Below are 57,671 nucleotides of genomic sequence, written 5' to 3'. Positions count from 1 at the left end.
TCCGACTGGAAGTATCTGTCCTTGCTTCCGTTTTCCATGGCTGCGATGGAACCCATGCCGCGGTAAACTTTATATTTTCTTCCCTGATATAATTCAAATGTTCCCGGGCTCTCGTCACAGCCTGCAAACAGGCTTCCCATCATACAAACGCTACCGCCGGCTGCAATCGCCTTTGTCAGGTCTCCAGAATACTTAATTCCGCCGTCTGCAATAATCGGAATACCATACTCTTTCGCCACCGCATAGCAGTCCATGATCGCGCTGATCTGTGGAACTCCGATACCGGCAACCACACGGGTGGTACAAATGGAACCAGGGCCAATACCGACCTTAACCGCATCCACACCAGCTTCAATCAGGGCTTTCGCCGCCTCTCCGGTTGCCACATTGCCTGCGATAACCTGAAGATCCGGATAGTTTTCCTTAATCATCTTCACACAGCGGATTACATTGGCCGAATGTCCATGAGCGGAATCCAGCACAACCACATCAACCTTAGCATCTACAAGAGCCGATACCCGGTCCAGCACATTGGCTGTAATGCCTACCGCAGCGCCGCAGAGAAGTCTTCCCTGTCCGTCTTTGGCTGAAAATGGATACTTAATCTGTTTTTCAATATCCTTGATTGTAATCAGGCCCTTTAAGTTAAAGTCATCATCCACGATCGGGAGTTTTTCCACTCTGGCTTTCGCAAGAATCTTCTTAGCCTCCATCAGCGTGATCCCTTCCTTAGCGGTAACCAAGTGCTCGGAAGTCATACATTCCTTAATCTTTCTGGAAAAGTCCTCTTCAAATTTGAGGTCGCGGTTGGTGATAATTCCCACCAGCTTTTTACCTTCCGTAATCGGAACGCCGGAAATTCTGAATTTTCCCATCAGTTCATCTGCATCTTTCAATGTATGTTCCGGGGATAAATAAAATGGGTCTGTGATAACGCCGTTTTCCGAACGCTTTACCTTATCTACCTCTTCCGCCTGTGCTTCGATGGACATATTCTTATGAATAATTCCAATACCGCCCTGTCTCGCCATAGCAATGGCCATTCTATGCTCGGTAACCGTATCCATACCGGCACTCATCAGCGGAATGTTCAATTTAATTTTTTTAGTCAGGTATGTGGTCAGATCAACTTGATTGGGAATTACCTCTGAATACGCCGGAACCAAGAGGACATCATCAAAAGTAATGCCTTCACCAATAATTGTACCCATTAATTTTTCCTCTCTTTCTTGTAGTGTTTATTAATTTTATTAATAACTGTGTTGCTGTTAGTTATTAAGTCTAGCAAATTTTAGATTGCTTGTCAAACACATTTTTACACTTTTTGTCCGCGGGACAGATAACATAGAAGAGAGAATCTTTATTTAGGGTTATTGGCAATAGTGACGCCGTGAATCGTGGGAACGGGGGCGGACAGGGCCTGCGGGGCAGGGAACCGGCTTCCAACCGTAAGTGGTTCTAGGACTGCAAGGGCGGACAGAGGCGGTGCGGCGCCCATTCGAGGTGAACTCTGTGTGGACTTCACCTCTCAGTGGGCGCCTCAGAAACTGATTCGGTTTTCAGTTTCTGCCCGCCTCTGTCCGCCCTTGCAGACCAAGAACCACTAAACGGTTTCCAGACGGCCCCCTGCCCCGCAGGCCCTGTCCGCCCCCGTTCCCACGATTCACGGCTGGGTACTGGCGGAATAAGGAGGAAATAAAGATTGGTGGAGAGGGAATATAAAAGACGAGAGCTTACTTGATTGAATGGGGGGATTGGGAATTTGTGGAGAATGTGACATGAGGATTTGATGTGAATGACGTGGGGATTTACATTAAAACGTTAAGGCATTTTCGAAAATGCCTTGAGGGTTGATGTAAAAAAATGGACACCGTATAAAATCCCCCCTTCTGATAAATCCTCACCTGCACCTAAATTACGTTTCATAAACTTGGCCTGAGAAAACCAGCAGGGAAGCGGTGCGAGGCGGCGGCCGGAGGGCCGGACGTTGGGAACCGGACGGGCGGAGTGGAATCCGGCGGGGATGAAAGCCGTCTGGAAACCGTTAGGGAAACTTAGGCTGCAGGGCTGGAAAAAGACGGGCAGAAACTGAAGACCAAATCAGTTTCTGAGATGCCCACTGAACGGTAAACTCCCATAAAGAGTTTACCGTGAATGGGCATCGGACCGTCTTTTTCCAGCCCTGTGGCCTTAGTTTCCCTTACGGTTGGAAGCCGGTTTTCATCCCCGCCGGATTCCACTCCGCCGTCCGGTTCCCAACGTCCGGCCCTCCGGCCGCCGCCTCGCACCGCTTCCCTGCGTAACTTTCGCCTCCAAAGTAGCCTTTGCTAATTAATCCCCAATTCCTCTTTCATCAACTGCCCCAGAATCTTGATTCCCTCCACAATCTCCAGCTCTTCCGGCGTGGAGAAATTCATGCGGAACGAGTGGCAGGGCGCTTCTGCATCGGGGAAAAATACATCGCCGGGCACCAATGCAACGGTTCTGTCCAACGCCTTTTTCACAAATTCCGTCATATCAATGGAATCCGGAAGCGTGACCCATAAAAACATTCCTCCCTCAGGAGTGATATAAGAGACTTCCCGGGGAAAATAAGATTTGATGGCGTCCAGCATGATTTCGGATTTTTTTCCATAGATGGAACGCAGTTTTCCGATGTAAAAATCCATATTGCAGTTTTTTAGGATCTCCGCGCAGATTTTCTGGCTCCATACCGTGCTGTGTACATCGTTAAGCATCTTGGCCTTTATCACCTTCTGGGCCACGGGCGCGGGGGCGGACATGGCTGCTACGCGGATGCCGGGCGCAATGATCTTGGAAAAGCTGCCTGCATACACCACGATTCCCTCTTGATCCAGGCTCTTAATGGACGGAACTTCCTCTCCGGCAAATCTCAGTTCTCCATAAGGGTTGTCCTCCAGAATTATGGTCCCGTATTTTGCACATAATTCATAAATCCCTTTTCTCTTTTCAAAAGAAGTGGTCACCCCTGTGGGGTTTTGGAAATCGGGAATTACATAGAATAATTTGGGCGTCGGCTTAGCCGCCAGTTTCTGTTCCAGCTCATTTAGATTCACACCGTCTTCTTCCAGCGTTACCCCTTCTACAACGGCACCATTGCTGCGAAATGCGCTCATTGCCACCATAAATGTGGGCGCTTCCACCAAAACCCGGTCCCCGTCATTACACAGCACTTTTGACAGCAGATCCATGATCTGGGCGCTTCCGCTGGTGATCACAAGCTGGTCCCTGGCGCTGACTTTGATCTCTTTCCGGTTCAAAAACTCCCTGGCTGCCTGTAAAAGTTCAGGACATCCCTCCGTCACAGAATACTGCAGGATTCCAATGGGATCATGTTCCAGCATTCTTCTGGATATTCCTTTTATTGTCTCCACCTGAAACGCTTCTGCGGCCGGATTCCCGCCGGAAAATTTTTTAAGTCCCGGTGTTCCCATCAATTTTAATATATTATCAGCCGACGACGGCTTGACTGCATTGATTCTGTCTGAAAATTGATACTCCATCTGATCCCATTCTCCCTTTAACATTTAAAATTTATAGGAAAATCCATACAGGCGTCTCCAAACATTTTGATATGTTTCAAATTGCTTGACGTTATTCAGATTGGGGGAAGCCTGATCAACACAGGTTCTGTTAAAAAACTGTCAAAAAAGCAAAAAACGAAAAGGAAAAAACCCTTTCGTTTTTATGGATGCCTGTATGAAATTTTCTCACGTGGTAAATTATAGTATAGAATTTTGGCAATTGCAACCATTAATTTAAGTATTCTGACGAAACAAGTCCGGATGTCCATCCGATGCTTGTTAACCGGCTTTTTCGGGCAAGAAGATCAGCCGTCTGAGCGGCTGCATTCCTCTCAGCTCTTATCATCAAAAATCGATTGCGCAGGATTATCCCTGATAAAAGTTACTGTACAATCTTTCTGGGGCTCACCTGCTTCATGCAATGAAGCATCCTGTCATTCGGTTCAAATATAACTTTTGTGGTATTGCCGCCTGACTTGTTAATTAAAGCATATGTTTTAGCGCCGGCCTGTCCTGAAGAATAATCCACAACCTTCATATCTGATGTCTCATAATCTTTCAGCACATAGGAATCAGAAGGCGCTACGATCTGGATTGTTTCCATCGTTCCTTCCCACGCCTGTTTTCTTCTTGCGCGTCCCATAATCTTATCAATGGACAACTGCCCGTTCACAAAGAGATATTCAAATTCCAAATTCAGATTCTGGAATACAAAATAAGAGATACCTCCAACCACTAATAACGCGATCACGCCTAAAACAGTTGTTAAAGCCAGAAATACAGAAAAAATACATAATACGATCATAACTGCCTTTACGGCAATTGCGTACACCGGCGGTTTTCTCTTAACCAGCCACTCTGAGTATGCTTCATTCATAGGTAAATTCCCTTTCTCCATATAAAACAGAAATAAAGTAGGAAAAGGGATCTGCACATGCAGGACATGGCAGATCCCTTTTCTTACATGCTACTCTGCTTTACGTTATTACATCATTCCCATTCCGCCGCCAGCCGGCATCGCAGGAGTTTCCTCTTTTATATTAGCAACAACGGATTCAGTTGTCAACAGAGTTGATGCAACACTTGTCGCATTTTGAAGTGCGCTTCTTGTAACCTTGGCAGGATCAAGAATACCGGCACTGATCATATCTACATATTCTTCTTTGTACGCATCGAAACCTACGCCTACTTCAGCTTCTGCTACCTTATTGATGATAACAGAACCTTCCAGGCCTGCATTGGCAACAATGTGATATAATGGGGATTCCAGAGCTTTCAGGATGATCTTACCGCCTGTCTTCTCATCGCCTTCCAGAGTATCAACCACCTTAGCAACATCCTTAGCCGCATGAACATAAGCAGAACCGCCGCCAGCGATGATTCCTTCTTCCACTGCCGCTCTTGTAGCTGCCAGAGCGTCTTCCATTCGCAGCTTCGCTTCCTTCATCTCTGTTTCAGTAGCCGCTCCAACACGGATAACAGCTACGCCGCCAGCCAGTTTCGCAAGTCTTTCCTGTAATTTCTCTTTATCAAATTCAGAGGTTGTTTCCTCGATCTGAGCTCTGATCTGTGCAACTCTTGAAGAGATATCAGCTTTATCGCCGCAGCCGTCTACGATGATTGTATTCTCTTTCTGAACTTTTACAGATTTTGCACGGCCTAACTGATCCATGGTTGTCTCTTTTAAGTCTAATCCCAGTTCTTCAGAAATAACAGTACCGCCTGTTAAGATAGCGATATCTTTTAACATCTCTTTTCTTCTGTCGCCGTAGCCTGGAGCCTTAACTCCTACTACAGTGAAGGTTCCTCTTAATTTGTTAACGATCAGAGTGGTAAGAGCTTCGCCTTCGATATCTTCAGCAATGATTAAAAGCTTGGAACCGGACTGCACGATCTGTTCCAGAACAGGAAGGATTTCCTGGATGTTGGAGATCTTCTTATCTGTGATCAGGATATACGGATCATCCAGGTTGGCTTCCATCTTATCCATATCGGTGCACATATAAGCGGAAACATAACCGCGGTCAAACTGCATACCTTCAACTAAGTCAAGCTCAGTCTTCATGGTCTTGGACTCTTCAATTGTGATAACGCCGTCATTGGAAACTTTCTCCATAGCGTCCGCAACTAATTCACCAACTTCATCATCCGATGCGGAAATTGCCGCTACTCTGGCGATCTGGGTTTTTCCGCTGATCGGCTGGCTCATTCTGGCAATCGCTTCAACTGCTGCTTCCGTCGCTTTTTTCATACCTTTTCTCAATACGATCGGATTAGCTCCTGCTGCCAGGTTCTTCATACCTTCATTAATCATAGCCTGAGCTAAAACAGTTGCTGTTGTCGTACCGTCACCGGCAACATCGTTGGTCTTGGTAGCCACTTCTTTAACAAGCTGAGCGCCCATGTTCTCAAATGCATCTTCCAGTTCGATCTCTTTTGCGATTGTTACACCATCATTGGTAATAAGGGGTGCGCCAAAAGATTTATCCAGAACTACGTTTCTTCCTTTCGGTCCCAATGTCACGCGGACAGTATCTGCCAGCTGGTTAACACCGCTTTCAAGAGCTTTTCTTGCTTCTACACCATATTTGATCTGTTTTGCCATGATTTCATTCCTCCAATATCTATATTTTCAGGTCTGCCTCTGCAAATCCTGCTGCAAGCATTCATCTGTCTTGCTGTTATATACTCAGTTAAAATCCAACAATTACTCGATAACAGCTAAAATATCGTTCTGTTTTACAACTACGTATTTTTCTTCTTCCACTTCCACTTCTGTTCCTGAGTACTTGGAGAAGATAACTTTATCGCCAACCTTAACCTGCATGGTAATTTCTTTTCCATCCACAACTCCGCCTGGTCCAACTGCAATTACTTCAGCCTGCTGTGGTTTTTCTTTTGCCTGGCCCGGAAGCACAATACCTGATTTGGTTGTTTCTTCCGCCACTAACTGTTTTAATACAACTCTGTCAAATAATGGTACTAACTTCATGTTGAATTCCTCCTCAATCTATTCATTATTTTTCCTTCCTTTTCAGGAAGATTTTATATCTTTTTCACATAATAATGTTATAGCACGTGTTGTTAGCACTGTCAATAGTTGAGTGCTAATTTTTTTGAAATTTTACATTTGCTCCTCCATGCCAGAACGTTTGAATGCACAAATTTTACAATGTGCAGGCACGTGCTGAAAATTCCAGATTCTCTGCTGTAATTCAATTTTGTGGTTCCGATGCAAATTTTGATGTAAAAATAAGCCATCACCATTATTTTTCCCATCAAATGGACATCCGATGCTTCCTGGCCTGCTTTTTCCTTCAAGAAGATCAGCCATCCAGCCTGTCATAACCTCCAAATACAGCGGCCGGTATATGAGAATTTACCAGGGAAAACCTATCACAGCCGGGAGCGTACAGACGGCAGGAATGCATTTTCTGACACACTATGAAATATTTTATAGAAATTTTCTTATTATATACCTTTATTTTTTCTTTTATTGGTATTACAATATAGATTAATACAGTGATCTATGTCAGGAAGGAGTATTGATATGGCAAAAAAAGGATTAGGTAAATTTGTGGCTTTTGCCGCGATTGCCGGAGTTGTTGCGGCTGGTATCTCATATTTTACAAAATATAAATCTTTTCACGATGAACTGGAGGAGGACTTCCACGATTTTGAAGGAGAAGAGGATAAGGATTCCGAAGAACCTGCAGACAGCACCATGTCCCGCAATTATGTGTCACTGAATCCGGAAAAAGGGTCTGCGCCGCAGGCTCCAAAGGAAGAACCGGAAATTACAGAAGAGATTTCAGAAAAACCGGCTGCAGAAGTTACGTCCATACCGGAAGAACCGGTTTCCGTTCCGGAAAGCGAAACTGTAAAACAGCCTGAAAACGAAACTACAATTGAAGATGATATTACAGAATAACGAGGCGGGGAGATCACTCTCCCGCCTCGTTATTATTTCCAGGGTATCATATTTTTCCAGCGCACTTCCTGTAAACTGGATTCCTCCTGCATGTAAATCCTGCTGCCATCCAGTTCCGACGGCAGATGGTATTCTTTCTTATCAGGATCGTACTGCCATTTATCATCCATTACCGTAACTCCGTTTTCTGCTGTAAATTTCCAGACCGTCTCCACGCCTTTAGCATTGACGCTGGTGTATGTGACCGGGCCGTCCATCAGATCACGGACAAATGTCCCTTCTTTTTTAATCTCCCGGGCCTCTTCTTCATTGATTCCTTCGTAATAGCTGTACCCTATAATCCCTTTGCCGTTCAGCAGGCCATGTTCCCAGTTTCCGGCCGAATAGTCATATCTGGGGTGGTCCAGCCGGATCGCCTGAAGGGCCAGGCCGGGACCGTCCAAGCCCTCTTCACCGAAATTGCCGAAAAAGACCGTGGAGTAGGACTGAAAACAAATCCCCTCCCCTTTGGCCTCAAATCCAGTCTCCTGTCCGTCAAAGAAATAAGGTTTTCCACCCATAGCTGTATAGTAAAGATCCCGGAACGCCTGCTCATTATCATTGAGAAGAGCCGCGGCTGCCGGAAGATCCGTATTCTTTAGATGTTCTTCCAGAAGAATCAGCAGTGAACGCTCTTCATCAGAAATCATGCTCACCGGCTGTGTCTCTGGCGGCGCGGCCGTCCGGGGTTCTGTCTCCGCCTCCGTAACGGGTTCAACGTGTTTTTCCTGACCGGAATAGATCAGCGTCAGCAACACAACTCCAAGGATACCGACCAATAAAACCGCATACCTTTTTATTCTCACCTGCCTCCTCCTCTCCTGTTATTCTGCCGCCCAGGCTTTTTTGAGCAGCCCGATTCCATCACAAATCTGTTCCTCCGTCAAATTTGCGTAACCTAAAATGACGGTAGACCGGGTATGGTTATGAAATGGATGGATAAAATAGCCCGACAGCCCGTAAACACGGACTCCGGCCTCACCAGCCTTCCTCACCAGCTCCTCTTCTTCCGCCCCCGCCCTGCTTGTGAGCAGAACATGAAGGCCCGCATTTTCCCCTTTCACGATAAAGTCTTTCTCAAGCCCTTTTAATGCATTCATAAGGGCATCATGCTTATTCTTGTAGACCGCCCTCATCCTGTTCAAATGGCGCTCATAATATCCTCCCACAATAAACTGGTATAAGATATTCTGGTCGATCCTGGATACAGTGGAGGCATAAAATCCGGCCTTTTTCTTGTATTTTTTTAACAGGGTCCCAGGAAGCACCATATAGCTGACACGGATTGCCGGAGCAATTGACTTGGAAAATGTGCCGATATAGATCACCTTTTCCCTCGTATCCATACCCTGAAGGGCCGGTATGGGCTTTCCCTTATACCGGAACTCACTGTCATAGTCGTCTTCTATCAGATACCGGTCCTCTCTCTGGCCTGCCCACAGAAGCAGTTCCTGCCGTCTCTTCACAGGCATGACAATTCCGGTGGGATATTGATGGGAGGGCATGATATACGCAAGCTGGGCGCCGCTTTCCCTCAGCAGTTCCGGGCTCATGCCGTATTTGTCCATATTGACCGGGCGCACCCGGTATCCCAGGCTGTTAAACACCCGGTAGGCCTGTTTATAGGTGGGATTTTCCATGGCGATCACCCGGTCCGGCCCCAGAACCTGGGCAAGAAGCATCAGCAGATACTCGCTTCCCGCACCCACAATGATCTGCTCCGGCCTGCAGTTCACCCCCCGGGCCGTATGCAGATACTCCCGCACCGCTTCCCGGAGGGACAATTCCCCCTGGGGATCGCCTGCAATGAACATGGCCTTATTGTCATCCACAAGAGTATTCTTAGTGATTTTTCTCCATGCATTAAACGGAAAGCTGTCCAGGTCAATGCCTCTCGGCGAAAAATCCACCTGATACTCCGCTTCCGCCGGTTCCTCCTGCAAAACAAATCCCTCGTCCCGGCTTTTTCCCACCTCCACCAATTCCTCTATCTTAGCCACATAATATCCCTTGCATGGAACCGCCTCTATATAACCTTCGGAAAGGAGCTGTTCATAGGCCATCTGGGATGTGCTCCGGCTCACCTTCAGGTTTTCAGCCAGCACCCGGGTAGACGGAAGGCGGGTCATCGCTTTTAAATTCCCATTTTTAATCTCTTCTTTAATATATTCATAAATCTGCTCATACAAGGGGATATCCGTATGAGATTTTAAAGGCACCATCAATTCCATCTCAGACTCCAAAAAGGCGGAAGACCACACTTCTCATCCTCCGCCTTAGTAACTAAGTTTATTTTGCTATCTTAAATGAACTCTTTAACGATACGATACGGTTGAATACCAGATGACCCGGAGCGCTGTCTTTGCAGTCCACGCAGAAATATCCGTTGCGCACAAACTGGAAACTGTCATATGCCTTCACGTCCGCCAAATTCGGCTCCACATAGCACTCTTTCAAAATGGTCAGGGAATTGGGATTCAAATTCAGGCTGCCGTCCTCGTTCAGTTTTCCCTTCTCCTCATCCACAATGTTCTCATACAGCCTGCATTCGGCTGTCAGCGCCGTATCCGCGGCCACCCAGTGGATGGTTCCCTTCACCTTGCGTCCCTCAAATCCGGAACCGCTCTTGGTAGCAGGATCATAGGTGCAGTGCACCACGGTCACATTGCCGTCTTCATCCTTTTCACATCCTGTGCAGGTCACAAAATACGCGCTCATCAAGCGGACTTCATTGCCCGGGAACAGGCGGAAATACTTCTTAACCGGCTCTTCCATAAAATCATCCCGCTCAATATACAGTTCTCTGCCAAAGGGAACGGTTCTGCTGCCCAGTTCCGGATTTTCCAGGTTGTTTGGAACCTCCAGTTCCTCTGTCTGCCCTTCCGGATAGTTGTCAATCACCAGCTTTACAGGATTTAAAATAGCCATCATTCTGGGCTTCTTTAACTTTAAGTCTTCCCGGATGCAGTACTCAAGCATTGCGTAGTCCACAGAACTGTTGGCCTTGGAAACGCCCACCAGGTCTACGAACATGCGGATCGCTTCCGGTGTATATCCTCTTCTTCTGAGAGCGGCAATGGATACAAGGCGTGGATCGTCCCAGCCGTCCACGATCTTATCTTCCACCAGTTTTTTAATATAGCGTTTTCCCGTCACCACATTGGTCAGGTATAATTTAGCAAATTCGATCTGGCGGGGAGGATTTTCAAACTCACACTCCTTCACCACCCAGTCATAAAGCGGCCTGTGGTCTTCAAACTCCAACGTACAGATGGAATGTGTGATGTTCTCAATGGCGTCCTCAATGGGATGCGCGAAATCGTACATCGGATAAATGCACCAGGCGTCCCCCGTATTGTGATGGCTCATATGCGCCACACGGTAAATGACCGGATCACGCATATTGATGTTTGGAGAAGCCATATCGATCTTGGCCCGGAGAACCTTCTCGCCGTCCTTATATCTGCCTTCCTTCATCTCTTCAAACAGTTTTAAATTCTCTTCCACGCTCCGTCCGCGGTATGGGCTTTCCTTGCCGGGAGTTTTAAAATCTCCCCGGTATTCACGGATCTCTTCTGCTGTCAGATCGCAGACAAATGCTTTTCCCTTCTTGATCAGAAAAACTGCGCAGTCATACATCTGCTGGAAATAATTGGAAGCAAAGAACAGACGGTCTTCATAGTCCGCGCCCAGCCACTTCACATCTTCTTTGATGGATTCTACAAATTCCACCTTTTCTTTGGTCGGATTGGTGTCGTCAAACCTCAAATTGAATTTGCCGCCGTACTTCTGGGCGAGGCCATAGTTTAAAAGGATGGATTTCGCATGTCCAATATGCAGATATCCATTGGGTTCCGGCGGGAAACGGGTCTGCACATGGTTATAAACGCCCTCGGCCAGATCCTTATCTATCTCCTGTTCAATAAAGTTTTTAGAAACATTTTCTAACGCTTTATTCTCTTCCATAATTTTCCTCCATTGCTGCTGCCCGCTTTGGGACATCATTAATAATAGCTAATCATATCATATTTCCTTTATTTAGAAAAGGGTTTTATGCGAATGTTCTCATCTAAAAGATGATACACTAATAAAAAGACCGGAAAGGAGTTCTAAATATGAAAATAGATAAACGAAAAGTAGTTTTAGTGGGAACCGGAATGGTGGGAATGAGTTATGCCTATTCCCTTCTGAACCAAAATGTATGCGACGAACTGGTGCTGATCGACATCGACAAAAAGAGGGCGGAAGGAGAGGCCATGGATTTAAACCACGGACTGGCATTTTCCGGTTCCAATATGAGAATCTATGCCGGAGATTACAGCGACTGCCGGGACGGCGATATCGTAGTGATCAGCGCCGGCGTGGCTCAAAAACCGGGTGAAACCAGGCTGGATCTTTTAAAACGCAACGCGGTGGTATTCCGTTCTATCGTGGAGCCTGTGGTGTCCTCCGGTTTTAACGGCATCTTTCTGGTAGCTACTAATCCGGTAGATATTATGACCCGGATGGTATATACTTTATCCGGATTTAATCCCAGAAGGGTTTTAGGAAGCGGAACCGCCCTCGACACGGCCAGACTGCGCTATCTGCTGGGGGATTACCTGAAAGTCGATCCGAGAAATGTCCATGCTTATGTGATGGGTGAACACGGGGACAGCGAATTTGTGCCCTGGAGCCAGGCCATGCTGGCCACCAAGCCCATTTTGGAGCTGTGCAGAGATGAGCAGAATAACTGTAAGACCGAAGACCTGGAAACAATTTCCGATGAGGTACGAGGGGCTGCCTATAAAATTATTGAGGCCAAAAAAGCTACCTATTACGGCATCGGCATGGCTTTAACCAGAATCACAAAGGCGATCCTGGGCGATGAAAACAGCGTTTTGACCGTATCCGCCCTGCTCTGCGGGGAATACGGACAGACCGATGTATTTACCGGAGTTCCCTGTATCATCAATCAAAATGGGATTCAGAGAATTTTAAAGCTTTCGCTGTCAGACGAGGAGCTCAAAAAACTGGATCAGTCCTGCTGCACTCTGAGGGACAGTTTCAGCCAGATTTTTTAGGAAGCTAAGAAAAGACAAAGCCGGCAGATGGGCATAACTTAGGAAAAGGCGGCCCCATCCGGCCTCATAGCCGTCTTTCCCAATCCGCGCATCAAATCGGCTTTGTTCTTAAATAATACTGATTTTCATTTACATGAAACAGAAATGGTAAGGCCCACCCCGGCCTTTTCCCTCCCGGCTTACAATGCAATCCAATATATATTAACCGGCCTGCCATCCGGATATGGTTTTGTCTCCGCCAGCCGGCCCCCGCTATGTTCAATGGTTCTTTTGGATGCCTCATTATCCTGGTAGCAGCCCAGCATGACCTTGGAAAGCCCGATACCCTTTGCATACTCCAGCGCCAGCCTGAGCATCTCTGATGCATACCCTTTCCGGCGCTCCCGGGGTCTCACCGCATAGCCGATATGGCCCCCATACCGGGTTAGAAATTCATGTTCGATAGTATGGCGGATATCGATCATTCCAACAATCCTGCCGTCACCTTTCCTCACCGCAAAAAAGGTGGAAGCCGGAACCCAGCTTTCACTGACCGTCTGCGGATCACTGTTCAGCCTGATCTGCTCCAGCCATTTTGAATACTCCATCTGGTCAAACAGGGCGCTTCCGTTTATCACAGGTTCACCGTTGTCAAAAAACTCCTGTTTCATCTCCTCTGCCGCCTGCTTATGTGCCTCCAAAGGCTTGACAAGCTCTAATTCGTCCATAAAACCGCTCTCCTTCCCGGCTGTGTTTTCAGCCATATCATGATATTAATTTGTAAATTATAACATATTTAATTTTATAAATATATATTATTATGCTATAATTAGGTGAGGTGATTTTATGGCTGATTTTTTAGATTTTTTATTGAGTCTCGGAGAAGTCTGTGTCAATCTCTGGAATGCATTTACGGAAAAAGGGCGGAAAAAGAAATAGCCGCCCTTTTATCCTGACTTCTAAAGCTAATCTACCCCGATTTCATCAAGGGCCTGTTTTAAATACTGTAATTTTACATACTCCTCCGGCGCGATATCATACTGTTGGTCCAAAAGCCCTGCATCCAGAAACATATCGTTCATGGTTTGATACCAGGAAAGCATGGTTCCATCCTCTTCCAGTTTTTTCATATCTTCAATACTAATCCAATTTGTTTTTTCCGTTACCATAAATGCTACATCATAGTCCGTATTTATGTAATCAGCTACTTTTTGAACGGTTTTTTCCATATTATTATTGCGCTCATCTGTGCCCCGCAGCCATGCTTTAAGGAAACGGACTACCACATCCTCATTTTTTTCCAAAAATTTATTAGTAGTCACCCAGCTGTTCGTAAAAACTGCCTCCGGCAGAAAATCTTTTGAACCGCTTATGGTTATCACATTTTCATTCCCCATATCCTTTCGGATTTGATCCGTATATGGCACTTCAATTGAAATCGCGTCAATCTGCCCTGTCATAAATGCCGTAACCTTGCCGGAGGCATCCATATTGATCATATTAACGTCGGTTTTCTTCATATTATTTAGTTTCAGCGCCATGGATAAAACTAATTCCGATGTGGTTCCGGCGGATATCCCCACATTTTTCCCCATGAGGTCTGTCATATTCTGATATCCGCTGTCTGCTCTCACAAGTATTTCTCCGCTCAGATCCGTGCTGTCCAGGGCAATGATGGAGCATTGTCCCTGAGGAGCGAATACATGCGCGCCAACTCCAAGATAACCGATATCTATGTCTCCTGACGCCATAGCCGCCAGTTCTGTGGCTCCTGAAGTAAACTGAACCAGTTCAACTTCCAAATTCTCTTCTTCAAAATACCCATTATCGATTGCGTTCAAAAGCCCGCCCACTCCTACTACATGCGGATGATAGGCAATCTTAATTTTTTTTGCTCCTTTATTCCCACCGGGATTCCCGCTGTTTTCTTCTTTCGTGTCCTTTGAAGCATCCTGACTTGTCGGTGAGATATTTTTATCTTTTTCGCTTTCCTTCGGGACGGAAGAACTGCATCCTGCCGTCACAATTAAAGCCATGCTCATCATAAACGATAACATCATTTGTTTTTTCATGTAAAATCCCTCCATACCGGAGCATTTTTTCACAGATAACCGCTGCGAACTTCAGCTTCTGAGCTGCGATTCAAATTTGCGGCCCCGGCTTACATTGGGGTGTAAAAAATAAGCCATCAAGATTATTTTTCACACAAACTTCTTGTTTTCAAAGGCAGATCATTCCCGCATCAGTAAATCCCCTCTTCTCTCCAAATGCGGTTCATCAATTCATAACGTTTTAAATCAAGACCGGCATAAATGCTGTTGGAGGTGGAGAATATATAACCATAATCCGGCATCCCCTCTTTTAAACAGCGGCGAACCTCTTCCGTAACCTCTTGTTCGCTCCCTGTCTGGAGAAGGCCGCAGTTCACATTGCCGATCAGGCAGATTTTTCCCTTACACACCTCCTTTACCGCTTTCAGACTGACGCCTCCCTGGGGATCAATGGAGTGCAATGCGTCCGGTCCGCAGTCTGTCAGACGTTTTAAAATGGGCATGATATTGCCATCCGTGTGTTTAATCGCATAAAAGCCCAGCTCATGATAAAATTCGATTATTTCTTTCAGATAGGGGCCTATGAATTCATCAAACTGATCTGTGGTAAAAAATGGATTTTGGTTAAAGCAGTAATCAGAGCATAGGATGAATCCATCCAGCAATCCTTTATGTTGTGATAGTTTTTCCGCAAATGTTTTATAGTGTTCCATCATTTGATGGGTTTTTGAATGGATTGCTTCCGGTTCTTCATACATCTGTACAGAAAAATCCATCATGGAATCACCATCCGGGATTCCAGGCGTAGGGTCGCCATGTACCATTAAAAAGTACCGGTCACCCGAAAGTTCCCGGATTGTTTCCAATAATTCCACAGCAGCTTCAGCGCCCGCATTTCTCGGATGGACATGAATTGCGCTGTGGTTATACTTTTCAGCAATTTTAATGTAGGTATCAGCCATGTCGGTTAAATGCATCCTGCGCTCGTTTTTAGACATTTGATCCCATTGATAATAATTCCGGTATTTTGGGTGCACTTTTCCTATGGATTCCATAACAGGAAAAAATACAAGTTCAAAATGAGGTACATGCCCCTCAATTGGCTGACAACGTAAAGCTTTAATAAACTTTTCCCTCGGCGTTACTGTCATTTGGTCCTCCCCCCTCTTTCAGTAATTATAAAACAGCCAGATTCCACCGCTCACTCCCTCCTCCGCAAAGCATCCGTCAGTAAGAATTTGCAGTATAGAAAACGTTTTCTATATCTGTACGCCTGGTTTTAAGATTCATTTCATTCTCCGCATATAGCAAACGTTTTCTATTATTTATATATAAAGATTAAATCATCCAATCATATTTGTCAAGTTTTTTAGTATATTATTCTATATTTTCTTTATATTTTTAATATTTTTTATGCATTTAGATATGTATTTTATAGTTATCGTTTTCCATAAATGTAAAATTAATCCAAAAAACCGCCTCATGTTTCTGTACAAAAAAGAGAAGCCTTTAGGACTCCTCTTCTCCATATACATTTGTATGCTTTTCCTGTCTGAATGTATTCGGCCCTAAAAATTCGCCGTTATGCCAATATGGGTTAAATGTCTCCACCTTCTTGGCTTGTTCTTCCAGTTCCTTTGTGGATTCCTGTTTTCCCTGCTTTTCTTGTTTCATCGTTATCACCTCAATGGTAGTATCCGCAATTTTAGAAATTTTATAACGTCCCATCTTACAGTTTTGTTTATATGTATAATAAAAATAAAACGGGTCCGCGTTACTCACGGTCTTCTTCCAGTATAACCGATGTGCCGCTGGCAACTGCTGCAAATATACTGGGAGTAAAAGGCGTATATTTAAGGTCAACTCCTATTATAGCGTTTCCCCCCAAACGTACCGATTCCTGAATCATTTTGTTGAACGCGGATACTCTCGCCGCTTTTAACCTTTTCGGATAATCATTTATCACATCCGGGTATAGAACTTCTTCTCCGATCACAATTCCATTATACTTGACGATTTTATAATTCTTTACATCAGCCGTTGTTATTAAAAGATGGTTCCTGATCCGGTCGTCTAAATCAGCCAGCAGCCTCCACTGATAGTCCGCTTTAATCAATAGCTTATTACAAAATTCGCCTACACTGTAATCGGTTACTCTGTCAAGATACTTCTGAAGCCGCTCCTTATATATGGGAAAGTTCTCCTTATCGTCCATCTTTGCAGGAATTTTCAGGTTATTTAACAGTCTGTTACAGTCATCGCATATTTTTTTACCAGGCAGTTCACTTTCGGAAATCGGAAATTCAGCAGAGATAAAATTAAATTCTCTTCCACACAGACAACATTTACCAGCCATAACATCCCCTTCTACATATAATTCCCACGGCATTTCTGCCAAACAACAGATACATCGTAACATATAACACAAAAAAACCCCTAGAATTTACTAGGGGTATCAGCTGCTGACGGGAATCGGACCCGTGACCTCCGCACTACCAATGCGACGCTCTACCGACTGAGCCACAGCAGCGTTTCACGGCTTGGTTAAGCCTTAGATATATTATCATGAGAATCTGCATTTGTCAACAGATAAAATATATTTTATATTATTTTTTCCCATCTTTCGCTCACAGATTATTTTCTGCGCTCATAAGTTAAAGTAAAAAAGATAAAGAGGCAATTATGGCTGAAAATGATATGACTGCAAATAACGGCGGCAGCAACGGAACTGCCCCCGCTGCTAACAATGACTACGGGCTTACCACTCCGGTAGCGCCGGAAGGAGGCGCTCCGGTTTGGCCCGGCAATACAAACGAAAATACCCCTGTGGCTCCACTCCCTAATCCAGGCGAAGGAGGCCCCGTGGATTCCGGCGATGGCAGCAACATACCGGTTGTTCCGCTCCCTAACCCCGGTGAAGGCGGCCCCGTGGCCCCCGGCGACGGAAGCAACATACCGGTGGCGCCGCTTCCTAACCCAGGCGAAGGAGGCCCTGTATCTCCGGGAAGACCGCAGCCTTCCTGGCCCGACTTTCCTATTAACCCGCCTGCGCAGTACTATGCCCAGGTCCGCTTCCTGAACGCGTCCACCAATTCATTCCCGGTGAATATTTCTATTGATAATGAACCTTACGCTGTCAACTCCCGGTTTGCCACCGTCAGCAATTATGACTGGGTCAGCGATGGTTTCCATACGGTTACGGTGCGCCGCGCAACCGGAATGCGCTCCATTCTTCTGCAGCAGACATTCCCGTTCGTTTCCGGTGAAAAGGTGACCATGGTACTGGTGGATTCCGGTTCCGGCGGCCTCAACATGATCCGGGTTCCCAGCGCCGGATGCAGAAATGTCCCTTATAATTCAGGGTGCTACCGGATCGCCAATATGTCCTACGCCGGTTCCAATTATGACCTCAAATTATACGGGGGAGAAACCGTCTTCCGAAACATCGGTTTCCAGGAAGTTACCTCTTATAAACAGGCTGTGGCCGGTTCCTATCAGTTCTACCTGACAAGGGCCAACAGCTTCTCCGTTATCCGGGAGCTTCCGATCATCGTGATAGGCGCAATCGCAGGTTCCAATATGACCAGCCAGCCGTTGGTGTCCTTCTATGTGGACATTCAGGCAGGCAGGAATTATACCTCTTACATTATTGGCAATACCTGGTCTGATAACTCGTTCCGCGTTATGACTGTTGAAGATTAGATAATAGCTGATTAAAAGAAATGTAACCGGGGTGCGGCTTTTTCTCCGCACCCCGGTTACATGAATTCTGTTGTCATAAATCTGTTGTCATTTATCCTGGTAAGTCACAGACCAGTACTGCTTTTTGGCAAGTCTGACCGCCTCGTCTGCGGCCAGTCCGGCAGAAACGGCCCTGTCTTCCTCAACTGTCCGCGTTTCTTCAAAGTTCTTTTCAGCGCTGTCCTCACCCTCTCCGGCTTTTACCTCCAAATCAGATTCCGCCGGCTCTTCTGTTTCCTCAGGCGTATTGAGAAGCAGAGCAGATAATCCCGCCTCTCTGCACTTTTTTTCCACTTTTTTCGAATCTGTAACTTCAGACATGTCGATGATCAGGGCATTCACCTTCAGATCGGAAAAGGTGTTGATCTCTTTTACCATGCTGTCCCAGTCGCCTTCTACCTCTGCCATCAACACTTTTGCGTTATAGTCCTGTTCCAGCCGTTCCTTTATCTCTTCCCTGTACTTCAGTTCTTCATCCTCTTTTGTTTTGGGGACGCAGAAACCGATGATTTTATTGGTCAGGTCACCCACTACCTTTATATAATCTACCGTATACTCTTTATCAGTCTTTTCGCCCCGGATCATCTTAACCACCGCATCCGCTGCCGTGTGGGCCTGGGTGGCATAGTCATTGAAGACGGTTCCGGTAACGGTCCCCTCTTCAACATATCCCACCGTATCCCGCAGCGCATCCACACCTACCAGGCAGATATCGTCTCCAACGGTTCTCCCTGCTTCCAAAATTGCGCTTCTGGCGCCGTTAGCCATGGCATCGTTGTTGCAAAAAACAACTTCAATTTCTCTTCCATATTGGAAAAGAGCGTTGGATACAAGCTGGTATCCTTCCTTCTGGTTCCAGCTGCCGCTGCGTTTGGTCAGGCATTTGGTCTTAATCCCGGCGTCTTCCAGCGCCTTTATGGAATATTCCGTTCTGTATTCAGCGTCCAAATTGTCATCTGCGCCGGTTATCATCACATAGCTGATCTTACCATCCCCGTTAAAGTCCCCTTTATTCGGAGTTTCCAGTATGATCTCCCCCTGATAAGTCCCGGACTGTCTGGCGTCCGTTCCCACATAGGACGCTGCTATATTTTCATCTTTCCAGCGCCTGATTTCTTCCTCCTTGGGCGCCCGGTTGATGAACACAACCGGAACCTGGGCGCCGCTGCATTTATTCACCAGCTCTTCCGCCTGATCCGCCTGAATCACATTCACAATCAGTCCGTCATATCCCTGCTCTAAAAATTGATCGATCTGCCGGTTCTGCTCTTCCTGGCTCCCTCTTCCGTTTACGGTCAAAACTTCCGCATTATAAACTTCTGAAAGGTATTTTTCTATCTCATCCCTGTACTGGGACATGAATTTATCATCAAAATTATAAATACAGACGCCTATCTTCAATTGAGGCCCCGGCGCTTCCTTAGTGGAACCTTCCTCCTGGCTAATGTCCTGCACCTTCTTCTCCCCGCCGCATGCCGATGCTGAGAGGAGCGCCAGAATCATTCCCAGGGCCGCCAGCCACTTTCTGCATTTTTTCATCCCGACCTCACACCTTCTGCTTCTACTGACGGTTCAGCTTCTTTTCCATTAACTCACTGTTATTGCTGTAGATCACCGCGTTTTCCTTGGATATGATCCCCTGCCTGTACAGGTTCATGAGACTGGTATCCATGGAGATCATGCCCTCAGCCTGGGAAGTGGAAATCACGCTGTCAATCTGATGGATTTTGGATTCCCGGACCATGTTGCGGATGGCATTGTTGAAAAACATGATTTCAAATGCCGGATAAACGCCTCCGTCAACAGTAGGAATCAGCTGCTGGGATATGACCGCCTGCATGACCATGGATATCTGAATTCTGATCTGCTGCTGCTGGTTGGGCGGGAAATTATCGATGATACGGTCAATGGTATTGGCAGCTCCCACCGTATGAAGGGTTGAGATCACCAAATGGCCCGTTTCCGCCGCTGTCATAGCTGTCTTTATGGTTTCATAATCACGCATTTCTCCCACCAGAATTACATCAGGGGCCTGCCTTAAAGCCGCCCGCAGTCCGGAAACATAGCTGTCCGTGTCCGTGGCAATTTCCCTCTGGGTTACAACACTCTTATTATGGCGGTGAAGATACTCGATGGGGTCTTCCAGAGTGATTACATGGGCATTTCTGGTGCGGTTGATTTCATCTATTATACAGGCCAGAGTAGTGCTTTTTCCGCTTCCGGCCGGTCCGGTCACCAGCACAAAGCCTTTGGTCAGCCTGGCGATATCCACAATGTTTTTGGGCAGGTGCAGTTCCTCAAAATTAGGCAGGTCAAATGTCACCACCCTGATTACGGCAGCCAGGGACCCCCTCTGACGGAACACATTGGCGCGGAACCTGGAAACCTTGGGAATGGCAAAGGAAAAATCATCATCCCCATGGGTTCTCACCTTCTCCATATTCCTGTCTCCCGCAATATGGTAAAGCTCAGTTATCATCTTTTCCATCTGGTCCGGATAGAGCTTTTCATCCCCCTGATAAATAATCCGCCCGCCGATCTTATAAGAAAACGGCATACCTGGGATTAAAAAGATATCTCCGGCTTTCTTTTGAACCGCAAGGCTCAGTAATTCTTCAACATTCATATACTGTCTTTCCTCTCAACTGTTTCATTCATACTCCGGTCCAAACCGGCATGGAATCGTCGATTTCGTACTCATCCTGATTAAATACTTTCCATTCCGAAATCTCAAACAGGGTGCTTCCCCCTTCATTGATCCTGAGTTCAATGTGTAAAACCTGGCCGTATTCCATGGGGATATCCGTTTCAACCGTGCCGGTTTCTTTTCTGTAATAATCCCCAAGAGCGACTTCTAAAGCGGTTTCAACATCTCCGCTTCCGGCAGATAAAAATGCTTCCTGAAGCTTTTTATCTGCCATTTCCAAAAAGTTTTCACCTTCCCTGTCCGCCTGGTAATAAATCAGGGCCGATGCCGCCCCTTTCTGGGCCAGATTCCAGTCCCCTTTTGCACTGCTCAAAGACAGCAGCCCGAAAGTTGCCAGACAGAGCACAATAAAAATCAGGATCAGAGAGGTGCTTCCGATATTCATTCTTCCTTTCATCTGTCTCCCCTCACCGTCTGACTGTATTTCTGCGTCTCTAAACTGAATACCACACGGTTGTCCTCAGTTCTTGAAATCACCACTTCAGCATAGGACATCCTGTCCCGATCCGATACCGTAATATCCGCCAGATAGGCAGCGCCTGCTTTTTCAGAAAGCGGATTCCAATCACGGTCCCAAAACATGCCGTACTGCCTTTCTCCGGCGCCGGTATGGGCCTGGGCGCCCAGCGTTTCAGTCAGGCCCTCTTCCCCTTCCGCTTTCCATACCTCGGCAATGCTTTCCGCCGCCAGCACGCTTTGATTTAAATCCTTGGCCTGACGGCTCATGTTATTGGCCTTCACAAATACCAGAATACAGGTGCTGGCACACAAAATAAAGAAAAATACTACCATAATCATCTCCATCATAAACATTCCCGATGGAGTTTCTCTTTTTTTACTCATTTCTGCCGCCTCCGCTTCTAAGGGATAATATCAGGCGGCTGCCGCCTTCACCTGTTGTTTCAACCGTTATCAGGCGCCCTTCCTGTTTCAGCTCCAGTCCGTCACAGTCTATGATCTCCAGGCCGTCCGACAACCCCAGCCCGCTCTGGGTATCCGTAAACAATTCACGGATGCTTCCATCCATATAATAGATCATGGTTACATAGGTCTCGCCGTTAATCTCCTGTGAAAGTTCCAGCACCGATGTCCCGTCCACCTCTTTTACCCGGACTCCGCCATAGGTATCCCCCTGGCGCACCTTATTGGCAACATAATTAAGGGCCGTACTTCCGGTATAATTCTCCTCCATACGGGCCGTAATATTCTCATACACCTTGCCGCCGATCAATACGGTAAACAGGGCGCATAACACAAAAACCAGAAAAAGGAGCATGGTAAAAAGCGTATTCATGGTCTGGCCTTTTTGTACGGATTTATTTCCCATTCCAGCCGCCTCCTGATTCTTTTTTTACCGGAACTACGGTTATTTCCGGCATAATATTGGACGCAAAACCGCTGTAAAATACATTGTAGCGGCTCTCGTCAATCTGAATCCCATAATTGTCTTCCAGATAGGCCACGCTGGGCGGGTACCGCCCTTCAATGGCATAACACTGCACCGAAGCCCTGCTGATTCCCCGTCTCAGGGTTTCCGCCCCTTCTACATCCGCCTTCGCGGAAAAGAACGAAACGCCCATCCAGAAAATCCACAGCACGGCGGCAAACATCAATATGGAAAACAGGACACCCGCAATTGATCTCTTTCCTTTTTTCTTATCTGCCATATAAGTACCTCACATCAGCCGATTGCCGAAAGCACGCCCACTAAAGGCAGCATTACGGACAAGAGAATAAGCCCCACCGAAACAGCCAGCACCGCCACCACCGTAGGCTCAAATCTGGCAATCATATTGTCAATGGCCGTGTCCGCCTGCTGCTCATAGTCCTTTGAAATTTCCTCCATGACCGTATCCAGACGTCCGCTCCGGCTGCCGACCTTTATCATCTGAATATGGAAACCGCTGAACAATCCCGTCTTTTTCATGGCGTCATAATAGCTGACGCCGTCTTCCAGGTCTTCCCCGCATTTGCGGATCTGTTCCTCAACCCTGCCGTTTTCCACCAGGGACTGGGCGAGCCCCATGCCCTTTTCCAGCTCCATCCCGCTCTTTAAGGTCAGCGCCAGGACAGAGGTAAACCTCCGGTTTGCCACCGCAAGGGCGATTTTGCTCCTTCGCTTCATATTGTCCATAAATGATTCAACCACATGGAACTTCTTCCCGAATTTCGAAGCAGTCCAGATTACCGCCACGACCACGGCCAGCACACAGGAAACTGCCAGAGCCGCGCCGCTGAACACGCCTCCCAGCCGGATCGCCGACTTAGACACCGGTGAAATCTGCGCTCCAAGCTGCGCATACACATCTTCAAAAATGGGCATGACCTTTATGAACAGCACAAACAGCACTACCAAAAGCATGAATACCATGATCACAGGATAGGTCACCGCATTGCGGATGCTTCTGAGCAGCGCATTTTCCTTCTCATAATAAATTGACAAGGATTCCATGATCTGATCCAGCGTTCCCGTCTGCTGTCCCAGCCTGGCCATTCTGACCACATACGGCGGAAATGCCTCCGTTTTTTCCAATGCCTCTGCAAAAGGTTCTCCCAGTTCCACTTCTTCTGATATATAAAGCAGCATATCCTTTTCAGCCTGTGTCGCCGCATCCTCCGCCATAATAGAAAGCCCTTCGTCTAAAGGGATCGCGGAACTGAGCAGCAATGATATCTGAAGGCAGAATGCCGATAATTCTTCATATGAGTATTTGCGCCCTATTTTATTCGCCATCGCTAAAATCTCCTTCCTGTCAACTGTTACTAAGTATACTATTTCTGCTGTTGGAAGTAAATACGCCAATGAAACGAAATTATCCCATAACATAAAAAATGGCGCGCGCCGGTGTTCTCCGGCCATGGGAGAACTAAAAACAGGACCGCCCCGTTTCCGAAGCAGTCCTGCCTGTTTTGGTTTAATATAAGAATTTAGCCTGGTAGTTCGACGCATTGCCAATATATTCCATGATCTCCTTGCTCTGTTTTGCAGAGGAGGCGAAGGTGGGATCCATAAGCTGCCAGTCATGTCCGTCAAAAAAGATCATGCCGTCAACCCAGCCCACATTGTCAATATAAACGTTGACCCATGCGTGATATACGCTTCCCGTATATCCCACCACCAGTTTTGTCGGTATGTTCTGGGAACGCAGCATCGCGGTCATGACCGCCGCGTAATCAAAGCAGATTCCCGTCTTCTGGGCCAGCACCGTATCCACATTGGGCAGATAGCCGGATTTCACGCTGGAGGCCTTTGCCGTGTCATAGGTCAGATTCGTAATCACATAATTATAAATCGCCGTAACCACTTCTATGGGATCGCTGATCCCCGCCGCAATCTGGGAACCGGTCTGTACCACCGTACTGCCGCTGTTGAAATTCACATATTGGTTGGGATACAAAAATGGAGCGAACTCATCCGTTATTGTGACTGATATATCCTGGCTGAACGCTTGTGAATACTGGTTTCCCGTAAGGTTCTCAAATACCTTTACGGAATAGGAACCGTTTCCCTCCGATAGCGGGAACACCTCATAATCATTCCTGGCATTCAGGTCATAGGTATAGGTTTCTTTGCCGCTTTTTGTGATCTGCACTTTGATCTTGCTGTTGCTTCCGCTGTACTTCACCATCACGTAGCCCTGGCTGGAATTGGACGCATCCAGGAGAACTTTGCCGTTATCATAGACGACCGTTCCCGAAGCCTGAGGCTGGCGCACATTGCTGCTTTCCGGCTTCTCATATAAAGGAATCTGGTTATCTTCTATGATGGCTAAAACAGCGGTTGTTTCCGCCGCGCTGCTCTGTCCTGATCCATCCCGGGCAGAAGAACATGCAGTTAATCCTGCTGCAAGCGCCACGGCCAGAATTCCGGCGGCTATATTTCTTCTCTTCATAATATCTGAACCTCCGTATCTTTTTCCAGTTACAGTTACATTATAGCCTTTTTACGCTATAAAGTAAACAGCTTTGTCACCTCAAAGGTTTACAGATTTCTTTCATTCTTACTGGAGACGCTGTCTCACGATTTCATAGGCTAAAACACCTGCTGCCACGGAGGCGTTCAGGGAATCGATCTCACCTTTCATAGGTATGGAAGCGGTCATATCGCATTTTTCCCGGATCAGTTTGCCCACTCCGTCCCCCTCATTGCCGATCACAAGGCCGATGGGGCCTTTTAAATTCAGACGGTACATCAGTTCGCCGCCCATATCTGCGCAGACAAACCAGAGGCCCTTCTTCTTCAGGTCTTCAATCGTGGCCGCCAAGTTGGTCACCTTTGCCACCGGAGTATAATTTAAGGCCCCTGCGGAAGTTTTGGCAACCGTTGCAGTCAATCCTGCCGCCCTTCTCTTTGGTATGATCACGCCATGGGCGCCGGCTAAGTTGGCGGTACGGATGATCGCGCCCAGGTTATGGGGATCTTCAATTCCGTCCAGCAGAAAGATAAAAGGAGGTTCCCCCTTCTCTTCAGCTGCCTTTAAAATGTCCTCAACCTCAGCATACTCATAGGCTGCCGCATAAGCGATTACGCCCTGGTGTTTGCCGGTCTCCGACATCTGGTCCAGACGCTCTTTCGCCACATAGTTAATAATGGTATCCTGCTTTCTGGCCTCCCTCGTTATGGACTGGACAGGGCCGTCTTTACATCCATCCAGCACAAAAAGCTTATCGATGGTCTTACCGGAGCGAAATGCCTCCAGAACCGCATTTCTTCCTTCTATGGTAAACTCTTCGTATCTCATTCCAATTCTCCAATCTTTAAAAGCCCATGGCTGATCAATGTTATCATTCGTTCATACTGTTCCGTCAGATACAGATAACCGATTAAAGCTTCAAATCCGGTCGCCATCCGGTAATCGATCACGGTCGCATGTTTGGCGGTGGACACTGATTTGGCATTGCGCCCGCGTTTAAAAGCCGCTGTTTCCTCTTCCGTCAGTTCTTCTTCCAACGCCTTAATCAGCCTGGCCTGGGTTTCGGCTTTCACCAGCCCCGAACTCTTTTTATGCATTTTATTCACCTGCATGCTCCCGTGATTGATCACTTTCGTGCGGATGACCAACTCATAAACGGCGTCGCCAATGTAGGCAAGAACCAGGGGAGAATAGGTGCGGACATCTATCTCCCCCAGCTTCAGGCTGTCTTTGCAGAAACGGATAAACGAATCCTCTGCCTTTATGCTTTCTTCCATTTCACACCTTCTCTGGTATCTTCCAAAACAATACCCATATCCAGAAGTTTTCCGCGGATTTCATCTGCCAGGGCGAAATTCTTAGCTTTTCTGGCCTGCTGTCTGGCTTCGATCATGGCTTCAATCTCGCTGTCCAGAATCTCCGCCTTTTTCTCCGTAATGATACCCAGCACGTCGCAGAGTTTTTCAATTGTGGCCTTCATGGCGTGTGCATACGCTTTGGAGCTGGATTCACCGGCTGTGGAATTGCTCAGTTTTACCAGTTCAAATACAGCCGCAATTGCGTCTGCCGTATTGAAATCATCATCCATGGCAGCCTCATACTTTTCAACCAGTTTATCCGCGTCCGCCATCCACGCCTTCTCTTCTTCATTCAGCACATCGCCCTGGGCCTTTTCTTCCAGATCTTTTAAACGTTCAACTGATGTCAGAATTCTCTCCAGGCCGTTCTTGGACGCTTCCATAAGTTCCGCGCTGAAGTTCAGCGGGCTTCTGTAGTGGGCGCTTAACATGAAGAAACGCAGCACCTGCAGATCGTATTTTTCACTGATCTCCCTTACGGTGAAGAAGTTTCCTAAAGACTTAGACATCTTTCTGTTATCAATATTTAAAAATGCATTGTGCATCCAGTAACGGGCGAACTCTTTTCCATTGGCCGCCTCGCTCTGGGCGATTTCATTCTCATGATGGGGGAAGATCAGATCCTCTCCGCCCGCATGGATATCGATCTGGTCGCCTAAGTATTTCTTCGACATGACGGAACACTCGATATGCCAGCCTGGACGGCCGTCGCACCACGGGGACTCCCAGTAAGGTTCCCCTTCTTTTTTAGGCTTCCAGAGAACGAAATCCGCAGGGTCTTCTTTCCCTTCCTCGCCGGTGACTTTGATCTCACGGAAACCGGACTGCAGATCTTCCAGGTTCTTATGGGACAGCTTTCCATACTCTTTAAATGATTTTGTACGGAAATAGACGGTTCCGTCTGCGGCCGCATAAGCGTGTCCTGCCTCAATCAGGGTCTGTATCATCTCCAGCATCCCGCAGATTTCCTGGGTTGCCAGCGGATGGGTGGTGGCCGGTTTAACATTCATGGCCTCCATGTCTTTCTTGCATTCTTCAATATAACGTTTGGAAATCGTGTCTGCGTCCACGCCTTCTTCAATGGCCTTTTTTATGATCTTATCATCCACATCGGTGAAATTGGATACATAGTTGACATCATATCCTTTATACTCAAAATAGCGTCTGACCGTATCGAAAATGATCATGGGACGGGCATTGCCGATATGAATGAAATTATACACGGTAGGCCCGCACACATACATCTTTACCTTACCTTCTTCCAAAGGCACAAATTCATCTTTTCTCTTCGTTAAGGTGTTATAGATCTTCATAATTTCCTCTGTCCTCTCACTTCTTCTATCTAAGCTTTTTTACAGCATCCGCCGCAGGAACCGCAGTCTTTTGCCAATATTTTATCATCATAACAGTAATCGGCGGTTTCCGTCAACAGGGTTATGGCCTGAGATGAAATTCCTTCGCCATTTCCCGTAAAGCCCAGCCCCTCTTCCGTGGTGGCTTTGATGCTGACCCGGCCCGGTTCCAGCTTCAGGGCTTCTTCAATATTAGCCGCCATCTGAGGGCGGTACGGCGCCAGTTTGGGCCTCTGGGCAATGATGGTGGCGTCGATATTCTCAATCACATATCCCTTATCTTCCAACAGCCCTCTCACATGCCGGAGCAGCTCTATGCTGGATATTCCCTGATACTGCGGATCCGTATCGGGAAAATGCTGCCCGATATCGCCAAGGGCCGCAGCCCCTAAAAGAGCGTCCATCACTGCATGAACCAGCACATCCGCATCAGAATGTCCCAACAGCCCCTTTTCGTATGGGATTTCCACACCTCCCAAAATCAGTTTACGTCCTTCTGTCAAACGGTGTACATCATATCCCTGTCCAATTCTCATATTATTCCTCCATGCCGAAGCATTTTTTGCTGTTCTGCTTTAAGTCTAAACTATGATACGTATCTTCTTTTCAATACATCGAATCTGAAGGTCCTGCTGGCACAAACAGCTTTCGCCGTCCACATGGACGGCCAGGGGTTTGTCCGTATGAATCACAAGTTCCCGGCATTCGAAATTCCGGATTCCAGGATGCCTGCCGTATTTCTTCAAACGCGCGCCGGCCAGCACGGGAATCAGCTTCCGACGGGAGGAACCGTTGACCACACAAACGGCCAGCTTCCCATCACTATAATCGGCTTTGGGGGCAAACTTAAACCCGCCGCCTTCATACGGATGGATGTGGGCGGAAATAAAATAGATATGGTTAAACTCCACTTTCTGCACGCCATCCAGCAGTATGTATCCCTTCACGGATTTGGCACACAGCAGTTGTCTGATCCCGATCAGGATATAGCTCAATCCGTTTAAATGAAGCCGGTTCAGAACACTGCGTAGCCTGGAATGAAGAATATTATGGCAGATCGCCGCATCCAGCCCGATCCCTGCGCTGACCATAAATCTTCTATATGATATAACATCTTCTCCATAGGAGACTACCCCATAATCCAGCAGTTTATGATATCTGGGGTTCAAGACCTTTTTCAGGGCCCGGTAAGGATTTTTCGATATCTTGAGGCTTCTGGCAAGATCATTGCCGGAACCCGCAGGTATATATCCAAATGTAACGGGCCCGCAAAAACTGATACCGTCCAATACTTCATTGACCGTACCGTCACCGCCCACCGCAACGATCATCTTAGGGTCCTTCATACCTTCCGTCAATTCGCGGGCAAACCGTTTCGCATCCCCCTGCTGTTTTGTCAGATGGGCTTCATATTCGATATTAGCGGAATCTAATTGCCGTTCCAGTTTCTTCCAGATACGGACTCCCCGCCCGCAGCAGGCATTAGGATTCACTATAAAATGATACATAAAAATCCTCCATGACGGAGCGTTTTAGCGCTGATACCGCGCTGCACAGGCACCCGCTGAGAAGTCCGGCTTCCCAGCGGCGATTCAAATTTGTGGCTCCGGCACAAATTCGGGTGTAAAAAAATAAGCCGTCAGGATTATTCTTCACACCAGCCTTCATAATCTTATTATCCTATATTGTATCATAAACATAACAAAATGATAATAAAAATTATGAAAAAAATTGTAGAAAAAGTATTGACAATTAAAACAATATCATTTATACTTATCAAGCAGTCGACAAGCGCTGGTAATTAAAGGTTTGAAAGGCTACATAACCCAGGGATCTTAGCTCAGCTGGGAGAGCATCTGCCTTACAAGCAGAGGGTCATAGGTTCGAGCCCTATAGGTCCCACTGATTCGAAAGAATCGCTACAATTTCATATGGCGGAATAGCTCAGCTGGCTAGAGCACACGGTTCATACCCGTGGTGTCGTTGGTTCAAGTCCAATTTCCGCTACTATCTCATTTACCTTGTGATTTCAATATCGCAAGGTTTTTTAATTTCTGCAGCAGACAAAGGCCAGGAAAATATGGTATTCCACATTTTCCTGACCCTGAACGCTTTCATTTTCCAACCCCAAAAACATATTTTATAAAGAAGCTTCTCTCAATTTACTGATAATCAACTGCTGCGCTTCCTGCCACTCATCCAGCATCCGCATGGTGAAGCCGTGATGGCTGTTCGCAAAACATTTCATAGTCACTAAAGAGCCCTGCCCGGCTATCCGGGTTCCGTATTCCAGATTCATGTCCTTAAAGGGGCAGATTCCGGCAGCGATGACCAGGGTTTCAGGCAGCCCCTTTAAGCCGCTGTCCTCAGCCAGTACCGGCGTGTAGTAAGGCTGTGAAATGACCGTTTCATCACAGCCGGAATACATATCGTTAAAAGCCCGGCTGCGTCTGGCCTGGGGCTCCTCTCCTTTGGTAAACGAGGCCAGATCAAGGGCGGCAAAATCCAGAATCTGAAGACAGAGCTGGAATTCTTTTGTCCGGTTTGCTTTCAGCGCCACCGCGGCAGTCAGATTGCCGCCTGCGCTGTGTCCGCCCATGGATACCCGTTTCGGATCTGCGCCCCAGGCCTCACACTGGGAAAATGCCCATTTTACCGCTTCATAGCTCTGTAAAAATGCAGTCGGATATTGATAATCCGGGCAGAGGGCATAGTCCACATCCACCACAATCCCTTTGATTTCTGCGGCCAGATGAGCGCAGTACATGTCATCGTCCTGGTTCTGCGGCAGGTAAAACCCTCCCCCATGGCAGTTAATGTGCACCGGGCAGTGATCCGTCCTGTCTTTGGCTGTGGAAACATAACAGGTGACCGGCGTTTTGGTCAAAGGAGCCGGGACCACCACGGTTTCCCGTTCCACTCGATTCAGATATTCCCTGTATTCATCCGGAATGTACCTGGCCTGGAGCATAGTTTCCCGGTTTCCTCCCGTTTCCTGAATGATCTTTCTGAACGCTTCTTTTTCCTGTTCCGTAAAAGCCATTATCCTTCCTCTCTTTCACCGCTTATCAATTGGCGGGATCTTTCATAAATTCCAGCAGACTGTCCCTCTTTTCATCCAGATACCTGCTCCATGTCCCTTCATCTACAAATGGGTTCTCTCCCGGATGTTCCTCCATATAGCGGCGTTTTTCCACCAGCCGGTTGTTATTGGTGTGATTTCCCATAAACACATCCACATGCTGGTCTCTGACCTTTTTCAGGGAATCCAGGTACACCTGTCTCATCCGACAATCCGTATCTCCGATTTCCCTTAAAAATTCCCCTTTCAGGGTATTGAAGCCGAAACCGCCGTAATAACCGGCCCGTTTCACTTCATTCCCATCGGAAATATCAAAGAAACAGGCGATACATCCAGCCGTATGTCCCGGTACCAGATAAAAGCTGATTTCCGTATTTCCAAATGTCATCACATCGCCGTCATTGATCAAAATGTCAGGAGTAAACAGGGAATCCATAAAATCCGTGCTCTCCTGAATAGCCGACTGCTCCGGGTGTTCTTCAAACATCAGGGCATCCGGAGCGCCTAACAGCAGTTTTGTGCCGAACATTTTCCGGAAGAAAACCGCCGATCCGATGTGGTCTACATGGCCATGGGAAAGGATCATCCATTTGACATCCGCCGGATTAAAACCGGCCTCCCATATGGCCTGAATCAGCATGGCCGTGGCGCCGCAGTTCCCTCCGTCGATCAATAACAGCCCCTCTCCGGTATCCACCAGATGGACGCATACCCAGTCATCCCCTACGTAATACAAATTGCCATACATTCTGAATGGATGGAGATAGCGGCTCTCCTGGTCTGTCCAGATTACCGACATAGGATTTTCCATCAGGGCCGATCTTCTCTCCTGATATTTCTCATACTCTTCTTTCATTGACATGTTCTATATTCCTCATCTTCCAATCATTTTTCTCAGGCTGCCGCCTTTTTTAACTTCGCCTTCCTTATAAAATACTTTACAGCCGGGTTCAAAAGGCTGTAGATTCCGATCACCAGCAAAATACAGGAAATCGGACGGGTGAAAAAGGATGTCATATCTCCTTTTGCATAAGAACAGCCCCTTCTGAAGTAAGTTTCCAGATTCGTGCCCAGAATATAGGACAGCATCAACGGGCTCATAGGGATTTCAAAAAAGTCCAGAACAACACCCAATACTCCAAAGCCGATCATCATATAGACGCTGAACATGGATGTGCTGGCGCTGAACGCTCCTAAAAAGCAGATCATCATAATCGCGCTGTACAGATAATGATAAGGAGCTTTTAACAGCAGCGGAAACCATCTCTTTGTCAGAAGTTCCGTAACAAAGATAAGAATGGCGGCCACCAGTACAGCGGCAAAAATCATGTATGCCAGGTTGGGATTGGTGGAAATGAACATGGGGCCAGCCTGCAGACCGTGAATGGTCATGGCCGAAAGCAGAAGCACCGTTGTGCCGTCACCCGGAATGCCCAGACTCATCATGGGGATCAGGGCGCCGCCCACACCGGCATTGTTGGATACTTCGGAAGCCCATATGCCGTCATCCGTACCTGTACCGAATTTTTCCGGATGTTTACTCATCTTTTTCGCCTGTCCGTAAGCGATCATGTTAGCCACGCCGGAACCCATGCCCGGAAGAAAGCCGATCCAAAGCCCTACTAACAGGGAAGTTATGATGGTTTTTGCGCTTTTTACGAAATCTTTGACCGTCAGTCCAAAGCCTCTCAGTCCATTCATGTCCACTTCCGGCATCTCCTGGTTTCCTTTGGCATAGCTGGTGGCAACCTGCTGCAGCGCGAATGTCCCCATCAGCAGGCAGACCACATTGATCCCTGCGAATAAATTATAATTTCCAAATGTAAAGCGCATCTGGTTTGTAACCTGGTCTGTCCCCACTGTGGACAGCCAGATTCCGATAAACGCTGCCAAAAGCCCTTTATAAACAGACCCGCGGCTCAGGCCGACTACCAGTGAAATCGCCATAAAACACAAGCTGAAGTACTCCCACGGCCCCAAAGCCAGGGCGATGTCCGCAATCGCGCTGGAACATAAAGTGGCCACGATGATGGATACTGCCGTACCGATAAAGGAGCCCGTGATGCCGATGGTCAGCGCCCTGGCCGCCTTTCCCTGTTTTGTCATGGGATATCCGTCATAACAGGTGGCGATAGAAGCTGCCGACCCCGGAATTCCCACCAGCACTGCCGCGATGAAAGATCCTGAAATTCCTCCCACGTACATGCCAAGCAGCATACAGAAGCTGAGTTCTGCATTCAGCGCAAATGTCATGGGCAGAATCAGTGTGATGCCAAGCCCTCCGGAAAGCCCCGGAATCGCGCCCAAAATACAGCCGATCACCGCGCAAAGCCACAGCATCAAAAGATTCATCGGCTCTAAAACTGTCATTAATGAAGCTAAATAAGTCGCCATTATCCATTCCTCCTACATCATTTTGATGCCAAGCATGGTCCAGATTTCCCCTTTTGGAAGAGGAATCACAAAACCTTTCGTAAACCCTATGTAACAAATGGTGCCCAGACCAATGCTCAGAACTGCTGCAAAGATCCGGTTTATCTTCTTATCACCTTTTAAAGTCTGAATGAACATCATCATCCCGGCCATGGAAGTGATCCAGAAACCTAAAAATTTCATTCCTAACGCGAATAAAACAGTTTCCCCCATGATAATCCCGATCCTCTTCCATCCGCCAGCATCCAGATAGGCCTTTGTCTCTTCCTTCTTCTCTTTCGCCCCGTCAAAAATAATGGAAATCACTGAAAAGACCAGAATTCCCGCTGCCGAGATATAAGGAAACAATTTGGGGCCCGGCTCATTGGATACCAGCCGTTCCGGAATCCGCGACGTTTCCCAGAATATCCAGAATGAAAACAGGATACAGACGACACCCATAATATAGGTTTTATTCAATTTTTTCATATCATACCTCTTTTCTGTCAAAAACGGCCCGGCCGCAGCCAGACCGTTTCCTCACCTGTCTTTTATCAGCGCACCATCAATCCCAAACCTGACAGAAGATCGTAGTTAACATCCCATTCCGACTGAAAATCAGCTTTAGAGCCTTCCACGTCCTTTACATCGATCAACATTGCCATGGTGTTCATTCCGTCCACAAACGGCTTGGCCTCTGTCAGGCCCTGCAGGCTCTTATTGACGGTTTCTGCCAATGCGGGATCCATACCGGCCGGCCCCATTATATAGTATCCGGAATCCCATACCGCATCGATCCCCTGTTCCGGCATGGACAGGAAGGAATCATTTAACTCCTGGCCGATCAGTTTTTCGCATTCCGCCTTAGTCATCACTTCAGGGCCTACTATTCCCAAAACTTTAAGTTTTCCATCCTGCTGATAGGATAAGGCATTGTTGACCGAGCAGTTGCCCAGGTCAATGGCTTTGGACGCCACGTTGGTCAGCTTGTCTGCTTCGGAAGAGCACTGCACATAATTCACCTGCTGGTCAAGCCCCTCTTCGATTGAGGCCAGGGTATTTAACCAGATTAACTGGGATGTGCCGCCCAGGGTACATCCTACCGTAAGCTCGCTGGGATGGGCTTTTATGTATTCCGCCAGTTCCTTCATATTATTATAGGGAGCTTCAGGAGACGCAATCCAGGCCTGCGGGCCTCCGGCGTTCACCTTGCAGATCACCGTCAAATCCTCCATCGGATTCACTTCCGAGGAGCCGGATAAATAATTATCCATATTGGTGCAGGCCGCTACGGTCAGGTTCATGCCGTCAGGGGCTGCCTTTGCCGCATGCTGAGCGCCCACTTCTGAGGTATCATAGTTTGTAACAACGAAATTTACACCTTCCAGGCAAGTTTCCCATCCTGCCGTAACATAGCGGGTGATTAAGTCCGTACCGCCTCCTGCTTTCGCCGGTACGTCAAAGTATATTGTTGAACCGGAAGGCCATTTTACCTCCCCTGATGCGGAAGCTTCTTTCTTGTCGGAGCTGCCTGCCGTTGTACCGGAAGATGGGGCCGCTGTTGCAGCGGTATTGCCGCACCCTGCAAGTGATGCGGCCAATAGTAAGGATGCCGTAGCCAATGCGATTTTCTTTTTCATAAGATCTTTCCCTTCCTTGTTTGAGATTTTACGTTATAAAAGAGTGAACAACAGAGGGATCTTATATACCCTTTTCATACCTTTTATTTACTCTTTTTTATGGATATTGTTCACTTTTTCTTCTTCTACCTCAGTATAATACAGCATTATACCATTGACAATTCTCACTTTTTTATATATGCTATGTCTAAAAGTTATATATCTATATGCAATCTCAGAGAAGGTGACTATCCCATGAATTTAAAACAGCTGCCCTATATCTTAACCATCGCCGCTGCAGGAAGCCTTTCCAAAGCGGCGGAAGAACTGAATGTATCCCAGCCGGCTCTCAGTAAATACCTGGCCGATTTAGAGCGGCAGACCGGCATGGAGTTATTCATGCATCAGAAAAAACGTTTGTATCCCACGCCGGCCGGGAAAGTGTATCTCGAAGCCGCCCGGGAAATCCTGGGCATGCAGGCCCGGACCAGGGATTCCATCCGTCTTTTGAAGAATCCTTGCACCACGGAACTGCATATCGGAATTTCCCCCCACCGGGGCGCTGTCTTCATCGCCCAGGCGTTTCCCAAATTCAGCCAGTACTTCCCAAATGTGCGGCTGATCCCCCACGAAGGTTATGCTTCTGGTCTGAAAGATATGCTGGGCAGAGGAATGATCGATCTGGCCCTCACAACCATGGCCAGTGGCATGGGCGTGCTGCCCCTTCATTCGGAAGAAGTGGTTCTGGCCGTTCCTTCCTTTCACCGTCTGGCTAAACACACGTTTGAATCCATAAGCACGCTGCCATTTATCGATCTGGCCGACTGCAGGGACATGTCCTTTGTGATGCCTGATCCTGCCTCCTCGCTGTACGAGGCTGTGCGTCCATCATTTGACCGGGCCGGTTTCCAGCCCTTAACCGCATTCTCTTCACCAAATGTGATCATGGCGGAGTCCATGATCCGTTCAGGTGTGGGCATCGGCCTGCTTCCTGCACACTACATGGTTAAAAATCCTGATATCACTTATTTCCGCCTCTATCAGCCTCCACACCTGACAGCCTGCATTTTAACCCAAAATGACCATTTGTTAACGGATGCGGAACGTTTTCTGATTTTCCTGGAACTGCAAAACAGCGCATCCAATCCAAACTATCAGATTATATGGAGCGAACCGCTGATGGAAATTGTCCGGGAATTCGATTACACCCATTATTTTTCACATTTTATGGAGAGTTAGAGCGAAAAATGCTCCGGCATGGAGGAAATGATATGAATACAAAAATACTGGAATATATCATAGCGATAGCGGAAGAAAAGTCGATTTCCCAGGCTGCGGAGCGGTTTTATCTGTCACAGCCCGTTTTATCCAGACATTTAAAGAAAATTGAAGAGGATTTGGGGGCGCCCCTGTTCGTCCGGGGCAAGCCCCATCTGACGCTGACCGATGCCGGGATCATTTTCATCAACAACGCCCGCGCCATCCTGCATGTGGAAGAGCAGATGAACCGGACCCTGGAGGAAATGCGCAGGAAGCAGAAGGATTCCCTGAACCTTCTGATCGACGCCCCCTACCATAATTTTTTCCTCAAAAGGATTTTTCCTGTTTTCCGGGAAATACATCCTGATTTCTATATACAGTATACGGACACCAATGCCTATCATGCCCAAAAGCTTTTGACAGAAAAAAAAGCCGATCTGGCTGTTTTTGCCACGACTTTTTTAAATATGGAAGGATTGGAGTGCCTCCCTATCTATACGGATGAACTGGTTATCATACTGCCTCACGACAGCCTGGCGGCATCTGCGGCAAAATCGGACGCATCCATAAGCGCTGCCTTAAAAAATGAAATCTTCGCCCTCCATCCTTCCGGCTCTACATTCCGTTACATGGAAGACGAGTGTCTGGCCGCCATGGGCATCTCCCCCAAAACAGTGATGGAAACTGCATCCTTCGGCCCCGCCTTGGAGGCGGTATACCACAGGCAGTGCTGTGCATTTCTGCCCAAAACCCGGCTCATAAGCGCAGACCGGGCGCTGATTGACATCGTCCCTTCCGCCGCTCCTTATACGTTCTATGTGGCCATGGCTTACCCGCAGAATGCGGCATTTAAAACGCCTGTCAGAGAACTGATGCAGATCATTTCAGAACAGTTTCAGACATTCTCTCAGTATGTGGCGGCCCGGAGCTGAATCTTGCTTCTTATCGCATGGGGCAGGATATTGATTTTTATCAGCAGTCCGCAAAAGTTTGCAAAAGTTTTGGCCCCGATGAAGCAAGCGCAGCCTGCTGCGCTTGCTTCATCGGGGCCGGATATGCCGTCTGGATTACTTCTTCAAGATTTTATCAAAAAACTCCAGGGCTATTTTTCTCATCTCTTCCTGGAAAAACTCAGGTGAACCGTGTTCTCCATTTTTCAGCAGATAGAGTTCCGCCCTGTCTTCCATTCCTTTCTCTTTCACCGCATCGTAAAACTCTTCGCTGATGCTGCATGGCACCAGGGGATCGGAATCCCCATGGGCGATAAGAATGGGGCACATGGTTTCCGTAATCCTGAGGTTCACGCTGGCTTCTTTTGCCCGCTCCTTCATTGTCGCCGGATCTCCGCCCATAAACGCTCCCGCATGAGTATCTTCCACTGTTTTCCATCGGTGGTTGGGATCTTTTGACATGGCCTGTTCATCGGCTTCCATCAATTTCACCATGTCCACAGGGCCGAACATATCATAGGCAGCCTGAACGCCGGAAGAATATCCGCTCCACTCTTCATTTTCATAATCCCCATCGTTCAAAGCGATGAACGCGGCCAGATACCCTCCGGCGGAACGCCCCATAATTCCGATACGGTTCACGTCAATATGGTACAAATCCGCATGTGCCCGCAAAAAACGGATTGCTGTCTTCACATCAACAACCTGGGCCGGGAATTTCCCCTGGGCGCTGCTCCTGTAATATACGGACACCACCGTATACCCGGCGTCCGCTAAAAACTGGGTCTCCCCGATCATCTGATTCTTATCCACTCCCCGGAACCCGCCGCCGGATACCCAGACAATGGCCGGATGATACTCAATCTCTCCCTTATCCGGCATCACACCGCCCGCGGTCTGCATCTCAATGTTACCGCTCTGAGCCAGGATCGACAAATCCAATTCCAGATCATTTCCATCCAGATCCTTAACCTTGGAATACACAATGTGATCCACAAAATTTATGCTGTTCCTCTTTCTTCCAGGATCGATATAGTGTTTCATAATGCTCCTTTCCTGCTTACCAAGCCTGCTGATAAATGGAATCCCAGGCTTTGAAGCGTTCCTTTTTGTCTCTGTATTTTCTATCACTTATAAGTATAAAGAATCGGAGCTTTTACAGCCACTCCCATTTTTTTATAAATGGTATGTCAAAAAGTTATGAATCCGAGGAGGTGCGGAAAAGTTACGCAGAAAAGCGGGAGGAGGGGGCGAAGGCCGTGGCGGATGTTTGGAACCGGGCGAAGCGGCAGCCATGAGCGGTGAAAACCGGCTTCCAACTGTAAGTGAAACTAAGACTCCAGGGGCGGAAAAAGACGGTCCGATGCCCATTCACGGTAAACTCTTTATGGGACTTTACCGTTCAGTGGGCATCTCAGAAACTGATTTGGTTTTCAGTTTCTGCCCGTCTTTTTCCACCCCTGGAGCCTAAGTTTCACTAACAGTTTCCAGATGGCTTTCACCGCCCATGGCTGCCGCTTCGCCCGGTTCCAAACATCCGCCACGGCCTTCGCCCCCTCCTCCCGCTTTTCTGCTGGTTTTCTCTGGCTTAGTTCTTTAGATGCAAGTTTGGATGATTCCGGGAGGTTGGATTGAAAAAAATGAAACTCCAATGGAATGCTGCATCAGAGAGGTCGCAGAAGAAACAGGACTAGTTGTAAAACCGGAAAGATGCTTTTTAGTTATAAATGAGTATTATAAAGATTGGAGGTATGTGAACTATTATTTTGAATGTGTAGTGACGGGAACTACGGATAGAAAACCTACTGAAAGAGAAATACAAGTTGGCGCTGCTCCTGAATGGATTGTTTTTGATGAAGCAAAAGAACATTTGACTTCATGCGGAATTAACGCCAAACTCGTATGTTCTTCTATGGAAAGTAAGTGTGATATACCAAAAGGATATTTTGATTTTGTCTAAAAATGGAGAGCTGCTATTCAATAATTCATATTTTGATGAATCATGGTATTCAGTTCCATTGGCAGATAAAAAAATACTGCTCTCCAACCGCAAATTATCAACCTACATTAATGCTTTAGCCCAAAATGATTTTTTAATTGAACAACTTTGCTGGGTTAATTGTAAATAACCTTTATAAGTATGCAGCATAAGCAGTCCCCCCTTGCCAACGATTATTCATTCATGACAATCCCCAGCCGTGAATCCCAGGAACGAGGCATGACATCGGACCGGGTGGGGGTGGTTTGGTTTCCCGCCGGACGCAGCCCCTGGTTTGCAGAAGGCCGGAGCACGGTTCACGGTTCCAGCGATTTGTTCCAGCCGTCGGCAGCTCTTGGGCCGAAAGGAAGGGAAATGCAGGGGAAATCGCTGACCTCAAAGTCAGCGATTTAGAGAACCTGAATCGAAAATTTCTTCAGAAATTCTTCGATGAATGTTCTCGGTACCCTTCATTTTCCTTTCTTTCAGCCCTAGAGCTGCCCCGGCCGGAACCATGAGCTGGAACCGTGAACCGTGCTTTGGCCTTCTGCAAACCAGGGGCTGCGTCCGGCGGGAAACCAAACCACCCCCGCCCGGTCCGATGTCATGCCCCCGTTCCCGGGATTCACGGCGTTACCCATGCCAATAATTTAAATAAAGACTTCCTACACTCCATAAATTTCCCACCGGTATGTCTCATATGCCTGATACAGCGTCATCCCCGCAATCTCTTTCGCCGCCTTCTTCTCCAGATAAGATGCCTCTCCCTGAAGATATTGGGTATTGCTCAGCATGCCCGCCTCCTGTTTTTTCTGGAGGGACTGATAGCTGATTGAGGCACTTTCAAACGCCTCCAGCGCCGCCTGGTACTCTGTCCGCTTTTGCAGGAGGGTCTGGTAGACAGCTTCTATGGAGGCGGCGGCTTCGCTTTCCGCTGTCTCCACTTTTTGGGACTTCTGCTTTTTTTCGGCTGTGCTGCCGGCCCTTGCATGGCGTTCGTTCTGAACGCTGCTGCTGTTATTGACTGCCTTCTGCTGATCTTCGGCAAAATTTATGGCGTCGATGGCTGTAAGGTCCGGTTCAGGAATTATTCCGATCACTACTGCGGCCGAATCACGGATTCCCAGCAGGGCAAGGAGCTGCTCCCTAAGCTGGGCCGCATTTTCCTTCAGGGAGTTCAGGGAATTTTCTGAAGCCGCCAGACTTTTCTGGGCGGATAAAACTTCCGCCTCCGTGGCTGATCCGATTCCATGTCTTGTGGTCACGGCGAAGCAGGACGCTCTTTGGGCTTCCACGCTCTTTTCCCTGGCTTCGATGTTGCAGAGCATCTGGTTATAGGAATTCATCAGGGTCTGGGCGGTCATGGTCATGGCATCCGCGGATTTTTCCAGCGATTTCGTGCTCTTTTCTTCCGTCATTGTTTTGATCTGCTTGGTGAGCTGGCTGGAAGACCTTTTCAGGGAGGCGGCATTGGAGGAATATACAGAAGATATCTCCGAATCGGAATCCTTCAGCTCCTCCGCCTTTCCCTCCAGATTGAGCTGCTGCCATTTCAGGGTGTCTCTCATCTCTTCATAAGCTTTTACATTATCATTATAGCTGTCATAGGATGCCTTTAATGAAACGTTCCCCTCTTTCAGCAGATCTTTCAGGTTTTCATAACTCACCACTTCCGTCTCTTCCGCCAGTACGCGGATTGGCGCTGACAGTGCGGTTGTCAAAACGGCCATCAGTGAGGCAGCCAGGAACGCAGACCGTATTATATTCCGTTTCACGTATAAAATCTCCTTCCTTTTACGATCTGGTTTCTATGATACGGACGCCAGGCCGTTTACTGCCCAGTTGTAGTTTAAAACTGCCTGGGACAGGGCCAGCGAACTGGTTTTCACAGATATCTCTGCGGTTGAAAATGACGCCTTCTGCTGCTGATATGCATTGGGGGTTATGGTGCCCGCTATGATCTGACGGTCTGCGGTTTCCATATTTTTCTTTTCCAGTTCATAAGCCTGTAGGGTCTGGTCGTAATCCGATCTTGCCAGAAGGAGATTCTGATATGCGTTTTTGACGCTGGACTTTGCGCTGCGCTCCTGGCTTTTTAAAGATTCTTCCAGATTTTCTTTGGTACTGGTTTTCTGGGCGTTGGCAAGTTTCTTCCTCGTGATCTTCAGGCCGTAGTTATTTTCCAGGGCCGTTTTCGTGTCCGCTTCCAAATCAATGGCTTCAATGGCGGATAAATCCGGTACGGGAACTTCTCCTATTTCAACATCCGCCCCATAACTCCATCCTGTCATAATGCACAGGTTCTGTTTTGACTGGTTCAAAGAACTTTCCGCTGAAAGAATAGACGCCTTGGCAGATGTCACCGCTTCCTTCGCTGTCAGAAGGGCGGCCTGGGTTGACATTCCCGCCGCCAGTTTTGTCTCCGCAGACTGATATTGGAGTTCCGACAATTCCTGGCTTGTTTTAAGTTTTTCCAAATTATAATATTGTGTCCAGTAATTGATCATCAGGGTTTGGGCGCTCTTTACCAGCTCCATTTCCGTCTGGTCATAGCCCAATTTGACCACCTCGCTGTCGGATACGTTATTGTCCCCCTGTTCCATCAATTTGTCGGCCTGAAGCTCACTGCTGAGCGCAGCGGACAGGCGCCCTGCATATCCTGAATCATCGGAATCAGGATATTCAATGCTGCTGTAAATATCCTCAGCCGCATCGTAATAGGACTGGGCGATGTCGTCCCGGTCTTTCTCCCTGTATTCTTTGTAATCGATCTGATTTTGAAGGACGGTGCTGTTGTATTCGTGAATCAGATCCCCGATCTCTTCATATTCCAGTTTATTGTCACGCAGCGCCGCCCATTTTTCTTCACTGTAAGCGAATTCCGGGCTGCCGGCCAGAGCCTGAAACGGCGTCAGACACGCAGTCAGCGCCGCAAGGCCCCACGCTGCTATTACGTATTTATTTCCCATAGATTCCTCTCTCCATTTCTACAAATCCAATACAGTCCGTTTCTTCCTGCCGTTCATAATCGCATAATATACAGGAAGCATGAACAGCGCCACCAAAATTCCCGCAGTCAGTCCACCGATATTAACAATTGCAAGACCCTGGGTAGTCGATCCGCTGCTTCCAATCGCAAGAGCCATAGGGATCATGGAAAGGATTGTTGTCAGACTGGTCATCAAAATTGGCCTGAGCCTGGTTGCACCCGCCTCTATTAAAGCGGTTTTCAAATCCATGGTCATCCGGTACTGGTTTACCGTATCCACATAGAGGATACCGTTGTTGACAACCGTACCGATCAAAATCAGGAACCCTAAAAGCGAGGTCATACTGATGGTGACACCGGTCAGTTTTAAAAGCCCGAAGGAGCCAATCAAGCTGAAAGGAATGGTTGTCATAACCATGAAAGAGAATTTAGGCGATTCAAATTGGGCGGACATCACCACAAAGATCATGAATACGGCAATGGCAATGGCCTTGTACAGGGCGGAAAACTCCTCCTGCATCATGCGGTCCCTGGAATTTACCCCGGTGGTTATGGTTCCGGTTAGATTGGGGCCGATAACTTCGCTGTCAATCAGGCTCTTCACATTCGCCCCCGCATAATCGGCGCTTATGGTGATCTGGTACGATTTATCCGTTTTGGAAATGGAGGACGGGCTGTCTTTAAAATAAATAGAGGCCACGTCTGTCAAAGCCACATATCCGCCGGAAGCGGTGTTCAGGATTATCCCCTTTAACTGGTCTATGGTCCGGTATTCATCTTCCGGGTATTCTAACATTACGCTGATCTCCTTGCCGTCCACTGTCAGAGTGGTGGCCTCCACCCCATCCAGCATCTGCTTTACGGCAGAACCGATCCCCGACGCGCTGAGCCCTTCTGCCGACGCCATAACAGGATCCACTTTGATTGTAACGATAGGCGCCGTATTTTCAATGCTGGAATGGACGTTGAGCACATCATCCCGGTCCGTCATCTCCTTTACGATCTTATCGCTCACTTCCTTCAATTCATCGTACTGGGTGCCCTTCAGGATCACTTGATATCCTCTGCTCCTTCCCATAAAACTCATGGAGTTGGAGGCCTGTGCCGTTATGGTACAGTTATCGATATCCGACATCTGATTTTCCCACAAATCCGCAATCACATCTGTATCCATGGTCCGGTCATCTTTCAAATATGCGGTGATCGTACCGCTGTCATTGTTGTAACGGAGCATGTAGGAATCCACATTCTCATCATTTTTCACGATTTCTTCAGCACGGGCCAGCATATCCTCCGCTTTTTCAGTCAGAATGCCCGGCCTTGTTTCTATGGACACTCTGATGGTTCCCGTGTCATCGGCCGTCATAAGTTCTGCTTCCATTCCGCTTGCCATCACATAGATTCCGATTAACAACGCCACTGAAACTGCCATTACGATGACTTTATGGTTCAGCAGCCGGCCCATGATCTTCCGGTAAAGGTTCTGCATGCCCACAACCGGCCTGGACATGGGCGCGCGGTCTTTCTCCCTGGGCTTGTAGATCAGATAACAGAGGGGTACAACGGTCATAGCTGAAAACAGGGACGCCGACATACAGAATACGATGGTATATCCTAACGGCTTAAACATCTGCCCTGTCATTCCCTGTAAAAACATCAGCGGAATGAACACCACGCAGGTGGTGAGGGTGGAGCCGATGATGGACTGGATTACGATCCCGGTCCCTTCCAGCGCGCACTTGGCATATCCCAGCATCCCTTTGTCCTCCGATGCCTGTGTCACCCTGAAACAGCTTTCCAGCACTACAATGGAGTTATCCACCATCATGCCGACGCCCAGAACCAAGGCGCTCATGGTAATGACATTTAAGGAAAATCCCATGGAGGTCATTAAAATCAATGACAAAAGGATGGAAGTCGGTATGGAACTTCCTACAATCAGAGACGCCTTATAGTCGCCAAAGAAAATAAAAATAATGGCCATGGAAATAATTACGGCCAGAACCATGGTTTCGGCCACATCTTTTAAGGAGCTGAGAATGGAGTCCGCCGTGTCATTTACAATGCGGATGTTCAGATCTTCGTCTGCCGCCTCCAGGCCTTTAATGGCTTTTTGAACGGCGGAAGATACTTCCATGGCAGTGCTGCTCTGCTGTTTTCTGATTGATATGGAGATGGTTTCCTGCCCGTTATAGCGGGAAATGCCGCCCCGCTCTTCTTCCGCATAATAAATATTCGCTATATCTTCCAGATAGATGATCTTACCGCTGGATGTGGTGATCGGGACGGTCTTTAAGTCATCTACCGTTTCATTTTCCAATGAGGTGGTTACGGAAAGTTCCAGATTGCCGGATATGGTGCTTCCCGACGGATAGGACAGTTTCGACGAAGAGATGGCCGACGCAATCTGGGTCATTGTCACCTTGTACTGGGCCATTTTTTCCGACTGCAGTTCGATCTTCACATATTCGGAAGAACCGCCCATGGCGTCCACTTCGGCTATGGAAGCGATCTTTTCAAACTCCGGCACCACGGTCTGATCCACATAATCGTACAATTCCGTTTCCGTCTTATGGCTGACGGAAAGCATCATTGTGGTGCTGGAATTGTTGTTCATCTCCATTACAGAGGTGGTCACATCGTCCGGAAGCTGCCTGCTCAAATTATCCAGTTTCTTTTTCAGTTCGTCATAAGCTTCATCCATATCAGTCCCATAATCATATTCCAGCATGATCATGGCCCTGTTTTCGCTGGATGTGGAGCTCATGCTTTTAATGCCCTCCAGAGTTCCTAACGCATCCTCGATGGGCTCTGTCACCAGTTCACAGATATCCTCCGGCCCTGCGCCTGAATAGCCTGCGCTCACAATAAGCATCGGCTGATCCGTATCCGGCATCTGTTCCAATGTGGCGGAAAATACGGACGTAATGCCGAAAACCAGCAGGCAGAGCAAGGCCATGACCGTAGTCACCGGCCTTTTCAGCACAAATTTTGTAATTCCCATATGTAAGTCCTCCTCTACTGTGCCGCCGGGGCCAAAACCGGCTGATCCTGCGCCCCTTTATCGTTCTGACCGCCTTTTTCTGTCTCTTCACCCTTTAATTTTACGGAAGCGCCTTCATACAGGTTGGAACTCCAGGTGCTGACGATCATATCATCGGCCGAAATCCCTGACAGCACTTCCGCATGCTCAGAATCATAGATTCCAACTTCAATCGGAACCCGGACCGCTTTGCCTTCCTGATACAGGTATACATATCCCACCCCGCCGCTGTAATAAATGGCGTCTACCGGGATCAGCATGGCGTTCTCCGTCTTTTCCGTGACCACATTTAATTTGACCGTACTTCCTGTTGCAATTCCTTCAGTCTCTTTTAATTCGGCCTTTACCTTAAACAGACCGGTGGATTGGTCTACCATGGAACTGATTTCGCTGATATAGGCCGGATAGTCCGCACCATTTTTTGTGATATTCAGTTCATCTCCAACTTCCAAATTGGACATCATCCGTTCCGTCACATAAAATGAAACCCTTTTTTCTCCGGCACCTGCGATCACGCAGAGCTGGGTGGACTGGGATACATTGTCATGGACTTCAATATCACAGCTTTCAATCTTTCCTGCGATGGGAGCTGTTACCCGGCTGTATTCCACCTGCCTGTCATAAGCCAGTTTAGCGGATTCATACTGCAGCTTGGCCGAGGCCGCCTTATTGTTGTACTGTTCATATTCCTGGGCCGACAAATCGCCGCTGGCATAGAGGATCTGCATGCGGTTCAGATTGCTCTGTGCCTCCGCCAGAGTGACTTCTGCCGCATCCATGGAATTTTTGGCTGTCTCCACCTGTTTTGTGTCAATTTCTAAAAGCACATCACCTGCCGCAACCGTATCTCCGGCTTTTACAAAAACTGCCGTAACATCTCCCGACGCCTTGGCATATACATAGACCACGTCGGAAGGTTCTACCGTACCGGTCAGCCCTGTGGTCAGGCTGATATTTCCGGTGGTTGGATTAGCCGCCTTTACTACGGGAAGCGCTGCCTGCTGCGGGCCGGCCATCTTCATTCCGGCCGGCTGGGCCTGTTTCTTTCCGCCGGACAGGATTGCGGCTGCCGCTGCAACTATGATCACACCCGCACAGACCGCCCCTATTTTAATCTTTTTCTTCTTATCCATTTTTAATATTCTCCTTTAACGGGATAAATTTTTGCAGCAATTCAGACGGCTTATCTTCTTAACCGGAAAAGCCGGTCAGGAAACCGTCTGAACTGTCACAAGTTTTCTTATATCTTAAAATGTAAAGATTAATTCAACATAAACAAATCCCCCTCAATTTTTAATTAATTGTGAATATTCTGTGATTTATTTATATTGGCTTTATAAAACCATGTTATAATATCTGAAATATACCTCGGAGTGTGTTTGAAAACTGCTTTTATGCAAGCGGCGGATCACACTCCGTTACCAGCATCCAAATATTCCGGAGGTAACATTATGTTTCAGATATTAGTTGTGGAAGATGATACAAACACCAGAAAACTGATGGGGGCCATTTTAAAAGGACATGGTTACTGCCCCGTCCTGGCGGGCGACGGGCTGGAAGCCCTGCGGCTGATGGATACCCGGCACATTGATCTGGTAATTGTGGATATCATGATGCCTCATATGGACGGCTACGAACTGACCAGACAGTTGAGGAATAATGATTACAACCTGCCCATCCTGATGGTGACGGCCAAGCAGCTGCCCGAAGATAAGAGAAAGGGCTTTATTGTAGGAACCGACGATTATATGACAAAACCGGTGGACGAGGAAGAGATGATTTTGAGGATCAAAGCCCTTCTGCGGCGGGCGCAGATCGTCAGCGAACATAAAATCATCATCGGGGAAGTGGTTCTGGATTATGACGCCATGACCGTAACAAGAGGCGGGGAAATCCAAACCCTTCCCCGCAAGGAGTTCTATCTGCTCTACAAGCTGCTCTCCTACCCCAACAAGATTTTCACCCGGCTTCAGCTCATGGATGAGATCTGGGGCGTGGAGTCGGAGACTGAGGACAACACGATTAATGTTCATATCAACCGGCTCAGGAAACGGTTTGAGGGCTACCCGGAGTTTACCATAGAGACCATCAGAGGCTTAGGATATAAGGCGGTGAAAAAAACATGAAGCATAACCATTGGCATAAACCGTTCAGAAATTTTACGGTTGCCCTCACCATATTCATTTTCCTGATCGTTTTGTCCGTCATGACGCTTCAGGGACTGTTTATGTATTTATATTGGAAGATATGGGTTCAGGCTGATGTCCGCATGCCCCAGTTTTGGCGCCCCATCCCCCTTCTGTTCGTCCTCAGCGCCATTTTTGGAATCGTCCTCTCCCTGCTGGCCAGCCGGATTCCGTTAAAACCGGTCCGGGATTTAATCGCCGCCATCAACCAACTGGCGGAAGGGGACTTCCATGTGAGAATCTCCCTGGATACCACCCAGGAACTGGTAAAGCTGTCGGAAAGCTTCAACCGCATGGCGGAGGAACTGGAAAATACGGAGCTGCTCCGCTCCGACTTCATCAATAATTTTTCCCATGAATTTAAAACCCCCATTGTCTCTCTCTGCGGCTTTGCCAAAATACTTAAAAATGACACGCTGACCCCGGAGGAACGCAATGAATATCTGGATATCATCATCAGTGAATCCAACCGTCTGGCCCAGCTCGCAACCAATGTGCTCAATCTGTCCAAAATCGAAAAGCTGAACATTGTAACTGAAAATGATTTCTTTGATTTGACGGAAGAAATCCGCCAGTCCCTTCTTCTTCTGGAGTCCAAATGGCAGAAAAAGGAATTGGAGCTGATCCTCGACCTGGATGAAGTTTCATTTTTCGGCAACAGGGCTTTGCTGGACCAGTTATGGATCAATCTGATTGACAACGCGGTTAAATTCTCTCCCAACAAGGGGAAAATCAAAATCAAGCTGCACGAACAGGCAGACGAAGTGATCTTCCAGGTCTGGGACAATGGTTACGGCATGGATCCGAACATCAAACAGCATATCTTCGACCGATTCTATCAGGGCGATTCCTCCCGCACCACGGAAGGAAACGGAATAGGGCTGACCATTGTCAAAAAAATAGTGGATCTGTACCGGGGCCGGATTTCTGTGGACAGCGAGGCCGGGGTGGGAACCACATTTACCGTAACCCTGCCCAATGCCTATGATTCCAAAAATCCTGACAGTGAACTGTGTTAATCCGCAGGTCATGAACGGTCACAGTCCGGGAATGGATTGCCAAACCTCACCGGTGTAAAATATGCTTAATTTAATAACATTTTGCTCATAATTTTCTATGTTTTGACAGGTTTTTTATATCCAAAAATGGCATATAATTAATATCATGGAACACTTTCTTAACGTTTTATTAACACTATTGTGATATTTTTTCGGGTATGATATAATCCGAAAAAAGTGAAAGGTTGTGAGCTTATGAAAAACCTGATAAGAAAATATAAGCATGTTTGGATCCTCAGCTATGCCTTTCTTTATCTTCCATGGTTTTTATATCTGGAACGCACCGTTACGCGCAATTATTATGTGATGCACGTGGCGCTGGATGATTGGATTCCTTTCAGTGAATACTTCATCATACCGTATTTGCTGTGGTTTTTATATGTATCTGGAGCGATCCTGTACTTTTTCTTCACCAACAAACAGGACTACTACCGGTTGTGTATCTTTTTATTCACCGGCATGACCATCAGCCTGCTGATCTGTACCGTATTTGAAAATGGAACGGATTTAAGGCCGGTTGTGGATCCGGGCAAGAATTTTTGCTCCTGGCTGGTATCCGTGCTCCATTCGGCCGATACCTCCACCAATGTCTTTCCAAGCATTCATGCCTATAATTCCATAGGCGTCCATATTGCGGTGATGCACAGCGAGGCGTTGAAGAAATACCGGATCATCCGTTGGGGATCTTTTATCCTGATGATTCTGATTTGTCTCTCCACCGTATATTTAAAACAACACTCGGTTGTGGATGTGGCAGGTTCCTTGATCATGGCATACATCATATACCCGCTGGTCTACGGCACCGATTATGCGGCCAACAGAAAGAAAGTTACGCAGAAAGCCCTTGGGTAATTGATTTTTTTAATAACATAAAGAAAAGACTGATCCGGAATTGCCGCCCGGTCAGTCTTTTTTTGATTATACTTTCTTCTAATATGTTAAAATGTTTTGATTTTTAACTTGCTTTTGTTATTTAAACTTGCTTTTGCTATTTAAACTTGCTTTTGCTATTTAAACTTGTTTCTGTTAATTAAACCCAAAGAATTTCTGCGTAATCTTATAACCGGCAATGGATACCTGCCTTCCGCTTTTTCCCGGAAGATTCATGCCCTGTCCCAGAAAGCCCCAGCGGAGCCTCAGATAGAGCCGCATATTCTTCTGCTTCAAGTGCATCCACAATTCCTTTTTCTTCTGCAAATTTTCTTCCGTGCCTGATTTAATAGCCAGTATGGAGGAAACCACCATCATGATCTCCAGATATTTGATCATATATCCTCTGAGTTTCCGGTTTTGTATCTTGGTTACATCATAGTAATCCAGCATCAGCTTTGTCACACGGATCTGCTGGTCAATTCTGCCGATCATCACCGTTTCGTTGACCGATTGGTCCACTCTTCCTATATAATAGCGGTAAAAATTCACATCCAAATAATACATGGTCTTTACAAAAGGCAAGGGCTGGTATACAAAGATATTATCCACATAAAATGTATGTTTTGGAAGCTCCAGGCCGCATTTGAACAGCAGTTCCGTCCTGTATATAACGGAATGCATCAATATATACTGGCCGGTCATGAATATCTTCACATCATCCCAGGTGATCAGTTCATTCTTAGGGAGGGCTGTTTTATAGTTCATAACCCGTTTCCGTTTCGCTCCCTCTTTCTCATATACAAAATTACAGATCAGCATATCCAGGGTTTCATTCCCATACACAAAACGGCGCAGAGTGGACAATACCTGTTTAAAAGCCTCTTCATTGACCCAGTCATCGCTGTCCACCACCTTGTAATAGATTCCCGTAGCATTGCGAAGCCCTGTATTGACTGCTTCTCCATGCCCTCCATTCTCCTGATGGATCGCCCGGCAAATCGTGGGATAATTTTCGGCATACTCATCTGCGATCTGAGCCGTATGGTCTTTGGTCGATCCGTCGTCCACGATTATGATTTCAACTTCTTCGCCTCCGGTCAGCAGCGTATCGATACAGTGTCTCATATAGGCTTCTGAATTATAGCACGGTATTGCTACAGAAAGTAATTTCACAGCGAATCCTCCTTATGTTTCGTTTCTTAATAATAAGCGTTCCCAAAGGCGCCTGCTGGGAGGCGGCATTCTGCTACCCATGATATCATGCTATGCGCACCTCTGCACTTTAAAGTTTTCCCTTGTTTTCTTATTATAACATGGAATTTTCGTTTTTATATAAAAAATTTCTTAAACTATCCCTTTTTAACATCTTACTGCAAGAATTCTCCCATCCTCTATCAGGTGGTGAGATGAATTGCCTGCTTTTGATATAGATTAAATCTGCCATAGCTGGCATGTGAGTAGTGAATATGCACATTTCTGTGCTGTTTTTTTGTGAAAATACCATAAGAACAAATGTTCTTTCTTCCTGGACAAGCCATCATAATCATGATATAATAAAGTCAGTCGAAATAATAAGAGAGGCTGATAAATATGAAGGGATTGGATAATAATGCACACTCAGTATTCTTACTGTATTACCATCTTATTCTGGTTGTAAAATACAGGAAGAAAGTTCTGGATGACCCGGTTTCTAACCGGGCAAAAGAGATATTTGAATCCATTGCACCTAATTATCATATCACGTTGGAAGAGTGGAACCATGATAGTGACCATGTGCACATTATGTTTCGTGCACACCCCAGATCGGAACTGAGCAAATTTATCAACGCATATAAAAGCGCCAGCAGCCGGTTGATCAAGAAGGAGTATCCGCAGATCCGGCAGAAGCTCTGGAAGGAGACGTTCTGGAGCCAGAGCTTCTGCCTGCTAAGTGCGGGCGGGGCACCGATCGAGGTCATCCGCCGGTATATTGAAACGCAGGGGGAGAAAAAGCATGAACGTCGTATACCGGTTTCGGATTTATCCGAATAAAAGCCAGAGAGAACTGTTTTCCAAGACATTTGGATGCGTCCGGATAAAGCAGCATAGGGCGATAGCGGATGATCTGCAGCTCAAAGGAGTTACGGTATACCTGGAAGCGGATGGGAAGTATTATGTTTCGCTGCTGTATTGCTGCGGGGAACTGCCTGTTATGCCAGTGGCGGCACAGACAGCATCATAACTGATGTAGAAAAAGAATCGTGGGACACACGGGGATAGCTCGTTTATGCTTTGTCCGATAGGGTAATCGACCGAGAAGCCCCCACTTCAAACGTAGTAAAGTGATGGGAGTATGTCACGTAATTGTTGCAATTTTGCTTGGCAAATACTATAATAAACTTATATTTTTCTCCCTAAAATACGCAATGGGGGGCTGAATAACTCGTACAGAAAAGAGGTAATCGTTATGGCTAAAAAAAGAATTGTTATGGCATTGGGACACAATGCCTTGGGCACCAATCTTCCGGAGCAGAAAGAAGCCGTTGTAAAAACAGCGAAAGTGATCTCCGACTTCATTCAGGAAGGCTGGCAGGTAGCCATTGTTCATAGTAACGCGCCACAGGTCGGAATGATTCATACGGCCATGAATGAGTTCGGCAAACAGCACGAGGGGTATACCAACGCTCCTATGTCCGTATGTTCCGCCATGAGCCAGGGTTATATCGGCTATGACCTGCAGAACGGAATCCGGTCGGCTTTAATCAAACGCGGAATCTACAAACCGGTCTCCACGGTTTTAACACAAGTTATGGTGGATCCTTATGACGAAGCATTTTACACTCCCGTAAAGGTAGTGGGACGGATCATGACAAAGGAAGAGGCGGAAGAAGAAGACGCCAAAGGCAACTCCGTTGTGGAGGTGGAAGGCGGATACAGAAGAATTGTGGCCGCTCCCCATCCGATGGCAATCGTTGAAATCGACGCCATCAAAGCCCTTTTGGACGCAGACCAGATCGTCGTCTGCTGCGGAGGCGGCGGAATTCCCGTCATGGAACAGGGCGCAAACTTAAAAGGCGCCAGCGCTGTCATTGAAAAAGATTTAGCCAGCGGCCTTCTGGCAAAAGAGGTGGACGCCGATGTTCTGATGATCGTCACCAGCGTTGACAACGTCACCTTAAACTATGGCAAGGAGAATGAAGAACCCATCAGCCGTATGTCCGTGGAAGAAGCCCAGAAATACATTGAAGAAGGCCATTTTGAATTCGCCTCCATGCTTCCCAAAGTCCAGGCTTCCATCGATTTCATCCGCGCCGGGAAGGGACGCAGTGCGGTGATCACTTCACTGGAGAAGGCAAAGGATAGTTTAGCGGGGAAGGCGGGGACTACGATAGAATAAGTATAAAAAGATTTAGTGAAGGTATAAAAAGCAAAGAAATTTTTTGGCGATGCTGTATTTGACCTTTATGGGGGAGGCAGTAGAGAATCTGAGATTCTTAGTGACCGCCGATGAAAAAATGATTCGTCATGAAAGAATGATATGGAAATTCACATCAAGCGTCAAGGCATTTTCGAAAATGCCTTGACGTTTGATGTGACGCTTGATGTAAATAAATCCGCCTTTACTTAACCAGACCTGGAAAACCCAGCGGGAAAGCGGGACGAGGGAGGGGAGGCCGGGCTGGGTGTTTAGAACGGGCTGGCCAGACTGGAATCCAACGGCGCAGGAAGGCGTCTGGAAACCGTTTAGTTAATCTTAGGCCACAGGAATGGAAAAAGACGGGCAGAAACTGAAAACCAAATCAGTTTCTGAGATGCCCATTCACGGTGAAGTCCCATAAAGAGTTCACCGTGAATGGGCATCGGACCGTCTTTTTCCATTTCTGGGGCCTTAGATTAACTTACGGTTGGAAGCCGCTTTCCTGCGCCGTTGGATTCCAGTCCGGCCAGCCCGTTCCAAACACCCAGCCCGGCCTCCCCTCCCTCGTAACTTTCTCAATTAAACTCGATTTTTCACACCACCCCATCCGGAATGGTGAATTCCACCGCCCCCATATATCCGGGAGCCACTTGATATTCGTCAAAGGCGATTACCAGCTGGCCGTTCTCATTAAAATAGAAGCTTTCCTCTCCGGTAATGCCCTTGAAATCGGATTCCGGCACTTCGGAATTGAGGAAATATTGGATATTTTCGTCGGAAGCCATCTGTGCTTCCATCTGCTCTTTAATATTCCGGCTGATTTTTTCTTTATAATCTGGTGTGTCCTTATAAAGACTGTCTAGAGTCAGGATTTCCCCTGTCTTTTTGTCAATGGTGAATATCTTGACAAACTGCGCGCCGCTTCCCAAGGCCAGCGTGGTGTTGATTTTGAGGGAAAGATAGTTTTCATTGTCTGTGACCACCTGATAATCGGATGTCAGGCTGTAATGGCCCTGGCCGTCGTTGGCTTTTAACTCGTCCTCGTACTGCTGAATGAGAGTTTGGGCATATTCTTCGATGGATTTGTTCATGCCTTCTGCCGCTTGGCTGTTTTCCGTCTCGATTTTTGGAATCTGGATTTCCGCCTCAAAATCCTTGGTGTGGTCTTCATAGGTGCGGAAAGTGACTACCTTGGCAATTGCCCCGATTACGGGGATCTGTTCCATGGCATTTGCTATGGCCGGGTTGACATTGGTGAGTACCGTGATGGCCAAAACGGCGGCGGCGGCGGTAACTCCTGTGTTTTTCATGTATTTCGACAGGTTTATGATTTTATTCTCCTTTTTTCCCATATCAATTCCCTTTTTGATCCGTTCTAATGCCTGATCCGGCACAGGTATCTCTTCATACTTTCTTTTCATTTCTTCCATATCCTTGTTGTTTGACATGTTATGCAGGCTCCTTTCTTCTATAACGCTCCGGGTTCCAGATTCACCCGTAATTTTTTCAATGCCCGGTACAGTCTGGATTTCACAGTGTTAATGTTCTCCTCCATGACCTTGGCAATGTCCTCCAGTTTCATATCTTCAAAAAACCTTAAAATGATGACGGTACGGTCTTTTTCTTCCAGCACATTTAAAAGCTCCGCTACCTCCAGCCCCGAATCAGGCGGCTCATAAGCGGACTCTTCTATCTCATCCACAAGGTTTTCCCGCTTTTTCTTTCGCAATAAATCAATGGAAACGTTCATAACTATCCGGTAAATCCAGGTTTCCAGGTATTCCGGCTGGCGCATTTTTCTGCAGTCTTTAATGGCCCGGTACGCGCTTTCCTGCACCGCGTCTAAGGCGTCATTTTCATTCTTGAGATAGCTGTAGGCCAGTCTGTAATACTTCTGGTAATTATCCAAAAGAAGTCTCTCCACTTCCAGCTCTGTTTTGTTCAATCCCTTTTCTCCTTTCCTGCTGTTCTATTTATTTGACGGTCCGGCCGGTCAAAAAGTTTCAGCACGAAAAAAATATAATAATAGAAAAAGATACCATATTTACACTGCTGTAAAATATGATATCTTTATTGTGTCCTATCTTATACTTTTTTCAATGATCCGTCAATCGTTATGACGGAAACATTAAATGGAACGTCTTTTCCGCTCTGCTCAACCGCTTTCTTTACGGCCCATTCAATCCCTCCACAGCAGGGCACTTCCATTCGGGCCACAGTAATGCTCTTGATCCGGTTATTTTTAATCAGTTCCGTCAGCTTTTCCGAATAATCCACATCATCTAGCTTGGGGCATCCGATCACAGCCACCCGGTTCTTCATAAAACGATTGTGGAAGTCGCCAAATGCATAGGCAGTACAGTCTGCGGCAATCAAAAGATCCGCATCATCCAGATAAGGCGCTTTTACCGGAAGCAGTTTGATCTGGACCGGCCAGTGGTACAACTGGGAAGAACCGCTTTGCTTTTTCTGGTTTTCCTTTACCGCGGCTTCATCATAGGCTTTGGCCTCCCGCTCCACAAATGTGATCGCACCTGTGGGACATGCGGGAAGGCAGTCCCCAAGGCCGTCACAGTAATCGTCCCGCATCAGCTGCGCCTTACCGTTTACCATGGCAATGGCCCCTTCATGGCAAGCCGTGGCGCATGCGGTACAGCCGTTGCATTTCTTTTGATCTATCTGAATAATTTTACGCATCATATTTCATTTCCTCCTGAACCCATAGTCAAAATCTAAATTGATTATAGTGGGTAACCGGATATTTATCTGTTGTTTTTACAACGAAATGTGTTTATTTTTTCTGCGCAGAGACAATAAACATCATCGGACGGCGCAGTTCATCCTTCATTCCATCTATGGACTCCACCATTTCCCGGGTCGGCTGCGGTTCTTCAAATCCGGTAATTTCAAATCCATTGGATAACAGGCCGTTTAAATAGGTGGTCAGGGTTCTGTGGTATTTTATCACCTGTTCCCCCAAAAAGCAGGCATTCCTCTTCCCCTCGTAAAAATAGCTGTCCACAGGAAAATGCAGAACCTCTCCATCCGGCCCATAATACCAGTCCTGGGGGCCCTGGGAGGTGAATACGGGGTGTTCTGCGGAAAATATGAAGCTGCCTCCGGGTGTCAATATCCGGCCCGCCATTTCCGCAATCCGGTCAAAATCCGGCAGATAATGGAATGCCAAGGAACTGAGCACAATGTCAAATGACCCGGCCGGGTATTCGATATCTTCGATGGCGCTGCAGATGTATTCAATGGAAAGCCCCTGGCTCTTCTCTCCGGCCACCTCCAGCATACGGTCTGAAATGTCAACTCCCACCACCTGAGCCGCCCCGTGCTCTGCTGCGTAAATGCAGTGCCAGCCATATCCGCAGCCCAGATCAATGACCTTCTTACCATTAAAATCCGGCAGCATTCGTTCCAGGGTATTCCATTCTCCCGCACCATTCAGGCCTTTCTTCGAACGCTCCATTTGGCTGTATTTTTCAAAAAACACGCTGTCGTTATATTTATTCTCTTTCATGATTATAAAACTCCTCTTAAATATTTCTAATTCCAAACCAGCCGTTCAGACGAAAAAATACCGGCATGAAATGATCATGCCGGTTAAGTATAAAACTCATTTCACATGATTTAAGTAGGCGGTTACCGCATCCAGGCATCCGTCCACCCCTGCGGGTCCGCTGTTTAAGCAAAGATGGTAATCTGTCATAACGCCCCATTCCTTGCTGGAATAGTACTGGTGGTACGCTTTCCTTTTCTTATCCACGGCACGGATATGAAGTCTGGCGTTTTCCGGTGACAGCCCAGGCTCTCTTTCCCTGATCCGTTTCACCCGGCTTTCAATGTCCGCATAGACGAAAATGTTCACACTGTCATGTAAAATGGCGTCGGCACAGCGTCCTACGATCACGCAGGGCCCCTTATCGGCCAAAGCCTGAATCACATCGCACTGGACTTTATAGATGTGTTCCGTCATCGCAATCTGATAATAAGGCTGGATCTCCCGCATGGAATAATTGTCCAGATCCGGCACCACCTCATCATTGGCCCTCAGTATGGATTCTTCGATATTTCCCTCTTTGGATATCATTCCTATCAGTTCCTTATCATAGAAAGGAATTCCCAGTTTATCGGCCAGCTTCACTCCCAGTTCATGGCCGCCGCTTCCGTATTCGCGGCTGATTGTTATCACTTTCTCCATAACCCTGCCTCCTTTTCTTTTGTGTGCATTCATCTGATAACTCTATTATATCATCTCACTTGATATTTTCCTAGAGTGTGTCTAAAAATTGCTTTCCGCAGATATGCGTCAGTTATTGTTCACAGCGGCCGTGCCGCTTTGCGGGGCTCCGCCTTCCGCCGTTTGAACGATTTTTGCAGGCCATCGACAACTCTTAGACTGGAAGGGGATAGAAATAAGGGAGAAAATCTGACCTTCAAAGTCAGATTTTCAGAGGACCTGAATCGAGAAGGCCTTCAGGACTTCCCGATGAATGTCATCGGTCCCCTTATTTCTATCCCCTTCCGGTCTTAGAGTTGTCCTGGCCGAAACTATGAGTTCAAACGGCGGAAGGCGGAGCCCCGCAAAGCGGCACGGCCGCCAGGCCGGGTCCGCCAGCGTGGGCTGTAAACCAATGTCATTTACTTAAGGAAATTCCTTGTTAAAAAAGGAGTTTCCTTTTTTACTACCAGTAACTCAAAAAAACTTGACAATTCATCATATTTGTGCGGCTTTTTTCTGATTATAATCAGAAAAAAGCCAATTAGTTAGGAACTGGTTCACATTTCACTTACCTAACTAAGGAGGCAATAATGACGTATTCAACTTTCACAAAACAGATGCTTATGACATCTATTGAGGAACTTTCTCAAACACCTGAAAATTATGCACTTCACCCGGATAAGGACTTCACCCGAAACAGAAAATTGGGGTTTCATGATTTTATTCTCCTCTTATTAACCATGGAAGATGACTGTCTAAGAGAAGAACTGTACCGTTTCTTCGGACGTACAGCTTTAGTGCCAACAAAAGCTGCTTTTTATCACCAACGGGCAAAGTTAAAATGCGATGCACTATGGCAGCTTCTGCAAATCTTTAACCAGAAATTGCAGCCAACTTTATATAAAAATCGCTACCG

Annotated in this window: 58 protein-coding genes, 3 tRNA genes and 1 pseudogene (1 of these 62 running past the window's edge); 17 read left to right on the top strand and 45 right to left on the bottom strand. The window is 47.2% G+C overall.

Going from position 1 to position 57,671, the window contains the following annotated elements:
• The 7 genes from guaB to GPL15_RS13755 all read right to left on the bottom strand — a co-directional run.
• Positions 1–1,211: the 5' portion of an IMP dehydrogenase gene (gene guaB / locus GPL15_RS13785; RefSeq protein WP_215699255.1), read on the bottom strand. The gene continues 244 nt to the left of window position 1, outside the view; 1,211 of the gene's 1,455 nt are visible here — the first part of the coding sequence; it begins with the start codon at positions 1,209–1,211; its stop codon lies beyond the left edge, outside the window.
• A gap of 843 nt (positions 1,212–2,054) precedes the next feature.
• Positions 2,055–2,288 carry a hypothetical protein gene (locus GPL15_RS13780; protein WP_215699254.1) on the bottom strand — a complete coding sequence of 78 codons (234 nt, stop codon included), beginning with the start codon at positions 2,286–2,288 and terminating at the stop codon, positions 2,055–2,057.
• Between the two features lie 39 nt (positions 2,289–2,327).
• Positions 2,328–3,524, bottom strand: a complete 1,197-nt coding sequence (locus GPL15_RS13775) for a PLP-dependent aminotransferase family protein (protein WP_215699253.1) — start codon at positions 3,522–3,524, stop codon at positions 2,328–2,330.
• Between the two features lie 403 nt (positions 3,525–3,927).
• Complete coding sequence (locus tag GPL15_RS13770; protein ID WP_215699252.1) at positions 3,928–4,422, bottom strand: DUF6106 family protein; 495 nt, start codon at positions 4,420–4,422, stop codon at positions 3,928–3,930.
• A gap of 108 nt (positions 4,423–4,530) precedes the next feature.
• Positions 4,531–6,150, bottom strand: coding sequence for a chaperonin GroEL (gene groL, locus GPL15_RS13765; RefSeq protein ID WP_215699251.1), 1,620 nt, complete (start codon positions 6,148–6,150; stop codon positions 4,531–4,533).
• Positions 6,151–6,252: 102 nt separating this feature from the next.
• A complete protein-coding gene (locus GPL15_RS13760; protein WP_215699250.1) occupies positions 6,253–6,537 on the bottom strand; it encodes a co-chaperone GroES in 285 nt (94 codons plus the stop codon).
• Positions 6,538–6,669: 132 nt separating this feature from the next.
• Positions 6,670–6,891 (bottom strand): hypothetical protein, encoded by a 222-nt coding sequence (locus GPL15_RS13755; RefSeq protein WP_215699249.1) that lies wholly within the window; start codon positions 6,889–6,891, stop codon positions 6,670–6,672.
• A 204-nt stretch (positions 6,892–7,095) separates the two neighbouring features.
• On the opposite strand from GPL15_RS13755, the gene GPL15_RS27505 reads away from it, so the two are divergent.
• On the top strand, positions 7,096–7,476 hold the full coding sequence (locus GPL15_RS27505) for a hypothetical protein (protein ID WP_252198410.1): 381 nt from the start codon (positions 7,096–7,098) through the stop codon (positions 7,474–7,476).
• Between the two features lie 32 nt (positions 7,477–7,508).
• On the opposite strand, the gene GPL15_RS13745 is transcribed toward GPL15_RS27505, so the two are convergent.
• Genes GPL15_RS13745 through GPL15_RS13735 form a run of 3 tightly spaced genes read right to left on the bottom strand, consistent with a single transcriptional unit; the run spans position 7,509 to position 11,481 of the window.
• Positions 7,509–8,321 carry a hypothetical protein gene (locus GPL15_RS13745; protein ID WP_215699248.1) on the bottom strand — a complete coding sequence of 271 codons (813 nt, stop codon included), beginning with the start codon at positions 8,319–8,321 and terminating at the stop codon, positions 7,509–7,511.
• 18 nt (positions 8,322–8,339) lie between these two features.
• Positions 8,340–9,746 carry a PLP-dependent aminotransferase family protein gene (locus GPL15_RS13740; RefSeq protein WP_215699247.1) on the bottom strand — a complete coding sequence of 469 codons (1,407 nt, stop codon included), beginning with the start codon at positions 9,744–9,746 and terminating at the stop codon, positions 8,340–8,342.
• A gap of 58 nt (positions 9,747–9,804) precedes the next feature.
• Positions 9,805–11,481 carry a glutamine--tRNA ligase/YqeY domain fusion protein gene (locus GPL15_RS13735; protein ID WP_215699246.1) on the bottom strand — a complete coding sequence of 559 codons (1,677 nt, stop codon included), beginning with the start codon at positions 11,479–11,481 and terminating at the stop codon, positions 9,805–9,807.
• A gap of 149 nt (positions 11,482–11,630) precedes the next feature.
• Here GPL15_RS13735 and GPL15_RS13730 point away from each other — a divergent pair, with 149 nt between their 5' ends.
• The gene (locus tag GPL15_RS13730) at positions 11,631–12,578 is read left to right on the top strand and encodes an L-lactate dehydrogenase (protein ID WP_215699245.1); all 948 of its coding nucleotides are present in this window, start codon (positions 11,631–11,633) and stop codon (positions 12,576–12,578) included.
• 179 nt (positions 12,579–12,757) lie between these two features.
• Here GPL15_RS13730 and GPL15_RS13725 read toward each other — a convergent pair whose 3' ends face one another.
• From GPL15_RS13725 to GPL15_RS13700, 6 genes are all read right to left on the bottom strand, one after another.
• Positions 12,758–13,285, bottom strand: coding sequence for a GNAT family N-acetyltransferase (locus tag GPL15_RS13725; RefSeq protein WP_215699244.1), 528 nt, complete (start codon positions 13,283–13,285; stop codon positions 12,758–12,760).
• A gap of 237 nt (positions 13,286–13,522) precedes the next feature.
• A complete protein-coding gene (locus GPL15_RS13720; RefSeq protein WP_215699243.1) occupies positions 13,523–14,629 on the bottom strand; it encodes an ABC transporter substrate-binding protein in 1,107 nt (368 codons plus the stop codon).
• A 170-nt stretch (positions 14,630–14,799) separates the two neighbouring features.
• Positions 14,800–15,759, bottom strand: coding sequence for a uroporphyrinogen decarboxylase family protein (locus GPL15_RS13715; RefSeq protein ID WP_215699242.1), 960 nt, complete (start codon positions 15,757–15,759; stop codon positions 14,800–14,802).
• Positions 15,760–16,117: 358 nt separating this feature from the next.
• On the bottom strand, positions 16,118–16,390 hold the full coding sequence (locus tag GPL15_RS13710; protein WP_215699263.1) for a hypothetical protein: 273 nt from the start codon (positions 16,388–16,390) through the stop codon (positions 16,118–16,120).
• On the bottom strand, positions 16,383–16,964 hold the full coding sequence (locus GPL15_RS13705) for a heavy metal-binding domain-containing protein (RefSeq protein ID WP_215699241.1): 582 nt from the start codon (positions 16,962–16,964) through the stop codon (positions 16,383–16,385). The genes GPL15_RS13710 and GPL15_RS13705 overlap by 8 nt, the downstream gene beginning before the upstream one ends.
• A gap of 101 nt (positions 16,965–17,065) precedes the next feature.
• Positions 17,066–17,138, bottom strand: a tRNA-Thr gene (locus GPL15_RS13700).
• A 152-nt stretch (positions 17,139–17,290) separates the two neighbouring features.
• Between GPL15_RS13700 and GPL15_RS13695 the strand changes: the two genes are divergently transcribed.
• On the top strand, positions 17,291–18,310 hold the full coding sequence (locus GPL15_RS13695) for a DUF4397 domain-containing protein (protein WP_215699240.1): 1,020 nt from the start codon (positions 17,291–17,293) through the stop codon (positions 18,308–18,310).
• A gap of 87 nt (positions 18,311–18,397) precedes the next feature.
• Here the strand turns inward: GPL15_RS13695 and GPL15_RS13690 are convergent, their stop codons facing one another.
• The 13 genes from GPL15_RS13690 to GPL15_RS13630 all read right to left on the bottom strand — a co-directional run bounded on the left by GPL15_RS13690 (position 18,398) and on the right by GPL15_RS13630 (position 29,188).
• Positions 18,398–19,888, bottom strand: a complete 1,491-nt coding sequence (locus GPL15_RS13690; RefSeq protein ID WP_215699239.1) for a substrate-binding domain-containing protein — start codon at positions 19,886–19,888, stop codon at positions 18,398–18,400.
• A 22-nt stretch (positions 19,889–19,910) separates the two neighbouring features.
• Positions 19,911–20,975: a PilT/PilU family type 4a pilus ATPase gene (locus tag GPL15_RS13685; protein ID WP_215699238.1), complete on the bottom strand. Its 1,065-nt coding sequence runs from the start codon at positions 20,973–20,975 to the stop codon at positions 19,911–19,913.
• Positions 20,976–21,003: 28 nt separating this feature from the next.
• Positions 21,004–21,453, bottom strand: a complete 450-nt coding sequence (locus GPL15_RS13680; RefSeq protein WP_215699237.1) for a hypothetical protein — start codon at positions 21,451–21,453, stop codon at positions 21,004–21,006.
• On the bottom strand, positions 21,450–21,899 hold the full coding sequence (locus tag GPL15_RS27500; RefSeq protein ID WP_252198408.1) for a hypothetical protein: 450 nt from the start codon (positions 21,897–21,899) through the stop codon (positions 21,450–21,452). Before GPL15_RS27500 ends, GPL15_RS13680 begins: the two co-directional genes overlap by 4 nt.
• A complete protein-coding gene (locus GPL15_RS13670) occupies positions 21,892–22,383 on the bottom strand; it encodes a DUF4860 domain-containing protein (protein ID WP_215699236.1) in 492 nt (163 codons plus the stop codon). The genes GPL15_RS27500 and GPL15_RS13670 overlap by 8 nt, the downstream gene beginning before the upstream one ends.
• Complete coding sequence (locus GPL15_RS13665; RefSeq protein WP_215699235.1) at positions 22,373–22,723, bottom strand: hypothetical protein; 351 nt, start codon at positions 22,721–22,723, stop codon at positions 22,373–22,375. Before GPL15_RS13665 ends, GPL15_RS13670 begins: the two co-directional genes overlap by 11 nt.
• A 14-nt stretch (positions 22,724–22,737) precedes the next feature.
• Positions 22,738–23,790: a type II secretion system F family protein gene (locus GPL15_RS13660; protein ID WP_215699234.1), complete on the bottom strand. Its 1,053-nt coding sequence runs from the start codon at positions 23,788–23,790 to the stop codon at positions 22,738–22,740.
• 181 nt (positions 23,791–23,971) lie between these two features.
• Entirely contained in the window at positions 23,972–24,949 is a 978-nt protein-coding gene (locus GPL15_RS13655; protein ID WP_215699233.1) for a transglutaminase-like domain-containing protein, read from the bottom strand.
• A 108-nt stretch (positions 24,950–25,057) separates the two neighbouring features.
• Positions 25,058–25,798 carry a 23S rRNA (guanosine(2251)-2'-O)-methyltransferase RlmB gene (rlmB, locus tag GPL15_RS13650; RefSeq protein WP_215699232.1) on the bottom strand — a complete coding sequence of 247 codons (741 nt, stop codon included), beginning with the start codon at positions 25,796–25,798 and terminating at the stop codon, positions 25,058–25,060.
• A complete protein-coding gene (locus GPL15_RS13645; protein WP_215699231.1) occupies positions 25,795–26,247 on the bottom strand; it encodes a ribonuclease III domain-containing protein in 453 nt (150 codons plus the stop codon). Before GPL15_RS13645 ends, rlmB begins: the two co-directional genes overlap by 4 nt.
• On the bottom strand, positions 26,232–27,641 hold the full coding sequence (cysS, locus tag GPL15_RS13640) for a cysteine--tRNA ligase (protein ID WP_215699230.1): 1,410 nt from the start codon (positions 27,639–27,641) through the stop codon (positions 26,232–26,234). The genes GPL15_RS13645 and cysS overlap by 16 nt, the downstream gene beginning before the upstream one ends.
• A gap of 29 nt (positions 27,642–27,670) precedes the next feature.
• Positions 27,671–28,216, bottom strand: coding sequence for a 2-C-methyl-D-erythritol 2,4-cyclodiphosphate synthase (gene ispF, locus GPL15_RS13635; RefSeq protein WP_215699229.1), 546 nt, complete (start codon positions 28,214–28,216; stop codon positions 27,671–27,673).
• Positions 28,217–28,261: 45 nt separating this feature from the next.
• Complete coding sequence (locus GPL15_RS13630) at positions 28,262–29,188, bottom strand: YegS/Rv2252/BmrU family lipid kinase (protein WP_215699228.1); 927 nt, start codon at positions 29,186–29,188, stop codon at positions 28,262–28,264.
• 321 nt (positions 29,189–29,509) lie between these two features.
• Here GPL15_RS13630 and GPL15_RS13625 point away from each other — a divergent pair.
• Positions 29,510–29,582: transfer RNA gene (locus tag GPL15_RS13625), tRNA-Val, on the top strand.
• Positions 29,583–29,613: 31 nt separating this feature from the next.
• Positions 29,614–29,687 (top strand) — tRNA-Met (locus GPL15_RS13620).
• A 133-nt stretch (positions 29,688–29,820) separates the two neighbouring features.
• Here the strand turns inward: GPL15_RS13620 and GPL15_RS13615 are convergent.
• From GPL15_RS13615 to GPL15_RS13595, 5 genes are all read right to left on the bottom strand, one after another.
• The gene (locus tag GPL15_RS13615) at positions 29,821–30,723 is read right to left on the bottom strand and encodes an alpha/beta hydrolase fold domain-containing protein (RefSeq protein ID WP_215699227.1); all 903 of its coding nucleotides are present in this window, start codon (positions 30,721–30,723) and stop codon (positions 29,821–29,823) included.
• Between the two features lie 25 nt (positions 30,724–30,748).
• Positions 30,749–31,624 (bottom strand): MBL fold metallo-hydrolase, encoded by an 876-nt coding sequence (locus GPL15_RS13610; protein WP_252198406.1) that lies wholly within the window; start codon positions 31,622–31,624, stop codon positions 30,749–30,751.
• A gap of 32 nt (positions 31,625–31,656) precedes the next feature.
• Positions 31,657–33,156 (bottom strand): tripartite tricarboxylate transporter permease, encoded by a 1,500-nt coding sequence (locus GPL15_RS13605; protein WP_215699226.1) that lies wholly within the window; start codon positions 33,154–33,156, stop codon positions 31,657–31,659.
• A gap of 12 nt (positions 33,157–33,168) precedes the next feature.
• Positions 33,169–33,663 carry a tripartite tricarboxylate transporter TctB family protein gene (locus tag GPL15_RS13600; protein ID WP_215699225.1) on the bottom strand — a complete coding sequence of 165 codons (495 nt, stop codon included), beginning with the start codon at positions 33,661–33,663 and terminating at the stop codon, positions 33,169–33,171.
• Positions 33,664–33,728: 65 nt separating this feature from the next.
• Positions 33,729–34,814 (bottom strand): tripartite tricarboxylate transporter substrate-binding protein, encoded by a 1,086-nt coding sequence (locus GPL15_RS13595; protein ID WP_215699224.1) that lies wholly within the window; start codon positions 34,812–34,814, stop codon positions 33,729–33,731.
• Positions 34,815–35,048: 234 nt separating this feature from the next.
• Between GPL15_RS13595 and GPL15_RS13590 the strand changes: the two genes are divergently transcribed.
• Positions 35,049–36,032, top strand: coding sequence for a LysR family transcriptional regulator (locus GPL15_RS13590; protein WP_215699223.1), 984 nt, complete (start codon positions 35,049–35,051; stop codon positions 36,030–36,032).
• Positions 36,033–36,064: 32 nt separating this feature from the next.
• The gene (locus GPL15_RS13585; RefSeq protein ID WP_215699222.1) at positions 36,065–36,985 is read left to right on the top strand and encodes a LysR family transcriptional regulator; all 921 of its coding nucleotides are present in this window, start codon (positions 36,065–36,067) and stop codon (positions 36,983–36,985) included.
• 135 nt (positions 36,986–37,120) lie between these two features.
• Here the strand turns inward: GPL15_RS13585 and GPL15_RS13580 are convergent, their stop codons facing one another.
• Entirely contained in the window at positions 37,121–38,047 is a 927-nt protein-coding gene (locus GPL15_RS13580) for an alpha/beta hydrolase (protein WP_215699221.1), read from the bottom strand.
• A gap of 226 nt (positions 38,048–38,273) precedes the next feature.
• On the opposite strand from GPL15_RS13580, the gene GPL15_RS13575 reads away from it, so the two are divergent.
• The 3 genes from GPL15_RS13575 (at position 38,274) to GPL15_RS13565 (ending at position 39,395) form a co-directional block, all read left to right on the top strand.
• A complete protein-coding gene (locus tag GPL15_RS13575) occupies positions 38,274–38,474 on the top strand; it encodes a hypothetical protein (protein ID WP_215699220.1) in 201 nt (66 codons plus the stop codon).
• 141 nt (positions 38,475–38,615) lie between these two features.
• On the top strand, positions 38,616–38,963 hold the full coding sequence (locus GPL15_RS13570; RefSeq protein WP_215699219.1) for an NUDIX hydrolase: 348 nt from the start codon (positions 38,616–38,618) through the stop codon (positions 38,961–38,963).
• Between the two features lie 180 nt (positions 38,964–39,143).
• On the top strand, positions 39,144–39,395 hold the full coding sequence (locus GPL15_RS13565; RefSeq protein ID WP_215699218.1) for a hypothetical protein: 252 nt from the start codon (positions 39,144–39,146) through the stop codon (positions 39,393–39,395).
• Positions 39,396–39,646: 251 nt separating this feature from the next.
• Here the strand turns inward: GPL15_RS13565 and GPL15_RS13560 are convergent, their stop codons facing one another.
• From GPL15_RS13560 to GPL15_RS13545, 4 genes are read right to left on the bottom strand one after another with little or no spacing between them, the layout of a single operon-like run.
• Positions 39,647–40,756, bottom strand: a complete 1,110-nt coding sequence (locus tag GPL15_RS13560; protein WP_346344976.1) for a TolC family protein — start codon at positions 40,754–40,756, stop codon at positions 39,647–39,649.
• 33 nt (positions 40,757–40,789) lie between these two features.
• Positions 40,790–41,950: a TolC family protein gene (locus GPL15_RS13555; protein WP_215699217.1), complete on the bottom strand. Its 1,161-nt coding sequence runs from the start codon at positions 41,948–41,950 to the stop codon at positions 40,790–40,792.
• Positions 41,951–41,968: 18 nt separating this feature from the next.
• Entirely contained in the window at positions 41,969–44,974 is a 3,006-nt protein-coding gene (locus GPL15_RS13550; RefSeq protein WP_215699216.1) for an efflux RND transporter permease subunit, read from the bottom strand.
• A gap of 14 nt (positions 44,975–44,988) precedes the next feature.
• Complete coding sequence (locus GPL15_RS13545) at positions 44,989–46,146, bottom strand: efflux RND transporter periplasmic adaptor subunit (RefSeq protein WP_215699215.1); 1,158 nt, start codon at positions 46,144–46,146, stop codon at positions 44,989–44,991.
• Positions 46,147–46,464: 318 nt separating this feature from the next.
• Between GPL15_RS13545 and GPL15_RS13540 the strand changes: the two genes are divergently transcribed.
• The 3 genes from GPL15_RS13540 (at position 46,465) to GPL15_RS13530 (ending at position 49,109) form a co-directional block, all read left to right on the top strand.
• A complete protein-coding gene (locus GPL15_RS13540) occupies positions 46,465–47,139 on the top strand; it encodes a response regulator transcription factor (RefSeq protein WP_215699214.1) in 675 nt (224 codons plus the stop codon).
• Complete coding sequence (locus GPL15_RS13535; RefSeq protein WP_215699213.1) at positions 47,136–48,218, top strand: HAMP domain-containing sensor histidine kinase; 1,083 nt, start codon at positions 47,136–47,138, stop codon at positions 48,216–48,218. The genes GPL15_RS13540 and GPL15_RS13535 overlap by 4 nt, the downstream gene beginning before the upstream one ends.
• A gap of 234 nt (positions 48,219–48,452) precedes the next feature.
• Positions 48,453–49,109, top strand: coding sequence for a phosphatase PAP2 family protein (locus tag GPL15_RS13530; protein ID WP_215699212.1), 657 nt, complete (start codon positions 48,453–48,455; stop codon positions 49,107–49,109).
• A 174-nt stretch (positions 49,110–49,283) separates the two neighbouring features.
• Here GPL15_RS13530 and GPL15_RS13525 read toward each other — a convergent pair whose 3' ends face one another.
• Positions 49,284–50,303, bottom strand: coding sequence for a glycosyltransferase (locus GPL15_RS13525; RefSeq protein ID WP_215699211.1), 1,020 nt, complete (start codon positions 50,301–50,303; stop codon positions 49,284–49,286).
• 417 nt (positions 50,304–50,720) lie between these two features.
• Here GPL15_RS13525 and tnpA point away from each other — a divergent pair, with 417 nt between their 5' ends.
• The 3 genes from tnpA to arcC all read left to right on the top strand — a co-directional run bounded on the left by tnpA (position 50,721) and on the right by arcC (position 52,506).
• On the top strand, positions 50,721–51,161 hold the full coding sequence (gene tnpA / locus GPL15_RS13520; RefSeq protein ID WP_215699210.1) for an IS200/IS605 family transposase: 441 nt from the start codon (positions 50,721–50,723) through the stop codon (positions 51,159–51,161).
• Positions 51,124–51,351, top strand: coding sequence for a helix-turn-helix domain-containing protein (locus GPL15_RS13515; RefSeq protein ID WP_215699209.1), 228 nt, complete (start codon positions 51,124–51,126; stop codon positions 51,349–51,351). The genes tnpA and GPL15_RS13515 overlap by 38 nt, the downstream gene beginning before the upstream one ends.
• Positions 51,352–51,576: 225 nt before the next feature.
• The gene (gene arcC, locus GPL15_RS13510; protein ID WP_215699208.1) at positions 51,577–52,506 is read left to right on the top strand and encodes a carbamate kinase; all 930 of its coding nucleotides are present in this window, start codon (positions 51,577–51,579) and stop codon (positions 52,504–52,506) included.
• Positions 52,507–53,120: 614 nt separating this feature from the next.
• Here arcC and GPL15_RS13505 read toward each other — a convergent pair.
• The 5 genes from GPL15_RS13505 to GPL15_RS13485 form a co-directional block, all read right to left on the bottom strand.
• Positions 53,121–53,975: a DUF3298 and DUF4163 domain-containing protein gene (locus GPL15_RS13505; protein WP_252198404.1), complete on the bottom strand. Its 855-nt coding sequence runs from the start codon at positions 53,973–53,975 to the stop codon at positions 53,121–53,123.
• A 20-nt stretch (positions 53,976–53,995) separates the two neighbouring features.
• Positions 53,996–54,472, bottom strand: coding sequence for a sigma-70 family RNA polymerase sigma factor (locus GPL15_RS13500; protein WP_215699207.1), 477 nt, complete (start codon positions 54,470–54,472; stop codon positions 53,996–53,998).
• 140 nt (positions 54,473–54,612) lie between these two features.
• Complete coding sequence (locus GPL15_RS13495) at positions 54,613–55,227, bottom strand: 4Fe-4S dicluster domain-containing protein (RefSeq protein WP_215699206.1); 615 nt, start codon at positions 55,225–55,227, stop codon at positions 54,613–54,615.
• Between the two features lie 91 nt (positions 55,228–55,318).
• Positions 55,319–56,053, bottom strand: coding sequence for a class I SAM-dependent methyltransferase (locus GPL15_RS13490; RefSeq protein ID WP_215699205.1), 735 nt, complete (start codon positions 56,051–56,053; stop codon positions 55,319–55,321).
• Positions 56,054–56,149: 96 nt separating this feature from the next.
• Positions 56,150–56,734, bottom strand: coding sequence for a cytidylate kinase-like family protein (locus tag GPL15_RS13485; RefSeq protein ID WP_215699204.1), 585 nt, complete (start codon positions 56,732–56,734; stop codon positions 56,150–56,152).
• Between the two features lie 611 nt (positions 56,735–57,345).
• Here GPL15_RS13485 and GPL15_RS27495 point away from each other — a divergent pair.
• Positions 57,346–57,671, top strand: a pseudogene (locus GPL15_RS27495) (IS4/IS5 family transposase); the annotation flags it as partial.

It is taken from the genome of Clostridium sp. MCC353 (assembly GCF_018785315.1).
Taxonomy (GTDB): Bacteria; Bacillota; Clostridia; order Lachnospirales; family Lachnospiraceae; genus CHH4-2.
Note: the sequence above shows the minus strand (reverse complement) of the source record. Positions and strands in the feature narration are given on the sequence as shown.

Coding starts and splice junctions, on each gene's coding strand:
- GPL15_RS13775 (WP_215699253.1), bottom strand. CDS start 3,524: ATGGAGTATCAATTTTCAGACAGAATCAATGCAGTCAAGCCGTCGTCG.
- GPL15_RS13770 (WP_215699252.1), bottom strand. CDS start 4,422: ATGAATGAAGCATACTCAGAGTGGCTGGTTAAGAGAAAACCGCCGGTG.
- groL (WP_215699251.1), bottom strand. CDS start 6,150: ATGGCAAAACAGATCAAATATGGTGTAGAAGCAAGAAAAGCTCTTGAA.
- GPL15_RS13760 (WP_215699250.1), bottom strand. CDS start 6,537: ATGAAGTTAGTACCATTATTTGACAGAGTTGTATTAAAACAGTTAGTG.
- GPL15_RS13755 (WP_215699249.1), bottom strand. CDS start 6,891: ATGACAGGCTGGATGGCTGATCTTCTTGAAGGAAAAAGCAGGCCAGGA.
- GPL15_RS27505 (WP_252198410.1), top strand. CDS start 7,096: ATGGCAAAAAAAGGATTAGGTAAATTTGTGGCTTTTGCCGCGATTGCC.
- GPL15_RS13740 (WP_215699247.1), bottom strand. CDS start 9,746: ATGGAATTGATGGTGCCTTTAAAATCTCATACGGATATCCCCTTGTAT.
- GPL15_RS13735 (WP_215699246.1), bottom strand. CDS start 11,481: ATGGAAGAGAATAAAGCGTTAGAAAATGTTTCTAAAAACTTTATTGAA.
- GPL15_RS13730 (WP_215699245.1), top strand. CDS start 11,631: ATGAAAATAGATAAACGAAAAGTAGTTTTAGTGGGAACCGGAATGGTG.
- GPL15_RS13725 (WP_215699244.1), bottom strand. CDS start 13,285: ATGGACGAATTAGAGCTTGTCAAGCCTTTGGAGGCACATAAGCAGGCG.
- GPL15_RS13720 (WP_215699243.1), bottom strand. CDS start 14,629: ATGAAAAAACAAATGATGTTATCGTTTATGATGAGCATGGCTTTAATT.
- GPL15_RS13715 (WP_215699242.1), bottom strand. CDS start 15,759: ATGACAGTAACGCCGAGGGAAAAGTTTATTAAAGCTTTACGTTGTCAG.
- GPL15_RS13705 (WP_215699241.1), bottom strand. CDS start 16,964: ATGGCTGGTAAATGTTGTCTGTGTGGAAGAGAATTTAATTTTATCTCT.
- GPL15_RS13695 (WP_215699240.1), top strand. CDS start 17,291: ATGGCTGAAAATGATATGACTGCAAATAACGGCGGCAGCAACGGAACT.
- GPL15_RS13690 (WP_215699239.1), bottom strand. CDS start 19,888: ATGAAAAAATGCAGAAAGTGGCTGGCGGCCCTGGGAATGATTCTGGCG.
- GPL15_RS13685 (WP_215699238.1), bottom strand. CDS start 20,975: ATGAATGTTGAAGAATTACTGAGCCTTGCGGTTCAAAAGAAAGCCGGA.
- GPL15_RS13680 (WP_215699237.1), bottom strand. CDS start 21,453: ATGAAAGGAAGAATGAATATCGGAAGCACCTCTCTGATCCTGATTTTT.
- GPL15_RS27500 (WP_252198408.1), bottom strand. CDS start 21,899: ATGAGTAAAAAAAGAGAAACTCCATCGGGAATGTTTATGATGGAGATG.
- GPL15_RS13670 (WP_215699236.1), bottom strand. CDS start 22,383: ATGGGAAATAAATCCGTACAAAAAGGCCAGACCATGAATACGCTTTTT.
- GPL15_RS13665 (WP_215699235.1), bottom strand. CDS start 22,723: ATGGCAGATAAGAAAAAAGGAAAGAGATCAATTGCGGGTGTCCTGTTT.
- GPL15_RS13660 (WP_215699234.1), bottom strand. CDS start 23,790: ATGGCGAATAAAATAGGGCGCAAATACTCATATGAAGAATTATCGGCA.
- GPL15_RS13655 (WP_215699233.1), bottom strand. CDS start 24,949: ATGAAGAGAAGAAATATAGCCGCCGGAATTCTGGCCGTGGCGCTTGCA.
- rlmB (WP_215699232.1), bottom strand. CDS start 25,798: ATGAGATACGAAGAGTTTACCATAGAAGGAAGAAATGCGGTTCTGGAG.
- GPL15_RS13645 (WP_215699231.1), bottom strand. CDS start 26,247: ATGGAAGAAAGCATAAAGGCAGAGGATTCGTTTATCCGTTTCTGCAAA.
- cysS (WP_215699230.1), bottom strand. CDS start 27,641: ATGAAGATCTATAACACCTTAACGAAGAGAAAAGATGAATTTGTGCCT.
- ispF (WP_215699229.1), bottom strand. CDS start 28,216: ATGAGAATTGGACAGGGATATGATGTACACCGTTTGACAGAAGGACGT.
- GPL15_RS13630 (WP_215699228.1), bottom strand. CDS start 29,188: ATGTATCATTTTATAGTGAATCCTAATGCCTGCTGCGGGCGGGGAGTC.
- GPL15_RS13615 (WP_215699227.1), bottom strand. CDS start 30,723: ATGGCTTTTACGGAACAGGAAAAAGAAGCGTTCAGAAAGATCATTCAG.
- GPL15_RS13610 (WP_252198406.1), bottom strand. CDS start 31,624: ATGTCAATGAAAGAAGAGTATGAGAAATATCAGGAGAGAAGATCGGCC.
- GPL15_RS13605 (WP_215699226.1), bottom strand. CDS start 33,156: ATGGCGACTTATTTAGCTTCATTAATGACAGTTTTAGAGCCGATGAAT.
- GPL15_RS13600 (WP_215699225.1), bottom strand. CDS start 33,663: ATGAAAAAATTGAATAAAACCTATATTATGGGTGTCGTCTGTATCCTG.
- GPL15_RS13595 (WP_215699224.1), bottom strand. CDS start 34,814: ATGAAAAAGAAAATCGCATTGGCTACGGCATCCTTACTATTGGCCGCA.
- GPL15_RS13590 (WP_215699223.1), top strand. CDS start 35,049: ATGAATTTAAAACAGCTGCCCTATATCTTAACCATCGCCGCTGCAGGA.
- GPL15_RS13585 (WP_215699222.1), top strand. CDS start 36,065: ATGAATACAAAAATACTGGAATATATCATAGCGATAGCGGAAGAAAAG.
- GPL15_RS13580 (WP_215699221.1), bottom strand. CDS start 38,047: ATGAAACACTATATCGATCCTGGAAGAAAGAGGAACAGCATAAATTTT.
- GPL15_RS13570 (WP_215699219.1), top strand. CDS start 38,616: ATGATTCCGGGAGGTTGGATTGAAAAAAATGAAACTCCAATGGAATGC.
- GPL15_RS13565 (WP_215699218.1), top strand. CDS start 39,144: ATGCAGCATAAGCAGTCCCCCCTTGCCAACGATTATTCATTCATGACA.
- GPL15_RS13555 (WP_215699217.1), bottom strand. CDS start 41,950: ATGGGAAATAAATACGTAATAGCAGCGTGGGGCCTTGCGGCGCTGACT.
- GPL15_RS13550 (WP_215699216.1), bottom strand. CDS start 44,974: ATGGGAATTACAAAATTTGTGCTGAAAAGGCCGGTGACTACGGTCATG.
- GPL15_RS13545 (WP_215699215.1), bottom strand. CDS start 46,146: ATGGATAAGAAGAAAAAGATTAAAATAGGGGCGGTCTGTGCGGGTGTG.
- GPL15_RS13540 (WP_215699214.1), top strand. CDS start 46,465: ATGTTTCAGATATTAGTTGTGGAAGATGATACAAACACCAGAAAACTG.
- GPL15_RS13535 (WP_215699213.1), top strand. CDS start 47,136: ATGAAGCATAACCATTGGCATAAACCGTTCAGAAATTTTACGGTTGCC.
- GPL15_RS13530 (WP_215699212.1), top strand. CDS start 48,453: ATGAAAAACCTGATAAGAAAATATAAGCATGTTTGGATCCTCAGCTAT.
- tnpA (WP_215699210.1), top strand. CDS start 50,721: ATGAAGGGATTGGATAATAATGCACACTCAGTATTCTTACTGTATTAC.
- GPL15_RS13515 (WP_215699209.1), top strand. CDS start 51,124: ATGAACGTCGTATACCGGTTTCGGATTTATCCGAATAAAAGCCAGAGA.
- arcC (WP_215699208.1), top strand. CDS start 51,577: ATGGCTAAAAAAAGAATTGTTATGGCATTGGGACACAATGCCTTGGGC.
- GPL15_RS13505 (WP_252198404.1), bottom strand. CDS start 53,975: ATGTCAAACAACAAGGATATGGAAGAAATGAAAAGAAAGTATGAAGAG.
- GPL15_RS13495 (WP_215699206.1), bottom strand. CDS start 55,227: ATGATGCGTAAAATTATTCAGATAGATCAAAAGAAATGCAACGGCTGT.
- GPL15_RS13490 (WP_215699205.1), bottom strand. CDS start 56,053: ATGAAAGAGAATAAATATAACGACAGCGTGTTTTTTGAAAAATACAGC.
- GPL15_RS13485 (WP_215699204.1), bottom strand. CDS start 56,734: ATGGAGAAAGTGATAACAATCAGCCGCGAATACGGAAGCGGCGGCCAT.